Source organism: Paraburkholderia sp. CNPSo 3076, from assembly GCF_026343935.1.
GTDB classification, from domain to species: domain Bacteria; phylum Pseudomonadota; class Gammaproteobacteria; order Burkholderiales; family Burkholderiaceae; genus Paraburkholderia; species Paraburkholderia nodosa.
Genome location: NZ_JAPMAL010000003.1, coordinates 56152 through 112930, shown reverse-complemented (window position 1 = coordinate 112930; position 56779 = coordinate 56152). Strand labels below are relative to the sequence as shown.

Below are 56779 nucleotides of genomic sequence, written 5' to 3'. Positions count from 1 at the left end.
GGAGCAGGCGCCAGCCACGAGGCCCGCAAGCCCCGTGAGCAAAATTGTGCGATTGACGCTACCCGCGCCCGCCACGCCCATGATCAGGCAGAAGTTCGAGACGAGCCCGTCGTTCGCCCCCAGCACCGCTGCGCGCAGGTCGTTGCCCGACGTCGCGCTCTTGTGCCACGATTCGGCGGCGCCGATCGCTTCGCCGTGGCCGTGGCCGTGTTCGGGCTCGCGCTTCTTCGCGACGATCGCCTGCACGATGGCGGCGTGCTGCTGCTCCTGGGCGGAGAGCTTCTCGGCGCCGGGTTCGCGCGCGTAGCGGTCGCGGTCGGCGTATTCGGCGGCGGCGACGGTGGGCAGCACGAGCGAAGGGCCGAACGAGCGTGTGAGCGTTTGCAGCAAGCGAGTTTTCGCGCTGCGCCGATGCGGCGGGGGCGTGACGCCGTTGGCAGCGAGCTTCTCGCGCCAGACGCTCGCATGCTCGCGCTCGGAGGCGGCGAGTTCGGCGAAGATGCGGCGGCGCTCGTCGTCTTTCTCGACCGCGGATAGCGTGTCGTAAACAGCGGCGCTGTCGAGCTCGTCGGCGAGATTGCGCCGGAAGCGGTTGATTTCCTGAGCGGAGGCCATGGGCGCAGTGCGGGAAGCGATCCGCCAAGCTTACCCTGGCGTCGCTGTGGGCAGAAGCCGCGCCTCGCCTCCTGCTTCGCTCCTGCCTGTCCGGTGCGCTCAGCGGCGCTGACGCAGATGCCGATAGACCGTGTTGCGTGCGAGACCGAGTTCGCGAGCCGCCGCCGAAACATTGCCGCTGTGGCGCGCGAGGGTCTCTTCGATGAGCCGCGACTGCCAGACGGAGAGGCGCGCGGGCTCGTGTTCCGTGTCGCTTGTCTGGTATTCAGCCGTGGCATCGGCGGACGGCTCCGCGCAGTCGCTCGCGGGGTCGCAATCGTGCATGAGGTCTTCGGGCAGATGCTCCATGTCGATGGCGTCTTCGCCTTCGGCCATGATCGCCGCCGTGCGCAGGGCGCTCGCGAGCTGACGCAGATTGCCCGGCCAGCGGCAGCGCGCGAAGCACGCCCGAACGGCCGGCGTGAGACGCGCGGGCGCGCCCGGCGCCTCGCGCCGCACGATCTCGAGCATACGGGCGACGAGCGCGTCGAGGTCGGTGCGCTCGGCCAGCGCCGGCAGCGTGACGACGAGGCCGTTGATGCGGTAGTAGAGATCCTCGCGGAACGTGCCTTCGGCGATCATCGCGCGCAGGTCGCGGTGCGTCGCGCAGACGATGCGCAAATCCACCGGCACGGCGCGCGTACCGCCGAGCGGCACGACGGCGCGCTCCTGCAGCACGCGCATGAGCCGCACCTGTTGCGCAAGCGGCATGTCGCCAATCTCGTCGAGAAACAGCGTGCCGCCATGCGCCTGCGCGATCTTGCCGGCGCTGCCGCGGCGCTTCGCGCCCGTGAAGGCGCCGTCCTCGTAGCCGAACAGCTCCGCTTCGATCAGCGTGTCGGGCAGTGCGGCGCAGTTGAGCGCGACGAACGGACCGTCGCGGCGCGGCGAATCGCGATGCAGCGCCCGTGCGAGCCATTCCTTGCCGGTGCCGGTGCGGCCGAGCACGAGCACGGGAATGTCGCGGCCGCGCACGCGCGCCACGCGCTGCAGGGCGGCGGCGAGCCGCGCGTCGCCGGTGTCGAGTTCGGCGAGCGTGGGCTGCGGCGTGGTGCCGGCGGCGTTGGGCGCTTTCGCCTGGGCGGGCGCAGGCGCGTATGGCGAGCGGGACGTCTCGGGTAAGGCACTGCTGTGCGCGAACGTAGCGAAGCTCGACGTAGCGACGCCCGACGTAGCGACGCCCGACGTGGCCGCGCCGGGCGTGGCGCGCGCGATCACGCGCACGCCGCTTGGCAGTGTGAGCGTGAGCGGCTCGCGGGTCGCGCGCATGAGCTGCTGCATGAACGCCGCGAACGGCTGGCCGAAGAGCGCCGCGAACTCGCGCTGCTGCAACTCGGCGAGCGGCGCGCCGAACTGGAACAGGGCGCTGCGGTTTGCACAGAGGAGCGTGCCGTCGGCCGAGAATGCCGCCAAACCTTCGTAGAGCGTACCAATGAATTCCGCTCGCGCATGAAACTGGAGCCGGATGGCATCGGCGAATTCGGTGTTGAACAGATGGTTCTCGATCATCTGCGCCGACATGCGCACGAGCGCGAGCGTGTGCTTGTGAAAACCGCGCGACTCGCCGCTCACGTCGAGCGCGCCGAGCGTGCGACCGTACGGATCCGCGATCGGCGCGCACGAACAGGTGAGAATGTGATTGGCGCGCAAAAAATGCTCGCCCGCATGCACCGTGGTTGGCTGGCCTTCCACGAGCGCCGTGCCGATGGCATTCGTGCCGCGATGCTGCTCGGCCCAGGAAACGCCCGGGCGCAGCGCGACGCGCTGCGCTTTCTCGACGAAGTCGCTGTCGGCGAAGCTGTGGAGGATCACCCCGTTGCGATCGGTGAGCAGCACCATGCTCTGCGTATCGACGATCTGCGCATGCAAGGCGTCCATGACGGGGCGCGCCTGATGATAGAGCGTGCGGTTCGTGTCGATCAGCTCGCGCAGGTCGGTGCCGGCCAGCGCGTCGAACTCGGGCGCCTCGGTGGCGCGCAGCCCGAGTGCGCGCGAGCGCGCGTGAGCCTGCGCGATGGCGTCCGCGCGGGCCGCGTCGTGCGGCGTGACGGGGCGTCGGGTCACTCGTGTCTCCAGTCGTTTTGGGCGCTACGCTGCGGCGCAGCATGGCAAGTGCGCGAGCGGCGCCTCTGGGGCAGTTCATGGTACAGGATACGCGGCGGCTGCCTATTCGGGTTGAAGCCGGGTTGAAGCCGGGTTGAAGCCCGGTTCAAGCCGCGATGGTGCCTCAACTGCGCCTTGAGTTTACCGGCGCGGGTGCCATGATGAAGGTGAGGGCGCATTCGCGTCGCGCCCCCGCTGAGTAGCGGAGTTCGTCATGGTGCACGGCGAATTGAGGATCGTGGTGGCGGTGCTCGCCACGTTCGTTGCGCTCTTTGGCCTCGGGTATGCGATTGACGGATTGATCTTCGACGAGAACGACGTCGTGCTCTCCGGAATGGTGACCGTGGCCCTTGGAATCGTCGCGTTCGTGGTGATGCTCACCCTGCACCCGAAGGACCTCGAAGATCTCGATCAGCCCCGGCATCGCGAAACCTGACGCGCCCGGGTGGCGCGCATGGTGCGATGCCGCAACCGGCGCAGCGCGTTGGCGCAGGGCCGGGGAGGAGAGTGTTTGTGCGCGCAACGGCGCACGCGCATGCTGCACCTGCGAAAAAGGGATCGGACGAAGACGCCGCTGGCTATTTCAGGTGTGTGACAACGTCGACTTTGCGGGCGGCAGGAAGTCGTCTAAAGTGAATCAAATCAACCTGCGCGAACGTGTCGTTCGCCAGGGTTGGTGTTGATCCGCGCGAGCCGGATCGGGGTGTTCCCAGGCACCAGGTTGGGGCAGCCCGAGGACGGTTGAACGCGGCCTTTTCACCCTCCACCAAAGGCGACCACCATGCAGATCATGTTTCCGAATGAGGTGCCCGAGTACTCGGGCCCAGACCTGACCTTGGCGTTTCCGGCGATGATCGATGGCGAGCGGGTGGAGTGTCTGATCACGGCGGCGGCGCTGGAAGACCACTTCGGGGCGGCTTCGCCGCGCGCCGAAGACATGCTGAGCGCGTTCGACCATCATCGCGACCGCATCGAGGCTTGCGCGCGCCGTTTGCTCTCCGAAACACGTGCGCAGTGTCTCGTGCTGCGCAGCGGCTACGTGCGTTTCGTGCAGGCCCACGCCAGCGCGTAGTCAACACAAAGGCGCCCGCAAGACGCGGGCGCGTTCGGTTCAACTGAATTTTTTTGCCGCGCCCGTTGGGGCGCGGCTTTGGTTTACGCATGTACTGCCCTGTCGCTAGATCATGCGGCGCAGCGTGTTATCGCGGAATACGACGTGATGCGCGATCGCCGCGAGCGCGTGCAGCCCGATCACCCAATAGAACAGGTTGCCGATCAGCACGTGCGCGTCTTTGAGGAACTGGCGCGCGGCGGGGTCCGGGCCGACGAGCGTGATCTGCAGATCGAGGCCCGCGAGCGTGACCGGATGGCCACCGGCGTTGATCATCAAAATGCCGAGGACCGGCTGCACGAAGATGAACAGGTAGAGCGCGAGATGCACGAGGCGCGAGAGAAACGACAGCAGCGCGTTCGAGTCGATCTCCGCGGGCGCGCCGCGCCAAAGACGCCACGCGAGGCGCAGCACGGCAAGCGCGAGCACGAGCGAGCCCGCCCAGAAATGCACGTTGCTCCAGAACACGCGGCTGTCCGTGCCCTTGGGGCCGCGCATCTCGATCGCCAGATAGGCGAGCGCGATGAGCAGGAAGATGACCCAGTGAAAGAAGATGGTGGGCTTCGTGTAGCGTTCGGTTGCGGCGGAGTAAGTTGCCACGTGGCGGCTCCTGATGCGCGGGGAATCTGACGATAGTTCCCTATGATAAGGAGGACGCGCCGTGCGGGGCAGCCATGCGGCTGGGAAGTTTGATTCTGAGGGGGGCGGCGGCGAATCAAAACAAAAAGGGTGGCGCGAAGCCACCCTTTTGCTTTTACGCGTTGCCGAGATAGAAGAACCGGAACAGGAACACGGCGGCGATGATCCATACGATCAGTTTCACATCGCGTACACGGCCCGTGAGGAGCTTCAGGCCCGCATACGAGATGAAGCCGAACGCCACGCCGTTGGCGATCGAGTAGGTGAACGGCATGGCAAGCGCCGTGAGGGCGGCAGGCACGACTTCGGTGGCGTCGTCCCAGGGCAGATCGGCGAGTTCGCGCAGCATCAGGCACGAGACGTAGAGCAGCGCCGGCGCCGTGGCGTAGCCCGGCACGACGCCCGCGAGCGGCGCGACGAACAGGCACGCGAGGAACAGCACGGCCACGGTGAGCGCGGTCATGCCGGTGCGGCCGCCCGCCTGCACGCCCGAGGCGCTTTCGATATACGCCGTGGTCGACGAGGTGCCGAGAATGGAGCCCGCGAGAATCGCGGTGCTATCCGCGAGCAGCGCGCGGTTCAGGCGGTGCATCTTGCCGTGCACGAGCAGGCCGGCACGGTTGGCCACGCCCATCAGTGTGCCGGTCGCATCGAACAGCTCGACGAGGAAGAACACGAGCACCACGTTGAGCACGCCAGTGGAGAGCGCCGCCTTGATGTCGAGCTGCGCGAAAGTCGGCATGATCGACGGCGGCGGCGAGAAGACGCCGTGGAACTGGTTGCCGCCGAAGAAGAACGAGAGAATCGTGACACCCACGATGCCGATCAGGATCGCACCGCGCACCTTCAGCACGTCGAGCGTGACAATGGCGAAGAAGCCGATGATCGCGAGGATCGTGTGCGGATCGTGCAGGTTGCCGAGTTCGACGAGCGTGGCCGGGCTGCCGACCACCACGCCCGAGGTCTTCAGCGAGATGATCGCGAGGAAGAGACCGATACCCGCCGTGATCGACACGCGGATCGAATGTGGAATGCCATTGACGATGGCTTCGCGCACGCGCAGCAGCGTGACGATGAAGAACAGGCACCCGGAGATGAACACCGCGCCGAGCGCGGCCTGCCACGTGAAGCCCATCCCCTTTACGACCGTATAGGCGAAATACGCGTTCAGGCCCATGCCGGGCGCGAGCGCGATGGGGTAGTTCGCGTAGAGGCCCATGACGAGCGAGGCGAGCGCCGCGACGAGGCAGGTGGCGACGAATACGCTTTCCTTCGGCATGCCGGCGTCGCCGAGAATGGCCGGATTCACGAAGATGATGTAAGCCATCGTGAGGAAAGTCGTGATACCGGCGAGCAGTTCGGTGCGCAGGTTGGTGCCTGCTTCTTCGAAACCGAAATAGCGTTTGATGGCGTCCATGAAGATCGGGCCCTTGAGAGTCGAGCGGGTTGTTCGCTGCTTGTTGGTGTGGTGTCTTGCGTGTAGCCGGCGCGGCTGGTCCTTGATGTGCCCATGCACGCGCGCGCATGCCGCAGCGTGCGGCTACGGGCGCGATTGTAAACAATTGTTCGTCGAGCGCAGAAAAGCCGTCGTCGTGAGCGTGGAACGGTTACAACAGCGCGCGTTGCGGTAGCAAGCGTGAGAGGGCGCGGCGAGTGCGCCCGTGGCGGGAGGCAATGGGCACGACCGCTTGCAGGCGCCTGGCGTTGCTTCGCCCGGTGCCGGGTTACTGCGGCCGTGCTGCAATCAAGCGATTACTGCTGCATTTGACCGGCGGGAGCGCCATATCCGGCGCGCGCCGCACGCCGCTGCGCGACGATCGCGCCCGCGCGTTGCGCGTTTTCCGGGTAGTCGATCCAGTCGAGCGGGTCGTAGCCCGCCTGCCGCCATTCGATCAGATCCGCACGGACCTGCGCTCGAGTCAGCGGTTGTGAGGGATCGTACGGTTGGGCCACCGCCGCAGCCGACGCGAAGCAGCACGCTGCGGCGAGGACGCCGAGCGCTACACGCGGAAGGGAGTTCATGGCAAGGCCTTTCATATTAGGGATATCCCTAAAAGTATAGGCGCTATCTCATTAAGTCAAAGGGGATCGGGGGCTTCCTGGGTTACCCGCGACGCTTCGAAAAGTCGTTGCGAGCGTTTGCCGTGCGGTAGTCCGTCGGGCGTTGGCCGGTCCATTTGCGGAACGCGCGATGAAACGCGCTCGGCTCCGCGAACCCGACCGCGGCGGCGACATCGGCGACTGAGCGGCCCGGCTCCTGCAGCGCCGCGATCGCCAGGTCGCGGCGCAATTCGTCCTTGATCGACTGGCAGCTGTGGCCTTCCTGGCCCAGCCGCCGGCGCAGCGTGGCGGGCGCCACGTTCAGGCGCCGTGCGATGGCGTCGGCATCGGGCCACGCGGTGACGGGCAGGGCGCGCAGCGCGCGACGCACGCGAGCGGCGAACGAGCCCGGATTACGGTACTTCACGACGAAGTTGCCGGGCGCGTTGCGCAGAAACGCCCGCGCCGAGCCGGCAGTCTGGATCACGGGCAGTTCGAGAAAGCCGGGCGCGAATTCGAACCAGGTGGACGGCTGATCGAACGCCATGTCGTCGCAGAGCATGAGCTGGTAGTCGTGCGCGGCGTCCGGCTGCGCGCAGCGAAAGCGCGCCGCGAGAAGCGGAATGCGCCGCCCCACGAGCCAGCACACGAGCCCGTAGACGAGGATGAACCAGGTGGCGTATGCGAACAGGGTGGGCGTGGGTTTGCCCGCGCGATGCGAGAGCGTGACGCGCACGCGGGCGGCGTCGATGTCGATCTCGCCAGACAGATCGTCGAGCACGAGCCGCATGAAGTGCACGGCGCGCTGCAGCGCCTGGCGGCCCGTGCTGGCGCCGAGCGCCGAGTGCGTCATGGCGATGAAGCTGCCGCTTTTCATCGCGTGCGAATCCTGGCCAAAGAATTCGTCGTCGAGGGCGCGCGCGATGCCTGACCACAACTGGCCGTATTGCGCCGCGCTCACGCGCGCCGCGGGCGCGAGCAGCACGGCCGGCGCGATGCCGGCGGCATCGGTGAGCGGTGCGGTTTCGAGGCCGGCCGCGCGCGCCAGCGCGAGCGTCTCGTTCACGAGGCTCATCGAGATCGTGCCTTTTTCGCTCAGTGTTTGCGTTCTCGCCGGTTGCACAGAGCCGCTTCCCAAAGGGTTATCACAGCCGTTATGGTAAATCCGATCAGCGACTTTGAGCGTGGCGGGCATCGAATACGGTCGCCCGCGTGCCTACACTTTTCACAAGTCTTGCAGCCGGGGCCGCATCGCGCCACAGTGGAAGGTAAGCGCAAGAGATACAGGAAGGGGACACACATGGACGAGTTCTACACCGACGACCAGCGCATGATTCGCGACGCCGCCCGCGACTTCGCAAGCGGGCAGCTGGCGCCGAATGCGGCGCAATGGGACCGCGACGGCAGGCTGCCGGACGAGGTGGTCAAGCAGTTGGGCGAACTGGGCTTTCTCGGCATGATCGTGCCGCAGGAGCAGGGCGGCTCGTACACCGACTACGTGGCCTACGCGCTCGCCATGGAGGAGATCGCGGCCGGCTGCGCCTCGTGCGCGACGCTCGTGAGCGTGCACAACTCGGTGGGCTGCGGGCCGATCCTGCAGTTCGGCACCGACGCGCAAAAGGACCGCTGGCTCGGCAAGCTCGCGAGCGGCGAGCTGATCGGCGCGTTTTGCCTGACCGAGCCGCAGGCGGGCTCCGAGGCGAACAACCTGCGCACGCGCGCCGAACTGCGCGACGGCAAGTGGGTGCTCAACGGCAACAAGCAGTTCGTGACCAACGGCTCGCGCGCGAATATTGCCATCGTGTTCGCCGTGACCGATCCCGACGCTGGCAAGCGCGGCATTTCCGCGTTCATCGTCCCGACCGATACGCCGGGCTTTAACGTCGGGCCGCACGAGAAGAAGATGGGCATCCGTGCTTCGGACACTTGCCCGATCTCGCTGGTGGACTGCGCGATTCCCGAAGCGAATCTGCTCGGCCAGCGCGGCGAAGGGTTGAAGATCGCGCTCGCGAATCTCGAAGGCGGACGCATTGGCATTGCCGCGCAGGCGCTGGGCATCGCGCGCGCGGCCTTCGATGCGGCGCGTGCCTATGCCCATGAACGCGTGCAGTTCGGCGAGCCCATCATCAAGCATCAGAGCGTGGCTAACATGCTGGCGGACATGCATACGCGCATCAACGCCGCGCGGCTTCTGGTGCATCACGCGGCGCGGCTGCGCACGCTTGGCAAGCCGTGCCTTTCCGAGGCTTCGCAGGCCAAGCTCTATGCTTCCGAAATGGCCGAGGAAGTGTGCTCCCACGCGATTCAGATTCATGGCGGCTACGGCTTCCTGAATGACTATCCGGTGGAGCGCCACTACCGCGATGCACGCATCACGCAGATTTATGAAGGCACCAGCGAAGTGCAACGGATGGTGATTGCACGGCAGCTTTGATAAGTCATGAGGATGGCGAAGCAATAATAAGCGAGCGCGTATGCGCCATAGCTATGCATGGGACCGGAGTAAGTGCTAAAGCACTAACTCCGGCTCGACAGGAGACGACGATGACCGGGTTCACCCCTTCCGCGCAGGCCTTCATCGACGCACGCGAGCTGCTGCTGCGTCACCGTACCGACTACGCACGCGCGTACGATGAATTCGCGTGGCCGAAGCTCGACACGTTCAACTGGGCGATCGACTACTTCGACGTGATGGCGCGCGGCAACGACAACCCGGCGCTCTGGATCGTCGACGACCTCGCGGACGGCGGCACGCGCTATTCGTTCGCGCAGATGTCGGAGCGCTCGTCGCGCATGGCGAATTTTCTGCGCGAGCAGGGGGTTGCACGTGGCGACCGCTTGCTGTTGATGCTGCCCAATCGCGTCGAACTCTGGGACGTGATGCTGGCGGCGATGAAGCTGGGCGCCATCGTGCTGCCCGCGACGACGCAGCTCTCGCCCGACGACGTGCGCGAACGCGTGGAAACGGGCGGTGCGCGCTACGTCGTCGTGGATGCCGCCGAACTCGGCAAATTCGATGCGCTCGACGCGGGCGTGAAGCGCATAGCGGTAGGCGCAGCGCCCAACGCGTGCGAAGGCTGGATCGACCTGTCGCGCGCGTACGAAGCGAGCCCCGCGTTCGAACCCGACGGCCCCACGCGCGCCGCCGACCCGCTCCTGCTTTATTTCACCTCGGGCACGACCTCGAAGCCCAAGCTCGTCGAACACACGCACGAGAGCTACCCCGTAGGCCACCTCTCGACGATGTACTGGATCGGCCTCATGCCCGGCGACGTCCACTGGAACATCAGTTCGCCGGGCTGGGCCAAGCACGCGTGGAGCTGCTTCTTCGCGCCGTGGAACGCGCAGGCCTGCGTGTTCGTCTACAACTACGCGCGCTTCGTACCGAAAGACACGCTCGCCGCACTCGTGCAATGCGGCGTGACCACGCTGTGCGCGCCGCCCACGGTGTGGCGCATGCTCGTGCAGGAGCCGCTCGCAACGTATGCGGTGAAGCTGCGCGAGATCGTCGGCGCGGGCGAGCCGCTCAATCCCGAGATCATCGAGCGCGTGCGTCACGCGTGGGGCATTACGATCCGCGACGGTTACGGCCAGACCGAAACCACCTGCCAGATCGGCAACTCGCCGGGCCAGCCCGTGGTGGCGGGTTCGATGGGACGGCCGTTGCCGGGCTATCGCGTGGAACTCGTCGATGCCGACGATCATCCCGCGAGCGAGGGCGAAATCGCGCTACCGGTTGGGCGAGATTCGGCACACCGTCCGCTCGGCCTGATGACGGGCTACGCGAACAATGCGAAGGCGAGCGAATACGCCACGCGCAACGGCTACTACCACACGTCCGATGTCGCCTTGCGTCGCGACGACGGCTCTTACGTCTACGTGGGCCGCGCCGACGACGTGTTCAAGTCGTCCGACTACCGTCTGAGCCCGTTCGAGCTGGAAAGCGTGCTGATCGAGCACGAGGCGATCGCCGAGGCGGCGGTCGTGCCGAGCCCGGACGAGCTGCGCCTCTCGGTGCCGAAGGCCTTCGTCATCGTGCGTCAGGGCTTTGAGGCGGGCCCCGAACTCGCACGCGAGGTGTTCCGCTTCTCGCGCGAAAAGCTCGCGCCGTACAAGCGCATTCGCCGCCTGCAGTTCAGCGACTTGCCCAAGACCATCTCGGGCAAGATCCGCCGCGTAGAGCTGCGCCGACGCGAAATGGAGCGCAGCGCCGAACCCGCGCGCCAGCCCGACGAGTATTGGGAAGAGGATTTTCCCGAGCTTCGCTGATATCCACACGGAGTCCGAAATGATCGAATTCGAGTACGCGCATGAAGGCGCGGTGGCCCTGCTCACGCTGTCGCGGCCGCCGGCGAACGCCTTTACGACCGATGGTTTGCGTCAGCTCCAGCAGGTCGTCGAAGCGTTCGACCGCGAGCCGCAGGTGCGCGCGGTCGTCATCACCGGCAGCGGGCCGAAATTTTTCAGCGCGGGCGCCGACCTCAATGCCTTCGCCAGTGGCGATCGCGAGGTCGCGCGCACGGCGGCGAGCGCGTTCGGCGCGGCATTCGAGGCGCTGCAGAAGGCGCGGCCCGTGGTCATCGCGGCGATCAACGGCTATGCGATGGGCGGCGGCCTGGAGTGTGCGCTCGCGTGCGATATCCGCATTGCCGAAGAGCATGCGCAACTCGCGCTGCCCGAGCCTGCCGTGGGGCTGCTGCCCTCCGGCTGCGGCACGCAGACCTTGCCATGGCTCGTGGGCGAAGGCTGGGCCAAGCGCATCATCCTCACGGGCGAACGCGTGGACGCGCAAACGGCGCTGCGCATCGGTCTCGTGGAGGAAGTCGTCGCAACCGGAGGCGCGCGCGAGGCCGCGCTCGCCATGGCCGCGCGTGTTGCGAGCTTGAGCCCGCAAGCGGTCACCTTCAGCAAGTCGTTGATCCATCAGGCGCGCAATGGCGTGCCGCGCGGCGCCGCGCTCGCCGTCGAACGCGAGCGCTTCGTCGATCTGTTCGATTCGCCCAACCAGCGCGAAGGCGTCAACGCGTTTCTGGAAAAACGCAAACCGCGCTGGCATATTGAAACGGAGAGCTAGGCAATGAATGCATCACCCGCTTCCACCCAGGCCGTAACGGAAGCCGAACAGGACGTGCTGTTTCGCGTAGTCAATCGTGTGGCGATCGTCACGCTCAACCGGCCGGCTGCGCTCAACGCGCTTTCGCACGCCATGGTGCGCGAGTTGGCCGTGCTGCTGGAACGCGTGCGCACGGACGACGACATCGTCGCACTCGTGCTGGAAGGTGCGGGCCCGAAAGGCTTTTGCGCGGGCGGCGACGTGCGCGCGATTTATCCGCTCGCACGCGAGAAAGCGCGCGAAGGCGCGAACGGCTGGCAGCAATTCTTCGTCGACGAATATCGTCTCGACTACGCGCTGCACACGTTTTCCAAGCCGCTCGTCGCGCTGCTCGACGGCGTGACGATGGGGGGCGGCATGGGTCTCGGCCAGGCGGCGGCGCTGCGCGTGGCGACTTCGCGCACGAAGATCGCGATGCCGGAAACGCGCATCGGGCTCCTGCCCGATGTGGGCGCGACGCACTTCCTCGCGAAGATGCCGGTGGAAATGGCGCTTTACGTGGGCCTGGCCGGGGCAATGCTCAGCGGCGCGGACGCGCTGCATTGCGGCCTTGCGGATGCCTGCGTGCCGGGCGAATGGCTCGATGGCTACGAGGCGCGTCTGCTGGCGGCGCGATGGTCAGGCGATGTGCATGCTTCGCTGCGCGAAGTATTCGTCGCGCCGTGTCACGAGGCTGACGATGGCGCGCTCGCTTCGTTCACGCCGCTCATCGCGCGGCACTTCGACCGCCGCCTGCGTGTCGAGCAGATCGTCGCAGCGCTGCGCGCCGACCTCGAACGCGAACACGCGCAAGCCGAACGAGCGTGGCTCGAAGCCACACTCGAAGCGCTCACACACTATTCGCCCACGATGCTCGAAGTCACGCGCGAAGCGCTATTGCGAGGCCGCCAGATGACGCTCGCCGAGTGTTTTCGCATGGAGCTTGGCATCGTTGGCCGTGCGATCGAGGAGGGCGACTTCTGCGAAGGCGTGCGCGCGCATCTCGTCGACAAGGATCGCAAGCCGCGCTGGGCGCCCGCCACGCTCGTCGAAGTGCGGACCGAACGCGTGCAGCATTTTCTTGCGTCGCCGTGGCGCGGCGAGGCGCATCCACTGGCGGACCTCGGCGTTTAGCGGTTCAGTCGGAGGATTCGCGCGCCGACGGCTCGCGCAGTGCGGCGGTGAGGCCCGTGCGTTTCGCGAGCCAGCTCGCGAACGCGGCGCCGATCTCGCGCGGCGCGACTTCGCGCCCGAGCGGCGAACCCATCGCGACGGTCACGATCTGCAGCAGCGCGTGCACGGTCGGCGCGAAAATGGGCGTGCGCTTGCCGCCCGGCTTAATCGCCGCGCTGATGCTCACGAGCGGGCGCGCGTAACGATAGAGCGCCCACCATCCGCCTCCGCCGATCAGCCCGCACGCCACGAGCACCGCCACGCGCCGCCAGGGCGCGGTATCCGTCACGCCCTGCAAAAAGCTCTCACTACCGATGATGTGCCCCGCGCCGTAGCCGTAGGCGACGGGCTGGCGCCCATTCTAGCGAAGGCATGAGGGCGGCGCGTCCAGCACGTTCAGCGCGCCCCGCACAAGCAAAAACGCCCGCCGCGCATCAAGCGGCGGGCGTTCGAATCGATGCCGCGCTTACAGGTAGCTGCAAACGTAGTCGAGCGTCTCGATCACGTCGATGTCGAAACGGCTCTTGCCCGGCACCGAGAACGACTCGCCGGCGCTGTAGGTCTTCCACTCGTCGGTGCCTTCGAGGCGGATGCGGCACTGGCCGGCCTGCACTTCCATCAGCTCGGCGGCGTCGGTGCCGAAGTTCAGCGTGCCCGGCAGGATCACGCCGAGCGTCTTGCGCGAGCCGTCGGCGAACAGCACGGTGTGCGACACGCACTTGCCGTCGAAGTAGACGTTGGCGCGTTTGATTACGGAAACCTGGTCGAATTGTGCTGCTGCCGTCATGGCGGTCTTCCTCTGTCTTCGTGAATGGAACCGGGCGCGCGGACGACACATCGTCCTGGGCGAGGCCGCCATGATACCGGCAGTCGGGCGCGGCGGCCCCATGGCATCGCTATACGAATTGCGAATTGAACGTTTACAAAAAAATGACGAGTTATTACAATTGATATCACAAATGAGAATCATGCGCATTTGCAATTACGACAATTCGCCGACCAACACGCTTACTCATGTCCGTCCATTTCCCGACGCGGATGCGCGCCATCGCCTCCGTCGCTGCGCTCTATTGCTCCGGTTTCTTCGCATCGCCTTTGGTTCACGCGCAGACCGCTCCCGCCGCCGATAGCCCCGCCGCGAGCGCAGCGGCGGCTACGCCGGCATCGTCCACCGCGGCCGCGGAAAGCACGCTGCCCGCCGTAAAGGTCGTTTCGGCGCCTTCCGACATGCAGACCAAAACGCTCGAGTCGTACAAGTTCACCGCGCCGCTCATCGACACGCCGCGCTCCATCACGGTGATTCCGGAGCAAGTGCTCAAGGAGAAGAACGTCACGACGTTTCAGGACGCGCTGCGCACGGTGCCCGGCATCACGTTCCTGGGCGGCGACGCGGCGGCGAATCCGTCTGCGGACCGGCCCGTGATTCGCGGCTTCGAGTCGCGCAACTCGATCTTCGTGGACGGCATGCGCGACTCGGGCGTGCAGAACCGCGAAACCTTCGACGTGCAGAACATCAGCGTCATCAAGGGTCCGGACTCGGTGTATGCCGGGCGCGGGTCGGTCGGCGGCAGCATTGACATCACGACGAAAACGCCGCAGGCCGACAACTTCATCAACGGCAGCGTGGGCCTTGGTACCGATAGCTACAGGCGCGCCACCATCGACTGGAACCAGACGCTCAACGACACCACCGCGTTCCGCCTGAACGCCATGGGCCACGACGCCGACCAGGCGGGTCGCACCGACGTGTACAGCAAACGCTGGGGCGTGGCGCCCTCGATCGCGTTCGGCCTGAACACGCCGACCACGGTCACGGTGAGCTACTACCACCTGAACACCTACGACATGCCCGACTTCAGCGTGCCGTTCCGCTCGACGGGCGGCACGCCGGTGTCGTCCAACCGCGGCCAGTTCTACGGCCTGAACACGCGCGACTACCGCTACGGCCAGACCGACACGGGCGAAGTGAAGGTGGAGCACCGCATCAACGACGCGTGGAAGATCAAGAACACGACGATGTTCGGCCGCTCGACACTCGACTACGTGGCGACCAATCCGCAGTTGACGAGCGCGACCTCGAACATCCTCAGCCTGCAGGCCAAGAGCGGCAAGTACGCGACCAACAGCGTCGCGAACCAGACCGAGGCGAACGGCAAGTTCGACCTGTACGGCATGCGCCATACGTTCACGGCAGGCGTGGAATTCAGCCACGAGCAGGACCTGTACGAGGGCTATCTCGTGAGCGATTCGGCGGGCAACAACATCCGCTCGGGCGGCCCGTGCCCGGTTGCGTACAACTGCGCGTCGATCAACAACTGGAACCCGAACAATCCGTGGACGGGCAGCATCGTCCTCAATGGCGACAAGGGCTTCCCGGGGCCTGCCACGCATACGCAGACGAATATCGCGTCGGCGTACCTGTTCGACAGCGTGCAGCTTTCCGAGCGCTGGATCTTCAACGCGGGCTTGCGCTTCGACCGCTATGACGTGAGCGCGCAGCAGGCGGGCGTGGCCGATCTGTCGAACACGTCGAATCTCTTCAGCTACCAGTTCGGCCTCGTGTTCAAGCCCGTGCCGACCTTGAGCCTCTATGCGTCGTACGGCACTTCGGCGAATCCGCCGGGCTCGAATTCGGGTCTTGGCGGCGGCACGGACCAGATCACGGCCACGAACAAGGACCTCGCGCCCGAGCGCTCGCGCAATATCGAAGTGGGCGCGAAGTGGGACGTGCTCGATCAGCGCCTCTCGCTCACCACGGCGTTGTTCCAGACCGACAAAACCAACGCGCGCGTGAGCGACGGCCTGGGCGGCACGATCAATGCGGGCTCGCAGCGCGTGCGCGGCTTCGAATTTGGTTTCGCGGGCAACGTGACGAACAAGTGGTCGGTGTTCGGCGGCTATTCGTACCTCGATGCGATCACGACCGATGCGGGCCCTGCCAGCCCCGCGCTCTCCGGCTTGCCGATGGTGATGGTGCCCAAGCACAACTTCACGCTGTGGACGAGCTACGACGTGCTTCCGAAGCTCACAGTGGGTGCGGGCGCAACGGTTTCGAGCCTGACGTATGCGTCGGTTTCAGCGACGTCGCGCAAGTGGACGCCGGGCTATGCGCGCTTCGACGCTGCGGCGACGTGGCGTGTGTCGAAGAAGATCGATCTGCAGCTCAACGTGAACAACATCTTCGACAAGGAGTACTACCAGAGCGCGTACCCGATCTACGCAACCTGGGCGCCGGGCCGCTCGGCGGTCGTGACGGTGAACTTCTATCAGTGATCGCGAACGCCGCTCGCGGCGAGGCATGAAAAAAGGGGCGCTCGCCAGGAAGCGCCCCTTTTTCGTGGCCTGCAAGAATCAGCGCAGGCTCACTCCGGTTTCACTGCCACCGACGCCTCGGAAGTCAGCATCATGAACGTGAAGCTCTCCTGGAGATACAGCTTCACGCTCTTGTCGTCATGCGACGAATACCCGATCGACACATCCTGCCCGAGGTGGAATGCGAAATCGCCGCCACGCGTGCTCAGGATCGCGCCGCCCTCGATGGCCGGCGCCCAGATGATCTCGCCGTTCACGAGGCGGCGAATGTGCTCGAGAATCGGATAGCCCATGTCGCTCGCTTCGCTCACCGCCGTGTACGCATCGGAGCCGAGCAGCACCGCATACGGGCCGTCCACGCCCTGCAGGCGCAGTTGTTCAAGCGCCTTGGCGATGATCGTCGGATAGTCGGCGATATCGGCCGGCATCGGCAGGATCGGGTTCGACGAGCCTTCGCGAATGCCCGTGATCTGCGCGGCCGTGTAGCCGTCAAAAATCGCGCGGTCTTCCGCGAACGCGAGGTGCGTGGCCGCGTCCTTAGCCGGCTGCCAGTCGGAGTCTTCGGCGCCGCGCTCCACGTCGTCGATGGCGTCGCGCGAGAGTTCGAACGGCACGCGCAATTCCACGATCGCCTTCACTTCGCGCTGGCGCGCACGGATGCCTTCGAACGGCGCTTCGATGCCGTTCTGGTGCCCGGTGCCGACTGCCGCGAGCGCCGGGCCGCCGGGGCCCTCGACGTCCACGACGCGGCGCCCCGCCAGCGAGCGCTTGAAGGTGCGCGCAACTTCTTCTTCGATTTGCGACCACGCGGCCGTGGAAATGGGCGCCAGCTCGCGATGGAGGTTATTCATACCGGGGTGCTCCTTTGAGGGATCCGATGGCGAGCGAGCCGTCCGCGCTGGGCGCGGCGGCAGGCTCGGTTTCTGTTTCCGATGCATGGTCGGCGCTCACCTCGATGGTGGGCGCGGCGCCCGGGTCGACTTCGGCGAGCGCTTCGAGCAGCGTCTGCGACGGCACGAAGAAGAGGCCCCCCGTGACGGCGCGGCTGAAGTCGAGCAGCCGGTCGTAGTTGCCGGGCGGCAGGCCGACGAACATGTTTTCGAGCATCTGTTCGATCGGCTCGGGCGAGCGCGCGTAGCCGATGAAGTAGGTGCCGAATTCGGCCGAGCCGGGCCGGCCGAACGGCATGTTGTCGCGCAGGATCTTGATCTCGTTGCCCGCGTCGTCTTCGAGCGTGGTGAGCGAGCTGTGCGACCAGCTCGGCTTCACGGCTTCGTCCAGTTCGATGTCCTGGAGCTTGGTGCGGCCGATGATGTGCTCCTGGGCCTCCACGGCAAGCGCGTTCCAGCCTTTCATGTCGTGCATGTACTTCTGCACGAGCACGTAGCTGCCGCCGCAGAATTCGGGATCTTCGCTTTCGCCGATCACCGTGAAATGGACGGCTTCGTTGCCCGTCGGATTCTCGGTGCCATCGACGAAGCCGATCATCGCGCGCATGTCGAAGTTGCGAAAGCCGTGCACTTCGTCCACGGTCGTGACCGCGCCTTCCAGGCGCGTCATGAGCTGGGTGGCCAGCTCGAAACACAGGTCGGTTTCGTCGGCGCGAATGTGCAGCAGGATGTCGCCGGGCGTTGCGATGGCCTTGCGCTCGCCCGTGCCGAATTCGCGGAACGGGTGCAGGCCGGCTGGGCGCGGTTCGCCGAACAGCTTGTCCCATGCGTCGGACGAAAAGCCGACCACGCACGACAGATTGCCGGCGGGCACGCGCTTGCCGACCGCGCGCACGAGGTTGGCGACGTCGGCGCACCAGCCGCGCACGGTGGCGCGGCTCGCGGCGTCGTCGTTGACGGTCGCGACGATGAAGAAGGCGTTGCGCGTGACGGCGCTGGAGACGGACTGCGGTTCCTGCGTGAGAGAGGCCGGCGTCATGATGTGGGGTATCGCTCGTGAGTCCTGAGTCGGGTTTGGGTTCTGCTGTGCCCGCATAGTTTAGCCAAACTCGGGGAAAACGGCCGTTTGCAGGCGAGAGGGGTGCCGTGCGAGGATACTCACCATGATATCGACGTGCCCTGACGGGCAGGCCGGAGTAAGCGCTGAAGCGCTAACTCCGGATCGACAGCTTTGCATGGGACCGGAGTAAGCGCTGAAGCGCTAACTCCGGATCGACAGGAGACACACCATGTGGGACCACACCGAGCATGAAGGCTTCGAGATCTGGGTGCTGCCGATTCCGGCGTTCGGGCCGCGCGCGCCCGAGCCGCTGTTCCATTACAGCGGCTACATCTGCCGCCACGGCGCGGACGCCCATGTCGAAGGGCGCAGCGTGCGCTTTCACGACATGATGCGCAACTACACGGGCCCCGACGCCGCGCTCGACGCCGCCTACGCGGACGCGCGCAAGCGCATCGACCGCTTCCATACCACGGGAAGCTGGGGCGAGAGCACGGCCTGAGCCTTCAATTACCCTTTCAGCGGCCGCCCTGCACGATCAGCTTCACGGGCCGCCCTTCGCAGCCCACGTCGCCCGGCAGCGCGAGCGTGCGCCAGCCCGCCGGCTGGCCGGGGGCGCTGAGGTCGGAAGCGTCGTCGGGATAGGTCGTGACCACGTTGAACGGCCATGACCCGCGCCGCAGCCGCTCGTGGACGAGCGAGCCGACCCAGATCGGCGTGGGCTCGCCGTCGCCCGCGTGGCCATCGCCATTGCCGTTTCCATTGCGCCGCGGCGCGAGCGCGTAGCCCGAAGGCCAGAAGCGCAGCACGTCGCGGCGGCTGCCCGGCTCGCCCGCGTCGCCCGGCTTCCCGGCGAGGCGCGCGCGGGCGAACACGAGCGGCGAGGGCAGGCCGTTATTCAGCTTCGGCAACAGCGGCAGCGACATCACGTCCACGTTCGGTGCGACAAGCGATAGCACGCTCCTCACCGAAATCTGCGGACCTTCGGCCCAGCCCGCGTCGCGCAGCGCCGCGCGCAGGTCGTCGGCGTTCGCGGCCCACTGGATCGTCATCGGCTCGCGGCGCGCGCCTTTCATGTCGAAGCGATAGCAGGCAAACGTCCTCCACAGCGAATCGCTCCACTGCATTTGCGAGAGGACGACAGGCGCCGTCGCGGCGGTCGTGGGCGGCGCGGGCATGCGCCCGGCCGGCACCGTCTGCAGCAGAACGGCGCCGACCAGCACGATCAGCACGATGGGCGGCACGTATGCGCGTTGCGGCGGCCGCTTGGGGTAGCGCCAGAGCGAGGTGAGCACCACGATCGCCACCCAGATCGCGGCGAAGGCCACGCCGCCGATGGCGTCCGAGAACAGGAAGCGGTCGAAGTAGAGCCCCGCGAACGCCACGGCGACGATGATCCCGTTGCCGAGCGCGGCGACGAGCGCGGCCTCCAGCATGCTCGCGCGCCGCACGAGCAGGAACATCACGAAGCCGTAGACGATCACCATCGACGATACGCGGTCGCTCGGGAACACATAGGCCTCGACGGCCTGGCCGCCGCCCGGCGTCGTATGGTGGATCGCGAAGCGCAGGATGAGGATGAGCAACTGCGAAACGGCCGCCGCGATCATCCAGTAAGCGATTGTGCGCCAACGCCGCTCCAGCACCATCCATATGCCAACCGTCGCGACGAGCGCCGCGAGCGTCCAGGTGCTGCCGAGCGTTTCGACGCGCGCGAGGGCCGCGTCGGCCCAGGTGGTGCGGATCGATTGCAGGAACTGGCGCACGGACTGGTCGATCTGCACGAGCGGCGCGCCGCGCAGCACGTTGCCGAGCACATAGGAAAATACGGCCGCGCAGACCGGCACGAGGCCCGTGATCACGATGACGGGGCCAAGCGCGGGCTGCGCCGGGTCGAGCAGACGGGCGATGCGCTTCGAGGCGAGCCCGGGATGCTGCGCCGCCCACTGTGCCGCGCTGCGCCGCGACGCACCCGCCCAGTTGTCGATGTGCAGCAGCAGCATGCGTACGAAGCGCCAGATGAGCCAGACCGCGAGCGCGACGATGCCGATGACGACCACCAGCCGGAACGACACCGCGCCCGCGAGCTGGAGCGAGGCGCCGAACACGACGCCCGGCACGATATGCGCGGGCGCCCAGACGAGCGCGGAAATCACGTTCATCATGAAGAAGCGCATGGGCTTCATGCCGGCCATGCCCGCGACGATCGGCACGACGGCGCGCAGCGGCGCGATGAAGCGCGCGAGGATCACGCTGCGCGTGCCGTGGCTCACGAAGTAGGCGTGCGCGCGCTCGAGAATGGCGGGGTGGCGGCTGAACGGCCACATCTGGGCCAGCGAGCCGCGGTAGCGATGGCCGATCCAGAAACTCACGCCGTCGCCGGCCACAGCGCCCGCAATGGCGCAGACGAAGAGCCAGCCGAGGTTGATCGTGCCGGTGGCGGCGAACGCGCCGGCAATGAACATCGCCGTGCTGCCGGGAATGAACGTGCCGATGAACGCGAGCGATTCGAGGAAAGCGGCGACCACCACAAAGGCGAGCGTCCACGTCGCGTGCGCGGCGAGCAGGTGCAGCAGATGATCGTAGGCGTGCTCCATGAGCGGGGCGGGTTCGTTTGCTGGGGCTCGCGGGACGGGCGCGAGATTGGGCGGGTGGCCGTCCGCACCGGCCGTCCGCACCGGCCGTCCGCGACTAGCCGCAAGCGGCGTGCGGGACCATCAGGCGCAATATAACCGGGCGCGCGCAACTACGTGCGACGCGCGGCCGGGCGGGGCGCAGAGAGAGGGCGAAGGCGGGGCCCGCGTCGCGCGGCGGCGACGCGGCGGGGTGGCGGCGGATTGGCGGCGTCTTGGCCGATTGCCCCAGCGAGTCCGGGTACGACCTGGACCAGATTCAGATAACGCCTTTCTCCTTCAACCCGGCCAGCTGTTCCGCCGAATAACCGAGCATCGACTGCAGGACCTCCTGCGTACCTTCGCCCAGTTGCGGAGGCGCGTGCCGCACGGGCAGGCGTTCGCCGTCGAAGCGCCACGGCGGCGCGAGCACCGGCGTCGTGCCGCTTTCGGTATGCGGATGCGGCTGCTGCGTGACGAGCCCGCCACGCGTTGCGCGCGGCGAAAGCAGCGCCTCGCGCAAGCCCGCCACTTCGCCGCACGGAATGCCCGCGCGCGCGAGCCTTTCGAGCAGCAGTTTGCGCGGGCGGCTGCCCAGTTCACGCGTGAGTTCGGGCACGAGCGTTTCGCGGTTCTGCCCGCGCAGGATGTTGGTCTTGTAGCGGGCGTCGTCGGCGAGGTCGGCGCGCTCGATCACCTCGCGGCAAAAGCGCTCGAACTGCGCGTTGTTGCCCACGGTGATGACGAGCGGGCCGTCGGCCGCATCGAACACGCCATACGGCACGATCGACGGGTGCGCATTGCCGTAACGCGGCGGGTCCTCGCCGATCAGCAGCGCTTCGAGGCCGTAGTAAGCGGTAATCATGAGGCCGCAGTCGAACAGCGCCATCTCGACGTGGCGCCCGCGACCCGTGCGCTCGCGCTCGTAGAGCGCGGCGAGCATCGCCTGTGCGGAATACATGCCCGTGAAAAGATCCACGGCCGCCACGCCGAATTTGAGCGGCGGCTGGTGCGCTTCGCCGTTCATCGCCATGAGGCCCGTTTCACCCTGCACGACGAGGTCGTAGCCAGGGCGTTTCGCTTCCGGTCCCTTGCGGTCATAGCCCGAAATCGAGCAATAGATGAGACGCGCGTTCTCCGCGCTCAGCTGTTCATAGCCGAGCCCGAGCTTTTCCGCACCGCCGAACTTGAAGTTCTGAACGACGATGTCGCTGGTTTTCGCCAGCTCGCGCACGATCTGCTGGCCTTCGGGCGTTTGCAGATCGAGCGTGATCGAACGCTTGTTGCGATTCACGCTGTTGAAATAGGCAGTCTCGGTTTTGCCGACGCGCACGCCCCAGTCGCGCGTGTCGTCGCCGCGGTCGGGATGCTCGATCTTGATGACTTCCGCGCCGAGGTCGCCCAGCACCATCGCGCTCCACGGTCCGGCCAGCACACGCGAAAGATCGAGCACGCGCACGCCCGATAGCGGCAAGCTGCTTTTGTCCGTCTGCATCAAGAGGTACTCCTGGTTCGTTGTCGGGGCAACGCAGTCGCCCCTTCATGGCTCACGCCGCCTCACGCCCCAATGCGATGTAGCGCGCGAGATGATGATCCTCGTCGCCAAGCTGATGATCGATCATCACGAGCCGCTTTGCATAGTGCGCGAGCGGCAATTCCCACGTCATGCCAATGCCGCCGTGCAGCTGGATCGCTTCTTCGGCCACGCGCGCGCCGATGCGCCCGATCGAGTACTTGGCGGCCGAAAGCGCACGTTCGCGCGGCCCGCGCGGCGCGTCGATCGCCGCTGCCGCGTTGATGACCGCCGAGCGCGCCTGCTCGATTTCGAGCAGCACGTCCGCCATGCGATGCTGCAGCGCCTGGAAGCTACCGATGGGCATGCCGAACTGCTTGCGCGTGCGCAGGTATTCGAGCGTGAAGTCGCGTGCGATATCCATCGCGCCCACGGCCTCCGATGCGAGCGCGACGATGCCGTATCCGCGTGCATGTTCGAGCGTCGCGAAGCCGCTGCCTGGCCCGCCGACGAGCGCATCGGCGTTCACCTTCACGTTGTCGAGCGCCACTTCCGCTGCGCGGCCGCCATCGATCTTGCGGTAGCCACGCAGGCTCACGCCCGCTGCATCGCGCGGCACGAGGAAGAGGGAGATGCCTGCTTCGGCGAATTCATCGCCGGAGGTACGCGCCGAAACGAGCAGCACGTCGGCATGTTCGGCGTGCTGTACGACGCCCTTCGCGCCTTGCAGCACCCAGCCATCGCCGCTTTTCTCTGCGCGCGTCGCCACGCGTGCGTCCTCGTAGTGCGAACCCGGCTCGTCGTGCGCGAGCGCGGCGATTTGCGAGCCGTCGATGAACGAGGCAATGCGCGCGCGCTGCGCCTCGCTGCCCGCACGGGCGAGCGCGCGGCCAACGATCAGCGTATCGAGGAACGGCTCGACCACGAGTCCGCGCCCGAGCGCTTCGAACACCACGGCGACATCGAAGCCCGCGCCGCCAAAGCCGCCTTCGGCCTCGTCGAACAGCGCGCCGATTACGCCGAGTTCGGCGAAGCGCTGCCACATGTCTGCGCTAAAGCCTTCGTTGGAGCGCGCGATTGTATCGCGCGTATTGAAACCGTATTGCTCTGTGATGAAACGATTGAGCGTATCCGCAAGCATGCGGCGGTCTTCAGTGTGCTGGAAGTCCATGGCGTGCCTCTCAAAGATCTCAAAGACCGAGAATCATCTTGGAGATGATGTTCTTCTGAATTTCGTTGGAGCCGCCGAAAATCGACAGCTTGCGGTTGTTGAAGTATTGCGCGGCGGCGCTGGCGGCCTCAATGGGCCCGATTGCCTCGCCCGCATACCCCTCTTCGAGCGCTTCCTCGACGCACGGCGCCGCATACGGCCCCATCGCGCGGCGTAGCAGCGAGGAGATCTCCTGGCGGATCTCGGTGCCGCGAATCTTGAGCATCGAGCTTTCCGCACCGGGCACGCCGCCGCCCGCCACCGCAGCGATCACGCGCAGGTTCGTCGTCTTCATGTTCTCCAGATCGATCTCGACCTTTGCGAGGCGCGCCGCAAATTGCGGATCTTCGGCGAGCGGCTTGCCGTTGCGCGTGATTTTCTGCGCGGCGCGCTTCAGGCGCGCGAGCGCCGCCACCGAAAAGCCCACGCCCGCGATATTCGTGCGCTCGTACGTGAGCAGATATTTCGCGTAGGTCCAGCCCCGGTTTTCTTCGCCAACCAGGTTCGCCACCGGCACGCGCACGTCGGTGAAGAACACTTCGTTCACCTCATGTTCGCCCTCAAGCGTGACGATGGGGCGAACCTCGATGCCCGGCGTGTTCATGTCGATCAGCAGGAAGCTGATGCCCTCCTGCTTGCGCACGTCGGTGGCAGTGCGCACGAGGCAGAAAATCATGTTCGCGTAGTGGCCGAGCGTGGTCCACGTTTTCTGGCCGTTCACCACGTAGTGGTCGCCATCACGAACAGCCGTGGTGCGCAGCGAGGCGAGGTCCGAGCCCGCGCCCGGTTCCGAGTAGCCTTGGCACCACCAGTCCGAGCCGTCGAGAATGCGCGGCAGCCAGTAGCGCTTCTGCGCCTCGCTGCCGTACTTGATGAGCACAGGTCCGAGCATGTTCACGCCGAACGGCACGATGCGCGGCGCGCCTGCAATCGCGCATTCGTTCTCGAAGATGAACTTCTGCACGGCGCTCCAGCCGGGGCCGCCGTATTCCTGCGGCCAGTGATTCGCGAGCCAGCCTTTTTCGTGGAGGATGGCGTGCCATTGCGCCATGTCGTCGCGCGTGAGGTGCCGGCCGTTGCTCACCTTGCTGGCAAGGCGCTGCGGCAGGCGGTCGTTCAGGAACGCGAGCACGTCGCTGCGAAACGCCTCTTCTTCGGCGGTGAATTTGAGGTCCATGTGTGAAAAGCTCCTTCAGGGCACATTCAGGCCGATTGATTGAGGCTGGCGAAATTCTCGCCGCGCTCGACCAGTTCGACGAGCAGCGGCGAAGGACGCCAGAACAGCGGATCTTCCTTCGCATACTCGCGGATATCGGCGAGCACGTTGGCGAGGCCCACGGTATCGGCGTACTTCATCGGGCCGCCGCGATAGCGCGGGAAGCCGTAGCCGTAGAGCAGCGTGACATCTACATCGAGCGGACGCAGGGCGATCTTTTCCTGCACGACGTTCGCGCCTTCGTTGATCATCGCGGCCATGTAGCGGCGCATGATGGCTTCGTCGCTGAAGGGGCGCGGCTCGATGCCGGCGCGCTCGCGCTCGGAGCGGATGATGGACTCGACTTCGGGGTCGGGCGTGCCCGTGCGTGCGCCTTCCGGGTACAGATAGAAGCCGCGGCCCGTCTTCTGGCCGAACCAGCCGCGCTCGCAGATGCGGTCGGCGATCTGCACGTAGCGCGCCTTCGGGTCGCGCGTGGCGGCGCGCCGCTTGCGCGTGGCCCAGCCGATGTCGCCGCCCGCAAGATCGACTACCTGGTACGGGCCCATCGGAAAGCCGAAGTCACGCACGGCCTTGTCGATCTGGTACGGCGAAGCGCCGTCTTCCATCAGATGATCCGCAGCGGTGCGGAACACCGCGAGAATGCGGTTGCCGATGAAGCCGTCGCACACTCCCGCGCGCACCGGCACCTTGCGCAGCTTCTTCGCCAGCTCGAATGCGGTGGCGACCACATCGGCGCTCACCTGCTTCGGCACCACGATTTCGAGCAGCTTCATGATGTTGGCGGGCGAGAAGAAGTGCAGACCCACCACGTCCTGCGGGCGTTTGATGCAGGCGGCAATGGCGTCGATGTCGAGATACGAGGTGTTGGTCGCGAGCACGGCGCCGGGCTTGCACACGCGGTCGAGTTCGGCGAACACGGCCTGCTTCACGGCCATGTCCTCGAACACGGCTTCGATGACGAGATCGGTGTTCGCGAGCGCGTCGTACGACGTGCTGCCGTTGAAGCGCGCGAGGATCTGCGCTTTCGCTTCGGGCTTCATGCGGCCCTTGGCGATGAGGCCGTCGTAGACCTTTTCCACATGGGCGCGGCCGCGTGCGAGCGAGGCGTCGTCGCGCTCGATCATCGTCACCGGCAGGCCTGCGTCGAGCACCGCCACGGCAATGCCCGCGCCCATCGTGCCGCCGCCGATCACGCCGACGGTTTCGATCGCGCGCGGCTTCGCGCTCTTCGTTTCAGGGGCCTTCTGCACCTCGCGCTCGGCGAAGAATGCGTGCACGAGACCCGCGCGCTGCGGGCTTTCGAGGCATTCGAGGAACTGCTTGCGCTCGAAGCGCAAGCCCTCGTCGAATGAAAGATCGAGCGCGGCCTGCACGCAATCGACGATCTTCAGCGCCGAGAAGAGGCCACGCGACTTCTTCGCGGTCTCGGCGCGCGCGGCGTCGATCGCGGCTTGCGCCTGGGCACGATCGGCGAGCGCCTGGGCGTCGCGTGTGCGTCGCACCGGCGTGTGGCCCGCGAGCAGTTCCTGCGCGTAGGCGAGGCCTTCGGCGAGGATGTCGTCGCTCGCGCCCACCCGGTCGACGAGACCCAGCTTGTGCGCTTCCTGCGCGCTCGCGTGACGGCCGCTCAGCATCAGCGAGAGCGCCGCTTCGACGCCGATCAGTCGCGGCGTGCGTTGCGTGCCGCCTGCGCCGGGCAGCAGGCCCAGCTGCACTTCGGGCAGGCCGAGCTTCGCGCCCGCCACAGCGAGCCGGTAGTGGGCCGCGAGTGCCACTTCGAGGCCGCCGCCGAGCGCCGCGCCGTGAAGGGCGGCGATCACCGGCTTGTGGCAGGCCTCGATGCGGTTGCAGACGTCGGGCAGCGCGGGCGGCTGCGGCGGCTTGCCGAACTCGCGGATGTCCGCGCCGGCAATGAAATTGCGCCCCGCGCCGACGATGAGCACGGCCTGCACGGCGTCGTTCGCCTCGGCATGCTCGATGGCGGCGGCGAGGCCGCGGCGCACGTCCACGCCCAGCGCGTTGACGGGCGGATTGTCCACGGTGACGAGCAGCACCTTGCCGCGCAGTTCATGAGTGACGGGGGAGGCGTTCACGGATTCGGATGCCATGGCGATGCTGTCTCCATAATGAGGGCCGGACTGGCGGGGCCAGACGGCAAAGTTTCACGTTCGCGTCGATTCTCGGCGCGCCAGGAGTAATTGACAATCCCATCACTTGTTGACAGACTGTCAAAGTATTTTTGACAATGGATGTGCCATGGACGTGAATGCGCTGACCCTGCTCGTCGAGATCCTCGACGCGGGCAACCTCAGCGAGGCGGCGCGCCGGCTCAAGATGAGCCGCGCGAACGTCAGCTACCACCTCAACCATCTGGAGAAGTCGATCGGCCTGCAGCTCGTGCGCCGCACCACGCGCCGTGTCGAGCCGACCGAAATCGGCCTGAAGCTCTACGAGCACGGCCGCGCGATCCAGAACGCGTTGCTCGCCGCGCGCGAATCGGTCTCGACGCTCGGCCAGAGCCTGCAGGGGCGCGTGCGGCTTTCGGTGCCGAGCGGCTACGGGCAGCTCGTGATGTCGGACTGGCTCATCCAGTTCAAGCGCATGTACCCCGGCATCGTGCTCGACGTGATGTTCGAAAATCGCGTGGAAGACCTGCTGCGCGACGAAGTCGATATTGCCGTGCGCGTGATGCACGAGCCGCCGCAGAATCTCGTGGCGCGCGATATGGGGCCGGTGAAGTACATCGCGTGTGCGTGCACGCAGTGGGCTGACAAGCACGGCATGCCGCAAACGCTGGAAGATCTGGCGCGCGCGCCTGTCATCACGGCAACGGTGGTGGGGCGGCAATTGCGCCTTGCGGGTTATCTGGACGAGGACCGCCACGAGGTGTTGCTCGAACCCTCGATCATTTCGGAAAACTTTCTATTTTTGCGCCAGTCGATTCTCGCGGGGCTCGGCGTGGGCATCGTGCCCGACTACGTGATGCACGACGACATTCGTCAGGGCGCTGCCGTCACGTCGCTCGACGCGTGGCGCTTGAGTATTTTCGGCACGCATATGTACATGCTCTATATGCCGAACCGCCACCACACGCGGGCGGCGTCCACCTTCATCGATTACGTGCTGGGCGAGGCCCGCAAGACCGGGCGCGGCGCCGCCGCGTGAGAGCCGCATGTAACGCGCCGTTACCCGCCCGAAGCTCCGCGCCGGTATTCAAGAGTCCTGTGCGGCATTGTCCGGGTTCGCGCGTTGCGCACGCTCGCTGCTTGCACCAACGCCGGCGGCGTCCGGGCGTCCGCGGGTGACGGACGAAACGGCCACGCGTTGCTGAATCCCGGCCTTCGTGAGCATATGCGCGCTGATGGGGGCGGTGAGAAACAGGAACGCCGGAATCAGCACTTCGTGCAGGCTCGCGAAATTGTTGTGCGCGCTGAAGTACACGACCGAAGCGAGCACGACGCCGCCGACGCCGAGCGTGGTCGATTTGGTCGGTCCGTGCAGGCGCATGTAGAAGTCGGGCAGGCGCGCGAGGCCGATCGCGCCGATCAGCGTGAACGCGCTGCCGAGCAGGAGCAGCACGCAGACAATCGCTTCGATGACGGTTTGCATGGCGAAGCCCTAGTTCAGTTCGATGATGTCGCCGCGCTGCAGGTACTTCGTGAACGCGACGGTCGCCACGAACCCCATGACCGCGATGAGCAGCGCGATTTCGAAGAAGACCGTCGAGCGCAGCATGATGCCGTAGACGACGATCAGCGCGATCGCGTTGACGTTGAGCGTGTCGAGTGCAACGAGCCGATCGGGCAGCGATGGCCCGCGCACGAGGCGCACGAGCGTGAGCAGGAACGCGAGCCCGAGGATCGCGAACGACACCGGAATGACGATGGCTAGCATGCGAAGATCTCCATGAGCGGGGCTTCGTAACGGGACTTGATCAAGGCGACGAGCGCGGTTTCGTCTTCGAGATCGAGCACGTGCACGACGAGGCGCCTGCGGTCGTCGGAGAGCTCGGCGCACAGCGTGCCGGGGCTCAGCGAGACGATGCTGATGAGCGCCGAAAGCGCGATTTCGTGGGTGCTGTCGAGCGGCACGTCGATGAAGGCGGGGCGCAGGCGCTTCGTCGGGCCGAGCACGAGCAGCGCGACTTCGAGATTCGCCACGAGGATGTCGTAGAGCACATGCCCCAGCAGCCGCACGAGCAGCCACGGTTTGCCGAAGCGCACAGGCGCGAGCCACAGCCCTTCGCCCACGCGGTAAGCGATGGCGGTGCCGAGCACGAGTCCAAGGAGCAGGTTGCCCGGCGACGCGTCGTTCATCAGCAATACCCAGCATACGAGCAGCACGACGGTGAGCCAGGGGTGCGGAAAGAGCCTCTTGAGCATGTCAGCTTCCTCCGCTCTGTGACGTTTGCGGTGCCTGCGCGGGCAGGATCGCGTGAACGTAGGCTTCGCGGTCGAGCAACTGTGCGGCGGTGGCGTCGAGGTACTGCTTGAGCGGGCCAGCGAACACCGTTGCCGCCACCACGCCCGCGAGCAGCAGCGCACACGCGGCGAGCTTGGCGCGGCTGCCGCGCGGCGCGGCGGCGGGTGCGCCGTCGTAGACGCGTGCAGCGGGCATCGCCCACAGCAGGCGTGTGCCTGTGCGGCTGAGCGCGACGATCGACAGCAGGCCCGCAACCAGCACCGCGGGCCAGAGCACGACGGCCTGCGCAAGCGGCGTGGCGGCGAGCACCATGGCCTTGCCCAGAAAGCCCGAGAGCGGCGGCAGGCCGACTGCGCCAACCGCCGCCGCGAGATAGAGGACGCCGGCGAGGTTCGAGGGCCTGGGCGCGGGCGTTTTTTCAGGGTCCGCTGCCGTGGGCGGCGTTGCGATTGGCTCGCCGTCCGCGTCGGGCGTGATGGCCGGTGCGGTGGCGTCGTCGAGCGATTCGAGCGAGGCGGGCTCGCGTGTTTCGGCTGCAGCGGGCACGACCGCAAGTTCGCTTGCTTCGGACTCCAGTGTATCGGCGAGCATGAACAGCGCGCCCGTGCATAGCGTCGTGCTGATGAGGTAGTACAGCAGCGCGCTCCACGCGAGCACGGTTTGCAGCGTGACGGCCGCAATCAGCAGGCCGACCGAGACCAGCACGAGAAATCCGGTCGTGGTCTTGAGGCTCGATACCGCGAGCGCGCCGAGCGCGCCGTAGACGATCGTCGCAATGGCGAGCCACCACGCCCATTGATGCAGGAACGCGTCGAGCACGCCCCCCGCCGCGCCGAACACGAGCGCGTCGCAGCGAAGCATCGCATAGATGCCCACCTTGGTCATGATCGCGAACAGCGCGGCTACGGGCCCGATCGCGCTTCGATACGCCTGTGGCAACCAGAACGACATGGGGAACACGGCGGCCTTGAGGCCAAATACGAGCATGAGCGTCGCGCCGGCGAACTGCGCGAGGGGCAGCGACGCGGCGTCCAGATGTGCGAGCCGCTCGCCCATGTCGGCCATGTTGAGTGTGCCCGTGAGGCCGTATAGCACGCCCAGCGCGATCAGGAAGAACGACGAGCCCACGAGGTTCAACAGCATGTAGTGCAGGCCGTTGCGCACGCGGCGGCGGCCGCCTCCATGCAGCAGCAGCGCGTAAGAGGCGATCAGCAGCAGTTCGAAGAAGACGAACAGATTGAAGAGATCGCCGGCGAGAAACGCGCCGTTCAGGCCCATCAGCTCGAACTGCACGAGTGCGCGATAGTAGCGTCCGCGCCGGACGTCGGCGCTCGTGGTGCCGAGCAGGCAGCAGCACGCGAGCAGCGCGGTCAGCAGGAGCATGAGCGCGCCAAGCCGGTCGATCTGCAACACGATGCCGAACGGCGAGGGCCACGCGCCGAGGGCATAGCTGGCAACCTGTCCTTGCGCCGCGAATTCGGCGAGCGCCACCGCGATGGGCAGCAGCGCGAGCGTGGCAACTACGTTGATCGCACGCTGCAGGCGTTTCGCGCGCAGCGGCAGCGCAACGATCGCGCCGGCCGCGAACAGCGGAATCAGGATGGGGAGGATGAGAGCGTGGTTCATTCGCCGCGCATCTCCAGGCCGCTGCGCTGCGGGTTGTCGCCGTCCAGATGATCGGTGCCGTCGATCGCGAGCGCGCGAAGCGCGAGCACGACCGTGAAGGCCGTCATGGCGAAGCCGATCACGATCGCGGTGAGCACGAGCGCCTGCGGCACCGGGTCCGCATACTGCGCGCCTGGCGCGATCACAGGCGGCTTGCCGGTGGAGAGCCGGCCCATGCCGAGCAGGAACAGGTTGATCGCATACGAGAACAGCGTAATGCCGAGGATCACCGCCAGCACGCGCGCGCACAGCAGCAGGTAGAGGCCGCTCGCACAGAGTACGCCGAGCGTAATGGCGAAGGCGGCTTCCATCAGCTTTTCTCCACGGATTGCATGTCTTTGTCGCGCACGCCAAGGTGCGAGACGATCGTGAGCGTCGTGCCGACCACGGCGCCCAGCACGCCGAGGTCGAACAGCATGGCCGTGCTCAGTTCGATTTCGCCGATCAGTGGCACATGCAGATGGCCGAACGCGCTGGTGAGGAAGGGGTGGCCAAGCACGATCGCACCCACGCCCGTTGCGGCCGCAACGAGAATGCCGAGGCCCGCGAGCGCGCGGTAGTTGATGCGGATGCGCGACTCGGTCCACAGCACGCCGCTCGCCATGTATTGCAGCAGGAGCGCAATGGAGATCACGAGCGAGGCGATAAAGCCGCCGCCCGGCAGATTGTGGCCGCGCAGAAAGATGAACGCGGCGACGAGCAGGGTGAGCGGCAGCATGAGGCGCGCGAGAATGGCGAGCAGCAGCGGATGCGACTGCGACGACCACGGCAGGCCGCCCGGGCCCGTGTCGGGCGATTTCAGGCGCAGGCCGCGCAGCAGCGCCTTCACGGCGAGCCCCGCCACCACCAGCACGCTGATCTCGACCATCGTGTCGAAGCCGCGGAAATCCACGAGGATCACGTTCACGACGTTGTGGCCGCCGCTGCCCGGCAGCGCGTTCGCGAGAAAGTACTGGCCGACGCCACCGTTGGGTGCGCGCGTCATCACCGCATACGCCACGCCGCCGATCAGCGCGCCGCCCGCGAGTGCGAGCACCGCGTTGCGGGCGCGCGCGGCGGGAGGCTGTTGCGCGCGCTGCACGACAGGCAGAAAGTAGATGGCGAGCACGAGCAGCAGCACCGTGACCACTTCCACGGAGATCTGCGTGAGCGCGAGGTCGGGTGCGGAAAAACGCACGAACGCCAGTGTGACGAGCAGCCCGCAGGTGCTCAGCATCACGAGCGCATAGAGCGTATTGGCGCGCACGAGCACGACGCCCACTGCCATCAGCGCCATCAGCACGAGGCCGACGAGCGTCATCGCATCGAGCGGCGCCGAGCGGTACGCGCCGTCCAGCGAAGCCAGCGCGAGCAGCGCCGTGCCGGGCACGATCAGCATCGCCGCGATCATCCACGCGAGATACGCCGGCAGCGAGCGCGTTTCGAACAGATTGACCACGACGCCCGCGGCTTTTTCGAGCTGCTGCACGAAGCGGTCGAAACCTTCGCTCGCGTTCATTTCGGAAAGTACCGAACGATGATGGCGGAACGCGTCGCGGCGATAGAAGAACAGCAGCGCGCCGCCCACGAACGACACGCAGCTCATCACGAGCGGCAGATTGATGCCGTGCCACAAGCTCAGGCTGTACGTGGGCACGACGCCGCCCAGCGCGAACCACGCCGCGGACTCGAGCATCTTGCCAATGGTTTGCTCCGGCACGAGGCCCACGAGCAGACAAATGATGACGAGAATCTCGACGGGCAGCTTCATGAAACGCGGCGGTTCGTGCGGCGGATAGTGCGGAAGGTCGTGCGGCGTTTCGCCGTCGAAGAACACGCCCCACACGAAGCGCAGCGAGTACGCGACCGAGAGCCCCGCCGCGATGACGGCGAGCGCGGGAATGATCCAGCTGAAGTCGCCGAGCAGACCTTGTGCAAGCGTTTCGCCGAAGAACATCTCCTTCGAGAGGAAGCCGTTGAGCAGCGGCACCCCTGCCATGGCGAGCGATGCCACGGCGGCCAGCGCGGCGGTATGCGGCATGAAGCGGCGCAGGCCACGCAGGCGGCCCAGGTCGCGCGTGCCCGTTTCATGGTCGATGATGCCCGCCGCCATGAAGAGCGAGGCCTTGAATACCGCGTGATTGAAGGTGTGAAAGAGCGCGGCGACGGTGGAGAGCTGCGTGTCGAGGCCGAACAGCAGCACGATGAGCCCGAGATGGCTGATGGTGGAATACGCGAGCAGCCCCTTGAGATCACGCTGCACGAGGGCCATGGCCGCGCCGCCCGTGAGCGTGACCAGGCCGATCAGGCTCGTCACGTAGAAGAACCAGTCTGTGCCTTCGAGCACGGGGTAAAAGCGTGCGATAAGGAAGATGCCCGCCTTCACCATGGTCGCCGAATGCAGGTACGCGGAAACGGGCGTGGGCGCCGACATCGCATGCGGCAGCCAGAAGTGGAACGGGAACTGCGCCGACTTCGTGCAGGCCGCGAAAAGCACGAGCAGGAGAATCGCGGGATACAGCGGATTGCGCTGCACCTGGCCTGCATGCGCGAGCACGACGTCGAGGTCGTAGCTGCCGCAGACGTGGCCCAGCAGCAGCACGGCGGCCAGCAGCGCGAGGCCGCCCGCGCCCGTGATGGTGAGCGCCATGCGCGCGCCGCGCCGCGCTTCGGGGCGCGAAGGCCAGAAGCCGATCAGCAGGAACGACACGATGCTCGTGAGTTCCCAGAAGATCACGAGCAGCAGCAGGTTGTCCGACAGCACCACGCCGAGCATCGCGCCCATGAAGAGCAGCAGCAGCGCGTAAAGGCGCGGCAGCGACTCGCTGCCCGCGAGGTAGTAGCGCGCGTAGATAAAGACGAGCAGGCCGATCGCGAGCACGAGCAGCGCGAACATGAACGAAAGACCGTCCAGACGCAGCGCGAACGAGAGGCCGAACTGCGGGATCCAGTCGGCTTGCCAGTGCAGCACACCATGGGTGGCCATGCCCACGCGTTCGCTGCCCAGCAGGCCCAGGCCGAAGAGTGCGGCCGCGAATGCGACCCACGTGCCGGAGGCGGGTGCGTGACGTCCCGCGAACGCGACGAGCGCCGCGGCGACGAACGGTATTACGACGAGCCACCCCATTGCCATTCGACACTCCCCGTGAATCCGGCAGGGCGCCGAGCCGCCGCGCCGCAGTTCACGATCATAGCCGCAAACGGGGACGGAGTTCATTCATGTGGCATCAAGGCGGCCACGGGGTGTCATACGAAAGAAACGTGCGTCAGGTTCTTTGGCTTGGGGGCTCGTCGACGATCTTCACATCGACCAGACGAAGGTTTCGCGAGCGCGTGTCGTTTTGCCAATCCTTTCCACACGCACGCGCGGCCCGTTCATGCTCGTTTCGCGTTGTGACCGCGACTACGCCCTCACTGCGGAATCATCCCGGTCAGCACATAAGCCTGAATCAGCGTCACCACGCCCACGACAGCCGCGAAGAACAGGCTATGGCGCACGGTGAAGCGGAACAGCGACGATTCCTTGCCGACGAGGCCGGTTGCCGCGCAGGCCACCGCGATCGACTGCGGCGAAATCATCTTGCCGCTCACGCCGCCCGAAGTGTTGGCCGCGACGAGCAGCGTGTCTGACACGTTGATCTGGTGCGCCGTGGTGTGCTGCAGCGAGCAGAACAGCGCGTTCGACGACGTATCGGAGCCCGTGAGGAACACGCCGAGCCAGCCGAGGAACGGCGAGAAGAACGGGAAGGCGGCGCCGGTGCCCGCAAGCGCGAGGGCGAGCGTGGACGACATGCCCGAGTAGTTCGCGACGAACGCGAAGGCGAGCACGAGACCGATGGAAAGCACGGGGCGGCGCAGTTCGCCGAGCGTTTCGAAGAACGCGGCCACAGCGGCGCGCGGCTTCATGCGCAGCAGGATCGCGGAGAGGATTGCGGTGATCATGATCGCGGTGCCCACGGCCGAGAGCCAGTCGAGCTTGAACACGGCTTCGTACGGCTTGGGCGACGCGACGATCGGCGCCGTGCGAACCACGAGCTGATCGAGGCCCGGTACATGCAGGCTCAGAATCGTGCCGGCGAGCGGCCCCTTCGCTGCGAAGAGCGCCTTGAACGGCTTGACGCTCCACATGGTCACGATGGCCGTGAGCAGAATGAACGGCGACCACGCGCGCACGGTCTGCGCGATGCTGTACGGCGAAGCCTTGCGGCTCGAAGCCGCCGCACGCGAACCGCCACCGCCGAAGCCGCCCAGCGCCGCGGCACCGCCGCTCACCTTCACGCTCGTGCCTTGCGTCGCCCGGCGCGGCTGCCACACATTGAGGAACGCGGTGAGCGCGACGAGGCTCACGAGCGCCGAGGTGATGTCCGGCAACTCGGGCCCGATGTGGTTCGACGTAAAGTACTGCGTCACGGCGAAGCTGCCGCCGGCCACGAGCGCGGCGGGCCACGTTTCCTTCACGCCGCGCTTGCCGTCCATGATGAAGACGAGCCAGAACGGCACGAAGAGCGAGAGCAGCGGCAGCTGGCGGCCCGCCATCGCGCCGATCAGGAACGGATCGATGCCCGTCACCTGGCCCGCGACGATGATGGGAATGCCCATCGCGCCGAATGCAACCGGAGCGGTATTGGCGATCAGGCAGAGACCCGCGGCATAGAGCGGCTCGAAACCGAGGCCGACGAGCAGCGCAGAGGTGATCGCCACCGGCGCGCCGAAGCCCGCCGCGCCTTCGAGGAACGCGCCGAACGAGAAGCCGATCAGCAGCAGCTGCAGGCGCTGGTCATCGGTGATCGAGAGCACCGAGGCGCGGATGATCTCGAACTGTCCCGTCTTCACGACGATCTTGTAGAGGAACACCGCGGTGACGATGATCCACGCGATCGGCCAGATGCCGTAGGCAAATCCGAAGCCCGCGGCAACGAGCGCCTGGCGCACGGGCATGCCGTACTCGAAGATCGCCACGGCGAGCGCGAGCAGCAGGGTGATCGCCGCGGCGACATGGCCCTTCATGCGCAGGCCGGCGAGCGCGACGAAGAAGAACAGAATGGGAATAGCGGCCACGAGCGCGGACAGCCAAAGACTGCCGAGCGGTGTGTAGATCTGGTACCAGGGTTGCACTACGGTCTCCTCCGATGATGCGGGTAGAAAATTTATGTGAGGCCGCCAGTCTTGCTTTGTGCGTTATTTCGCAGGCCTGACGACAGGGCCGCTATTGCGGCTGGTCGCGTTCGCGCAGCAGGTCGTGCAGGCTGCGCGGCGCGGGCTTGAGCGGCGTGCGATGCTGGGTCCAGCCCATTTGCTGCGAGGGCGCGAGCCCGCGCAGACGCGTCATGGCCCAGCGCAGCGCGCGGTAGGCACGCGGGTGCGCGAACGCGCCGCTCCAGAAGCGCCAGATGAACTGCTCGCCCCTGCTGTGATTCGCGCCCTGGCCGCGCAACGGATGCGCGACGCTTTCCTCGGGGTCGCGGTTCGCCTCGGTGCGCAGGCGCACGAGTAGTTGCGGAATCGGAATGCGCACCGGGCAGACTTCGCCGCACGCGCCGCACAGGCTCGAAGCGGTGGGCAACTCGGCGGTCGCGTCGAGCCCGAGCAGATGCGGCGAAATGATCTTGCCGATCGGTCCCGGGTAGGTCGTGCCGTACGCGTGGCCGCCGATGCGCGTGTACACGGGGCAGTGGTTCATGCACGCGCCGCAGCGGATGCATTGCAGCGTGGCGCGCAATTGCTCGTCGGCGTAGGCCTGGCTGCGGCCGTTGTCGAGCAGGACGAGATGCACCTCGCGCGGGCCGTCTTTCTCGCCTGCGCGGCGCGGGCTGCTGATCAGGTTGAAATACGTCGTGATGGGCTGGCCCGTGGCCGAGCGCGTGAGCAGGCTCGAAAGCGGCACGATGTGCTCGAGCTTCGCCACCACCTTTTCCAAGCCCATGATCGCGATATGCACGTCGGGCACCGTGGTGGAAAGGCGCCCGTTGCCTTCGTTTTCCACGAGCCAGAGCGTGCCCGTATCGGCGGCGGCGAAGTTCACGCCGGAGAGGCCGATCTGCGCATCCACGAAGGCGCGGCGCAGCGCCCGGCGGCCCGTTTGAATGAGCGTGTCCACGTCCTCCGTGAAGGGCGTATCGGGGATGTGCGCTTCGAACAGGTGCCCGATGTCGCCCTTCGTCTTGTGGATCGCGGGCATCACGATGTGCGAGGGCTTTTCGCCCGCGAGCTGCACGATGTACTCGCCCATATCCGATTCGATGCAGTCGACGCCGCGCTCCGCGAGGTAATGGTTGAGCTCGATTTCCTCGCTCGCCATCGACTTGCCCTTGATCACGCGCGTGGCCGCGTGACGCTGCGCGATGGCGTGGACGATGCGGTTCGCCTCAATGGCGGTCTCGGCCCAATGCACCTGAATGCCGTTCGCGCGCAGCTTCGTTTCCAGTTGTTCGAGCAGTTCGGGCAGGCGCGCGAGCGCATGCTGGCGCACCGCTTCGCCGAGATCGCGCAGGGCTTCGAGTTCGTCCGCCTCGGGGAACTGCGCGGCGCGCTTGCCTTGCAGGAAGTCCATCGCGCCGCGAAAGCTCTTGCGCAGTTGCGGGTCGTCGAGCGCCGTGCGTGCGCGCTGGCGGAATTGTTCGGTCGGGACGAAATGAAGCGTGTTTTCCTGCGAGGTCTGCGTGGTCGTGCTCATTCGGCGGCTCCGTGCTGCACACCCGTTTCGCGATCCTCATCGGTCACGACGACGACCCACAGGGCGCGGGGACCATGCGCGCCATAGGCGGTGGTCTGCTGGATATCCGAGGTCTTCGACGGACCCGAGATCATCACGAGATTGGTGGGCATGCCGTCACGCCAGCGCTCCGCGGCCACGGCGGCGTGCAGGTCGGCGTGCAGCGTGTTCGCGTGAATCAGCGCGACGTGCAGCGGCGGCACGAGCGAGACCGTGCGCGGCGCGTTCGCGTCGGGCACGACCACGAGCGTGCCTGTCGCCGCGAGACCCGAGCGTGCGACGGTGAAGCCCGCGTCGATGGTGTCGAAGAGTTCGGCCTTCCACTGCTCGATCGGCTGCGCGTAACTGCGCGCCTGCACGGCAGCCGGTAGCGCTGCCTCGAGCGCCAGGCCTTCGGCGCAGGCGGTGTCGAGCAGCAGGCTGCGCACGCCCGCCGCTGCGAGGCGCGCAGCGAGATGGACGGCCCACGTTGCGGCGCTCGCGCAGATCACCTCGGCGTGCGCGGCTTCGAGCATGCGCTGGAACTGCGCGATGCGTTCGTTCAGCGCTAGCGGGGCAAGTGCCCGGCGCCCGGTGAAATGCGCGTCGATGCGGGCGTCGAGCGCTTCGAGCGTCGTCGCGGGTGCGGCGGGGGCATGGCCGCGCAGGCGTTGCAGCATGCGCGCACGCGCGCTCATCGTATCGACGTTCATGCGGCCTCCCCGCCGGTGCGGCGCCAGAGGAACGAGGCGAGGTGCTCCACGGCGAGCGGCGCGCCCTTGTGCGCCGCCGCGTGGCCGATGTTGAGCAGGCACCCGCAGTCGGCGGAAACGAGTCGCTCGCAGCCCGTGGCGCAGGCGGAGGCGATCTTGTCGGCGACCATCGCGCCGGAGATGTCCGGATGCTTGAGCGAGAACGTGCCGCCGAAGCCGCAGCATTCCGATTCGCGTTCGTGCTCGATGCGCGTGACGCCCGGCAGCGCATCGACGGCTTCGATGCCGTGCACGCGCGTGCCCATCTCGCGCCGCGCGCCGCAGGAGGTATGCAGCACGACGCGCTCTTCGGGCTGGCGGACGGCACCCTGCGCGCCATATGCGTGGAAATCGACGTTCAGCACGCGTACGAGGAATTCCGTGAGTTCGTACACGCGCGCCGAGAGTCCCTCGGCGCGCGCGGCGTTGGCGGCGTCGCCATCGAACAGCGCGGGCCAGTGGTGGCGCATCATGCCCGCGCACGAACCCGACGGCACGATCACGGGCCAGGGCTTTTCGAAGAATCCGAGTTGCGCGAGCGCGACCTCGCGCGCCTGGCGCGGGTTGCCGCTGCTGTAGGCAGGCTGGCCGCAGCAGCTCTGGCTGCGCGGGAAATGGACCGTGAGGCCTTCGCGTTCGAGCAGCTTCACTGCGTCGAGGCCGGCTTGAGGCGCGAACAGGTCGACGAGGCAGGTGGCGAACAGATAGACGTCGGTGGGGCGCTCGGTGGGGTATTGCCGTGGCTTCATGTCTCGCTCGGTGTCTTTGCGCGCTTTCGTGCCCCTTCCCCGCGGGCCCGGGGCCGGGCAGGTTGAGGACGAGCGCTGGTTTGGGCGCATAATTCCCGCTTCCGGCGAGCGGTTCAAACTGGTTGGACCACCTGCTGCAAGTTAGAACGAGGCTCAGGTATGACAATGAGGGACAGGGCGGGCTCGCGCGGGCGCGTGGAGACCGTGATGCGTCAGATGGAGACGTCGCTGCTCGACGGCACCTGGCGCGCGGGAGCGAAGCTGCCTTCCGAGCGCGTGCTCGCGCTGGAATACGACGTGGCGCGCAACACGGTGCGCGAGGCGATCCAGCGCCTGGCCGCGCGCGGCCTCGTGCAAAGCCGCCCGGGCGCGGGCGTGTTCGTCACCGACCAGCTGCGCACGGGGTTTGCGTCGCCCTGGGGGCAACTCGTGGCCGATCATCCGGCCTTGCGCGAAGACATCCTCGAGTTTCGCCGCGTGCTGGAGGGCGCGACTGCGTATTTCGCGGCCCTGCGCGCGAGCGACGAGGATCTCGCGCGCATTCGCGCGCTGATGCAGGAGCTGGAGCGCACGCGCGAAGTGGACGACAAGGCCGCCGAAGCCGACACCGACGCGAAGCTGCACGAGGTGATCGCGCAGGCCTCGCACAACGCGATGTTCCTGCATCTGCACACGAGCGTGCTGGGCGTGCTGCGCGAGCACATCACGATCAACGGCACGGGGCTGCGCGTGCAGAACGAAGACGCGCCGGACCAGTTGCTGCTGCAGCACCGCACGCTGTGTGACGCGATCGTCGCGCGGCGTCCCGAGGAGGCACGCACGGCGATGCAGACGCACATCGACTTCGTGCGCACCCGAGTGGGAGATGAGATCGGCTGGCCCGAAAGTGGTCCAACCAGTGACGAAGCGCAGCGCGCCGCGCCAGCGGCTGCGCAGGCGGGCAAGCCGGCGCGCAAAACCGCGCGCAAGGCGTTGGGCGGCAAAGAGAAAACGCCAGCCGCCCGCGCTGGCCGCGCGAACGCTGCTAAAGTCGGCTGATCGGGCCGACGGGCCTCATTCCGGGCCGCAGGCAGAACATAGCCGCATCAGCAGGAGGAACAAATATATGAACGAACGCGCCGCGCAAATCGTAGCGTTGAGCGCCGTGACGCTGACCGTCAGCGACATCGCGCGGTCGATGCCCTTTTACGAGGCGCTCGGCTTCGTGCAGAGAGCCGGGCCGGCGGTGCCGGGTTTTGCGTCGTTCGAACTGGGCGGCGCGGCCGGCGCCTGCTATCTGAACCTGCTGGAGGGGCCGCACGGCGCGGTGAACGGCTGGGGCCGCGTGATTCTCTACGTCGCCGACGTGGACGCCTTTTACGCCCACGCGCTGGCGGCCGGCGCCAGGCCAGAATTCGCGCCGCGCGACGCGCCGTGGGGCGAGCGCTATTTCCATCTCGTCGATCCGGACGGCCACGAGCTGAGCTTCGCCAGGCCGCTCACTTGAGCCGCCGCAATGCATTTGAAATATTCGTGACACTCGCTGCGCCGATAGTGGCGCGAGTTGACAGCATATCGACCAAGGAGAGAGTCGCCATGAATGAACTGGACCGCACGATGGACGCCGAACAAGGCGATGAGCAACAGCAGGAAGCCGAACTGCATCGCCGCCGGCGTCTGAACGAAGAGCTCATCGACGCCTACGACGAAGAGCTCGAAATGGAGGTCGACGACCGGCTGCAGGAGAGCGGTCTGCAGATCAGCGACGAGGCGCGTGCGCTGCGCCGCGTCTATTTCCGCGAGCTGATCCGTCTGCAGGGCGAGCTCGTGAAGATGCAGGACTGGATCGTGAGCACGGGGCACCGGCTCGTCGTGATCTTCGAGGGACGCGACGCGGCAGGCAAGGGCGGTGTCATCAAGCGCATCACGCAGCGCTTGAACCCGCGCATGTGCCGCGTGGCCGCGCTGCCCGCGCCAAACAACCGCGAGCGCACACAGTGGTATTTCCAGCGTTACGTGCAGCATTTGCCGGCGGGCGGCGAAATGGTGCTGTTCGATCGCAGCTGGTACAACCGCGCGGGCGTGGAGCGCGTGATGAACTTCTGCACCGACGACGAATACGATGAGTTCTTCCGCTCGGTGCCCGAGTTCGAAAAGATGCTCGTGAGGAGCGGCATCCAGATCGTCAAGTACTGGTTCTCGATCACCGACGACGAGCAGGAAGTGCGCTTCCAGAGCCGCATCGACGATCCGCTCAAGCAGTGGAAGCTCTCGCCGATGGACCTCGAAAGCCGCCGCCGCTGGGAGGCCTACACACACGTGAAGGAAGTGATGCTGCAGCGCTCGCACATTGCCGAGGCGCCGTGGTGGGTCGTGCAGGGCGTAGACAAGAAGCGCGCGCGCCTGAACTGCATTCACCACTTGCTGAGCCAGGTGCCGTATCACGAGATCGAGCACCCGCAGGTCACGCTGCCGGCGCGCGTGCATCATCCGGATTACATTCGCCAGCCGGTGCCGGAGGATATGTTCATTCCGGATATGTATTGAGGGGTTGGCCCGTTCGCAGCATTCAATTAAAAACCGCGCTCCCCTCACAGGGAGCGCGGCTTTCTTTCTGGCCGTTCGTGCTCAGAACACGTGCTTGAACACCCAATAAAGCGCGCCCGCCAGCACGATCGAAGCGGGCAGCGTGAGCACCCACGCCATCACGAGGCTGCGCACCGTATTCCATTGCAGGCCCGAGCCGTTCGCGGCCATCGTGCCCGCCACGCCCGAGGAGAGCACATGCGTGGTCGAGACCGGCAGACCGTACACGTCCGCCGCGCCGATCGTCACCATCGCCACAACCTCCGCGCAGCCGCCCTGGCCGTAGGTCAGGTGCTGTTTGCCGATGCGCTCGCCCACCGTCACCACGATGCGCTTCCAGCCCACCATCGTGCCGAGTCCCAGCGCGATCGCCACGGCGACCTTCACCCACGTCGGGATGAATTTCGTCGCGTGGTCGATCTGGCTGCGGAAGTTGTTGATGGACTTCAGGTCGTCGGCCGAGAAGGGCACCGCCTTCTGCTTGTCGAGCAGGCGGATCGCCTCGGAAACCACGTACATGTTGTTGCGCACGTTATCGACGACCGACTGTGGCACTGCCGCGAGCGAGCCGTAGCCGTGCACCTGTTCGGCCACCTGGTTCGACAGCGCGGCGAGCGCGGGCACCGTCGTGCTCGAAATCGTGCGGCGGCCGATGAAGCGTTCCACGTCGGCGCGCGGATCGGCGGGCGCGGCCACGCCGTTCGTGTAGCGCTCGAGCGCGCGCGTGGCGTCGTGCGCGACGGCGACGAAGGTCTGCGTCTGTTCGGCCGTCACGGCGCGGTTCAGCGCATAGGCCGTGGGCACCGTGCCGATCAGGATCAGCATGATGAGGCCCATGCCCTTCTGGCCGTCGTTGGAGCCGTGCGCGAACGATACGCCCGTGCAGGTGAGGATGAGCAGCGAGCGGATCCAGAACGGCGGCGGTTCCTTGCCCTTCGGCTCCGAGTAGAGCGCGGGCACGCGCACGACGGCCTTGAGGATGAGCAGCAGCAGGCCGGCCAGCAAAAAGCCGACGATCGGCGAAAAGAGCAGCGACTTGCCCACGCCGAGCGCCTGGCTCCAGTCCACGCCGCTCGTGCCGTTCGCGCCGTGCATGAGCTGGTTCATGAGGCCAACGCCAATGATCGAGCCGATCAGCGTATGTGAGCTGGACGAAGGCAGGCCGAAATACCACGTGCCCAGATTCCAGATGATCGCGGCGATGAGCAGGGCGAACACCATGGCGAAGCCCGCGCTGCTGCCCACCTGCAGGATCAGTTCCACAGGCAGCAGTTGCAGGATGCCGAAGGCCACCGCGCCGGTGGAGGTGAGCACGCCGAGGAAATTCCACGCGCCCGACCACATCACGGCGATATTGGGCGAAAGCGAGTGCGTATAGATGACGGTCGCGACCGCATTCGCGGTATCGTGGAAGCCGTTCACGAACTCGAAGCCGAGCGCGATCATGAGCGCGATGCCGAGCAGGATCCAGGGCATCGCCGAGCTTTCGCGCACCGCCGAGAGGTCGTCGGCGAGATGCATCCCCACGTACACCGCGCCTGCGGCGATGACGATAAGGAAGGCGAGCAGGCTGGCGTTGCGCCCGCGTGCGGGGGCGGCGCCCGGTTGCGGTGACAGGGAAAATTCTGGCATGGCAGGCGGGCTCCTGGGGGAGGGAGTGGGCAAAGGTTTCGCCTTCGATCGTGACCCGCCCAGGTGTCCGTTTGATGACGGATTCGTGCCAGCCATGCCCGATGCATGCCCGACGGACCGGCGCTCCATCGAATGAATCGCGCCGTCAGCAAGAGGATTGCGCAGATGCCAAAACGGGTTCTTTCGCTGCGTCTTCTGGTGCACCGCTGGGCCCACGCGCGGGCGAAGGCGGCGACGCGCCTGATCGGCAACTATCCCTTCTTCGCGGGTCTTTCCGGCACGCTCGTCGCGACGGTGATGGCGATCCTCACCTACGCGGCGCTCTACGAGGGCCGCGCCGAGGAGCTGCGCCACGCGCAGGAGAACTCGCGCAACCTCGTGCAGCTCATCAGCAACGACATTGCCCGCAACGTCGAGATTTACGACCTGTCGCTGCAGGCCGTGGTCCAGGCGGCGCAGCAGCCGCAGACCTGGAGCATGCCCGAAGCGCTGCGCCAGCGCGTGCTGTTCGACCGGGCGACTGCGGCGTCGAGGCTCGGCGGGGCCTACGTGATCGACGCCACGGGCCATGTCAAAGCCTCGCGCAGCAACGCCTTCGACGCCTCACCCGCCGGTATTTCGTTCGCCGACCGCGATTACTTCATCGCGCAGCAGCGCGACCCCCATGTGGGCCTGTTCTTTTCGAAGCCGTTCCATTCCCGCCTGCGCGGCGGGGCGCTCACGATCGGGCTCACGCGCCGCATCAACGCGCCCGACGGCTCGTTTGCGGGCGTCGCGCTGCTCGGGGTGCGCCTCGACTATCTCGATCAGCTGCTCGAGCGCATCGACCTGGGCCCGGGCGGCCACCTCTTCATCCTGATGCGCGACGGCACGTTGCTCGCGAGCAAGCCGCCCTCGACGCGCGGCGCCGGCTCGAGCTACGCGGACCTGCCCAATTTCGCGTTCTTTTCGCGTCGCGACGCCGGCACCTATACGTCGCACTCGGCCATCGACGGGGTCGAGCGCATCTACACCTTTGCGCACGTGGGCAACTCGCCGTTCATCGTCGTCGTCGCGCCCGCCGTGGAGGATGTGCTCGCCGGCTGGCGGCGGCGCAGCTATATCGCGCTGGTGATGACCACGGTGTTTGGCGGCGCATGGGTCGTGGTGTCCTGGATGCTCGCATTCGCGCTGCGCGACAAGGTGGTGGCCGAGGGCAAGCTCCTGCGCCTCGCCGTCACCGACCCGCTCACGGGGCTTGCGAACCGCCGCGCGCTCGACAGCCGTCTCGCGGAGGAATGGCATCACGCGGTGCGCGAACGCACGCCGCTTGCCGTGCTGTTTTTCGATATCGACCACTTCAAGCTCTTCAACGACACCTACGGGCACGCCGCCGGCGACGAGGTGCTGGTGTTCGTGGCCGGGCGCATCGCTTCAGGATCGCGGCGCGCAACCGATCTCGCCGCGCGCTTTGGCGGTGAAGAGTTCGCGGTGGTGCTGCCGGGCACGGCGCTCGACGCCGCGACGCGCATGGCGGAGAAGATCCGCAAACGCATCGAGTCGGACAAACTCACGCTGAGTGGTACGCACCATGGGTGCGTGACGGTGAGCGCGGGGTGTGCGAGCTGCAATCCGCCGGAGGGCGGCAGCGGGGCGAAGCTGCTGGCCGCTGCCGACCACCTGCTCTACGAGGCCAAGGAAGCGGGCCGCAATCAGGTCCGGTCGCAGCAATGGACGGGCGAGGGGGCGCAGCCGCTGGTGGACTCCGAGGCCGGAACCCGAGGCCGCGATGCGCCCGCAACGCGAGGCTGAGGCGCGCCGGCTTTCGTGCGGCGCGCGACGCCCTCCATCCCGTTCAGCGCGCGGATTTCGACAGCCGGTGGCCGAGGCCGAGGTTCGAGACGATCTGCCAGGTATAGACGCGCGAATAGTGCACGCCGAACTGGCGGCCGATCAACTCGCGCACGCGGCTATTGGTCCACGCATCGCTCGCGAAGCCGTGCTCTCGAGCGGAGCCGTGCAGGGCGCTCGCGATCCAGCCTAGCGCGGCTTGATCGAGCACCGAAGGACGGCCGCCCACGCTCATCTGCTGGAGCGCGGCGAGTCCGCCGTCCTCGACGATGGACTTGTAGCGCCTCACCGTCTGGGCGGAAAGGTGGAGTGAGTCGGCGACGCTATTCACGGTCGCGCCTTCCATCAACATCTGGCCGGCGGCCATTCTTCTCGCGACGCTCGGCAGGTTCTCGGTTCGGGTAAGCATGTGTTCACTCGTCGACGAAAGATTCCGGACACGCGGCAATGCGGATGTGCCGCTCCTGTAACCCTTCCTGCAAGCGGGTCTTGTCGCTTGCCATGGACCCGGCGCCGGTGCGGTGACGCGGGAGCATGACGGACGGCGAAATCGACGCCCGGTGAAGGGCGCTTGTTGCGAAACGCCTCGGTGTTCCGCAGCGGATATTAATAATTGTTTTTGTAGGGAATGTGTATAGCTAGCGGAAAAATAGTCTGCTTGACTTGTGGATAATCCTGAACTAATGGGAAAAACAACCGACTCGCCTTGGTCAACAATGGACGCCGCCATTTCGTGCCGATCCCGCAATGGGAAGTTTGCTCCCATTGCAGCCAGTTAACCTGACTTAATTGCTCAAAGATTGGAAAGCAACACTCCGCATTGTTTTGTATGACTAATTCGGTATTCAGCATATATTGAGTTGAACCGCTCTTATCCAATATGAATTAAATAGCGGCGGTCGCACCTTTAGATGTTTGTTAGCGTGTTCGGCCGCTGTCTGGTAAAAAATGGCATGCCTCGGCATGTGTGGCGACGGCGATGGAGCAATTTCAGGGAGTGATTTGATTTTTTTGTGCAGAATGTTTTCGCAAACATTTCGAATCGATTCCAATGCGGATTGGATTCGAATGAACGAATGCAGAATGCCGGATTCGCCGCGCAGCGTATCGCGTATCGAAACGGGTCCCTGAATCCTGCCGGGCCGCCAAATGCGTCTGCGCTTTTCGTCACACGATGCGCGGCATGGGCGGCGGCCCGCTTTCTGGCCGCTGCGGATGAATCAAGAACTCGATGAAAAGGTAAGTCGTTTGTTGCGCCGCGCTGCGAGCCGGCGCTCACTCGTGCCGTACGGTGCGTTTCATGCCCTGTTCGCGGGCGAGGTGCCGTTGCGGGTGCGTTACGAAAAGCTCGAGGCGGCGGCGGCCGCGTTGTGCGAGCCGCGCGAGGCCGACTATGCCTCGCTGCTCTCGACCGATTCGGGCCTGCCCGGCCCGGACTTCTATACGCGCTTCAAGCGCCTGCATACCGAGCGCTACTACGAAACGCTCGGCGCGGACCGGCATCGCATGCTGCGGCTTGCCGAAAAGCGTCAGCTCGCCAACGAGGAACGCGAGCGTGTGTATGCCCATTACCTGCGCTGTGCGGCCGAAGAAGCCTGCATGAACAGCGCTTGACCCGTGAGAGCGGCGCCATGCCGCTCTCTTGCCATTCACGATCCACACAAGGAGGCTACATGTCCACGCGCTATCGTTCTTCCGCGCCGCTGCTCGGCGCCATACTCGTGCTTGCCCTCGGCGCGTCGCCGCAGGTGCCGCTGTTTGCGCAGACGGCGTCCGATGCCGCGCCTGACAGTGCGCCCAACGCCGCGCTGCAGATCGGCGAGGTGCAGACCACGGCGACGGTCGTGAGCATCGACGCCGCCACCAATTCGGTCACGCTGCGCGGCGCGCGACGCAACCTGGTGACGGTCGCCGTCGATCCGGCAGTCGGCGACGTGAGCAAGCTCAAGCCCGGCGATCATGTGAACATCCTCTACAAGGAGGCGTTGCTGCTGCGCGCCGAAAAGATGGCCACGAGGGGCATACGCTCGCGCGTCGATACGGTCGCGACCACGCCCGCTTCCGGTGGCATGACGGCGACGGCGCGCAGCGTGCAGGTGATCGCGACGGTAGAGAAGATCGACCGCAAGAGCCGCAAGGTCGCGTTGCGCGGACCGAACCGCACGGTCGTGGTGGTGGCGCCGCCGGACGTGCCGCTCGAATCGATCAAGGTGGGCGACAGCATTCGCGCCGACTATGTGGGCGCGACCGCCGTGCATGTCACGCGCGACGGCCAGAACTTGCAGTGAGGCAGTGACGCCAGGGCGGCGTGGCTAGTCGGCGCGATTGCGGTCGCGCACGAGGATCGACACGTAGATCGCCGTGCAGACGATGATGACTGCCACGCCGGCAATCACCTTCTGGTGGTCGAAGTTGATGAGGCCGACCACCGCGATGGCGATGCCGGCGGCCGAGCCGAGCGTGCCCATTGCGGCCACGAAAATGCGCAGCTTGCTCCAGACGCGATGGCGCCGCTCGGGACCTGCGCCTTCGATAAATCGATGCAGTCGATCAAACATGGCGGCTCTTCCGGGTTGGGTAGAAGTCGGTCATACGGGCTCGAATGAATGAGCGGCCTGGACCAGATTAAGTATAGCCAGCCCATTATTACGCGTTCTTTCATTTGCCTGCGCGCTATCGCGCCGGAATTCCCGATCGTTTTTTGCGCGCGTTTAAGTTTGTCTTAATTTTCGCTCGCCATGATGGAGCGGTCGGGTCGATTCGATAGTTCGATTCGCGGTTGTTCTTCACGTCCCCTGTTGGCCGCCGATTCGTTCGGCGGCCTTTTTTTTGTCTGTCGTCGACGTTTGCTAGCGTCGAGCCCTGCGTATTCACGCGTCATTTGTGGTTCGTCGCGAGGGCGCCCGCGCTGTTTGCGCCGCCAAAGAGCTGTGTCAGATATTGCTGGTTGTTGTTCATGATCGACATGAGGTTATTGAGCGCGGTGAACTGGCGGTTGAATTTCGCGGTGAGCTGGGTTGCGCGCACATCGAGCATCGACGACTGCTTTTTGATGTCGTCGAGCTCCTTGTTGATGGCCGTGCTGCGCCGCTCGATGATGCCGCTCGACTGCACGTAGGGCGTAACGGCGCTGTTGAGTTTCGCAGTCATGCCGCCGCTGCCGAACAGCGCCGCAATCGCACTGTTGCCCGGCTGCAGCGCCTTCTTGAACGTCTCGTCGTCGATCTGAAGCTTGCCGCTCTTGTCGAGCTTGATGCCGATCTCGCCCAGCGAATGGGTCACGCCGTCGCTGCCCTTCACGCCCGCCGAAACGACCGCTGGCAGACTCGCCGCGAGGGTGCGCGCGATCGAGTCGCCGAGCAGGGCGCCCGCTTGCGCGCTCGTCGAACCGGTCGCGGCCGTGTAGGAGGTCAGCCCGTTCAGTCCATCCACATAGCTGTTGTACGCCTTCACGAAGTCGCGGATGGAGGTGCCCGTCGCTTCGGTGTCGGGGGCGATGGTGAGCGTTTGCTTCGTGTCCACCGAGGCGCTTGCGAGCCTGATCGTGATGTCGCTCACCACGCCTTCGACCGTGTTGCTTGCGCTCGTGACGCGCGTGCCGTCTATGCGCAGCCCGGCGTCGCCGGCTGCCTCGACTTCGCGCATCTGCGAGGAAGCGAGGCGCGCATCGAGGCCCGGGCCCGCTTGCACGTCGATCGCGTTGGCCGCGCCGGTCTTGTTCGCGGTCAGCACGAGGTGCTGACCGTCGGCGCCGTTGACGATCGAAGCCGTGACGCCGGGGTTGTCCTTCGCCCGGTTGATCGCCGCGACGACGTCGGTGAGCTTGTTGCTGCCTGCGGCGATCGTCAGATGCATGGACTTGCCGCCCATCGAGATGTCGAGGCTGCCTTCGCCGAGCGTCTCGCCGGTGTCGAAGCTGTCCGTGGAGAGCTTGTGCGCCGTCGCCAGGCGATCGACTTCGACCGTGAAGCTGCTCGCCACGGCGTTTTTGCCGGCCACCGCGCTCAAGCCCTTGTCCTTCTCGCTCGTCGTGGCGGTGAAGCGTTGCAGCGCGGCGCCGTCCTTGAACGGCTCGAGTGCGGTCTGGAGCGCAGCGAGCGCCGACTTCAGCGTGCCGAGCGCCGATAGCGTCGTGTTGCTGGCGGTCTGCTTCGCGCTGAGGATGGCGCTTGGTCCCGCGATCTTTGCGTTGACGAGCGCCTTGACGAGCTGATTGACGTCGAGCGAGGAGTTGGTCGCGCCGCTGATGATCGACTGGGCGGCGTCGCTCAGCGCGCTGTTCGCGCTGGCGGTCGTGGTGTTCGTGATCGTGCTTGCCATGAAAGAAGTCCGTTCGTCCTGGTGCGTCGAGTCGACGGAACGCGCGAGTGCGCGGCCATGCTTTCATTACGACAAGCTTTCATGAAACTTGATGAAAGAAATGAAAAGATTTTGAAAAGTGCGCGACTTGCACTGCCCGGGCAGCCGGCCGCCCGCTTCAGACGTGCTCGGGGAAGCCCGAGCGGCCCTGCGTGAGGTCGGTCAGCGTGTTGCGCGCGGCGTCCACGGCGGTGGCGGGCAACTGGATCGTGAGGCGGACCGTCATGGCGTACTGGCTTTCCACGAGCGTGAACTGCTGCTGGTCGATCCAGTGGCGCACGCGGGTTTCGTCGGGATAGCCGAGTTCGACGGTGAGGCGCGCCTGCGCGATGCGCTCGACGCGTTCGGCCCCATGCAAGGCGCTGGCAATGGCGTCGGTATAGGCGCGCACGAGGCCGCCCGCGCCGAGTTTCACGCCGCCGTAGTAGCGCACCACGGCTGCGAGCACGCCATCGAGGTCATGATGGCGCAGCACTTCGAGGATCGGGCGCCCGGCGGTGCCGGAGGGTTCGCCGTCGTCGGACATGCCGGACTGGCCGCCCGCGAGCAGCGCCCAGCAAACGTGCGTGGCGGTGGGATGTTCGTCGCGCAGACGGCGGATTTCAGCCATGGCCGCTTCGCGGTCGGCTACAGGAATGGCGTGCGCGATGAAGCGGCTCTTGCGGATCTCGAGTTCCGCGGTGACGGGATGGGCGAGCGTGAAAGTTGGCACAAGCGGGTGGGCACTGCAGGCGAAATCACCATGTTAACCGATGCGCACAGGCCGGCTTTCGACGTCCGTCCCCAAATTTTGCCAGTTTATGTAATGGTGCTTTGCGCGAGACGCTAGTGACGCCCCGGCCTTCAGCCCGGATAATGCACGGCATGACGGATCTAGCTCTGGCTGGAGCGAAGCCGAACTCCTCATTCGGTGATCCGTCATAGTTCTTTCTCTCGCGGCGCCGCTGCACCGTTGCGGCAGACGCGATGCTCCAAAGCACAGAAGCCAAAAAAATCCCCGGTCGGACGGGTGTCACGACCAGGGGTCACAAGGCTCGCCTGTTCTCAAGAGGCAATCCCACCTTACGTCCGCAAAATTGCGTCCGCAATCGGAAAAAAAACCTGGTGCGCCTGGCGCTCGAAGGGCGCTAGTGTTCTCATTCGCGCGCAAAAAAAATCCCGGCCATCTCTGGCCGGGCAATGAGAATACACCGTGCGCTCCGGGGAACGAAACGCCCATCAACGTTACCCGCGGGCCGTATGGCCGGCAACACTTCCTCATTACCTGCAATTACTGACGTCTGCCTTTCTGGCCGCGCCCGGCGCGCGGCGCGGCAGGCCGGATCCGCCGTGTGGCGGGCATCGCGGTAGAATTGATTCGCAGGTCGAACGATATCCGTGCGCTCGCACGCACATGGCGAAGTAAGGCCCCGAAATGCGCCGAGGCCGGTCTCCCCTGGGGAAGACCGGCCTCGGTGTGCCGCTTCAGGCGCCTCCGGAGAAGACGGCGCCTGGATCACGCGTACGTCATGCGGATCAGTAACGCGGCGGGGGCGGCGGACGACGGTCGTCGTCGCGGTAGTGCTGGGGACCCGGATCGTGGGGGTGATGGTGCATCCACTCGTCGTGTTCCCAATAACGGTGGCCGTCGTAGTAACGGTTTTCGTGCCAGCCGATCGAGACGTGCGCGTCCACCGGCATGATGTGCGGTTGACCGTATTGCGGCGCCGATTCGGCACGCAGCCCATACGGGCCGGATTGAGCGAAGGCGCTCGATGCGCCCATCAGTGCGCCGCCGGCGATCAGTGCTGCGGCGATGGCGCGGGCGGGGGTCTTCCAGCTCTTCGTATTCATGAGTTACCTCTTCTTTGGTTGCGTCGTCTGTCACGTGGCACCGGAATGCCTTTGTGTTGCGACCACGGTTCAAAGCTTATCGGCCCGAAGCGGAGGAATACGTGACCACTTGTAAGCTTTCGTTTCATACGATTCTTCATGCGAGAAAGGCCGGTTTGACAGTCGGCCCTTGATGCAAAAAGGATTAAGCGTCACGCCTGACAATCGGGAACAAGCCATAGGGGGTCGTGTTGTCAACTGACGTTACATTCGGGCGGCGCTGCCCGCCCGAATGCGTCACTTGTACCGGCCAGCAGGTCCCGCTGTCGTTCTTACCGGGGTGTTTTCCGCGCGGGTTGTGCGCCAGCGACGTCGATTGCGCTTTGCGAACCTAGTTGCGCGCGCAACTCATATTTCTGGATCTTGCCCGTGGCCGTGCGCGGCAGTTCGCCGAATCGCACGGCGCGCGGCACCTTGAAGTGCGCGAGAAAGAGCCGGCAGTGCGCGATGATTTCCTCGGCCGTGGCGCTCGCGCCGGGCCGCAGTTCGACGAACGCGCAAGGCACTTCGCCCCACTTCGGGTCGGGCATCGCCACGACGGCGGCGAGCGCGACGGCCGGATGGCGATACAGCGTGTCTTCCACCTCGATGCTCGAAATGTTCTCGCCGCCCGAGATGATGATGTCCTTGCTGCGGTCGGTAATGCGCACGTAGCCGTCGGGCGTCATCACGCCGAGGTCGCCCGTGTGGAACCAGCCGCCGCGGAACGCTTCTTCCGTCGCGCGCTCGTTCTTCAAATAGCCCTTCATGCAGATGTTGCCGCGGAACATGATCTCGCCGAGCGTTTCGCCGTCGGCGGGCACGGGTTTCATCGTCTGCGCATTGCGCACGCTCACGCCGCTTTGCAGGTGATAGCGCACGCCCTGACGTGCGGTGAGGCGCGCCTGCTCCTCGTCGGGCAGCGTCTGCCAGCGCGCCTGCACCGCGCACACGGCAGCGGGGCCGTACACCTCGGTCAGGCCATAGACATGCGTGAGTTCGATGCCGATCGCCTTCATCTTCGCGATCACGGCCGGCGCGGGCGGCGCGCCGGCCACCATCGTGTGCACCGTGTGAGTGATGCCTTCGCGATAGGCTGCGGGAGCGTCGGCGAGCGCGCCCTGCACGATGGGCGCGCCGCAATAGTGCGTGACGCGCTCGCTGCGAATGAGGTCGAACACGAGCTTCGCGTCGAACTTGCGCAGGCACACGTTCACGCCCGCGCGCGCGGCGACGGTCCACGCAAAGCACCAGCCGTTGCAGTGAAAGAGCGGCAGCGTCCAGAGATACGCGGCGTGCTTGGGCATGTCCCATTCGAGGATGTTGCTCACCGCGTTGAGGTACGCGCCGCGATGGTGATAGACCACGCCCTTGGGGTCGCCCGTCGTGCCCGAGGTGTAGTTCAGCGCAATGGCGTCCCATTCGTCGCGCGGCGGCTCCCAGGCGAACTCGGGATCGCCTTGTTCGAGGAACGCCTCGTAGTCGGTTGCACGCGGGAAGCACTCGGGGTCGGCGGCCGCGATGTCGGCCACGCTGATGATCCTGAGGTTGGGGAATTCGAGCGCCGCGCGCTGCGCGAGCGCCGCGAATTCGGTATCGACGATCAACGCCTTCGCTTCGCCATGGCGCAGCATGAACAGCATGGTTGCGACATCGAGTCGCGTGTTGAGCGTGTTGAGCACCGCGCCGAGCATGGGCACGCCGAAGTGCGCCTCGACCATCGCGGGGATGTTGGGCAGCAGCGCCGCCACCGTGTCGCCGCGGCCGATGCCCGCCTGCGCGAGGGCGCTCGCGAGCCGCCGCGTGCGCGCATAGGTTTCGCGCCAGTTGCGGCGTATGTCGCCGTGGACGACGGCCACGCGGTCGCCATAGACTTCGGCGGCGCGGGCGATGAAATCGATCGGCGTGAGCGGCACATAGTTGGCTTCGCGTTGCGCGAGCCCTTCTTCGTAGGGGTGCAACATGGCGGTGTCTCCGAACGGTTATTGGTTTGTCGATATGATTCGCGCTACCGTAGCAGGGCCGCGCTCGCCAGTCTGTCGCCGGCGCGACAGAGCGGGCCGCGACGCACGGTCCGCCCGGCAAGATCGACCCAAAGATTGACCTAACCCAGGAAAGCGCGATGTCGCAATCCATTATGCCCCCGGACGGGACCCCGCCCGCCCGCGAATCATGGCGCGAAGGCGAGCGCATCGACGCCGCCGACGCCGCGCGTCTGGCCGCGCTGTTCGAGCGCTGCGCGTGGTTCCGCGCGCTTGCGCCCGAGCATCGCGAGTGGGTGCTCGCGTCCTCGCATGCGCAGGGCTATGCCGCGGGCGCGATCGTCGCCGCGCGCGAAGCGCCCTCGGACTGGTGGCTCGGCGTGAGTTCCGGCCTCGTGAAGCTGGCGATCTTCAATGCTTCGGGGCGCGGCTGCACCTTTTCGGGCGTGCCCCACGGCGGCTGGTTCGGCGAGGGGAGCGTGATCAAGCGCGAACCGCGCAAGTACGACGTGATCGCGCTGCAGCCGTCGCTCGTCATGGCCGTCGCCACCGAGACGTTCCACCGGCTCATGGACTGCAGCCTGCCGTTCAACGGCTTCGTGATCCATCAGCTCAACAACCGCATGGGGGAGTTCATCGCGTTGATCCAGAACAGCCGCTTGCTCGACGTGGATGCGCGCGTCGCGCAGTCGCTCGCGCAGATGTTCAATCCCGATCTCTACCCCGAGACGGGTCGTGCGCTCGACATCTCGCAGGAGGAGATCGGCATGCTGGCGGGCGCGTCGCGTCAACGGATCAATCAGGCCCTGCAGACGCTCGAGCGCCAGGGGCTCGTCGCGCTCTCGTATAACCGCGTGGACGTGCTCGATCTCGACGGGCTGCGCGCGTTTGGCCGCGACCAGATCTGAGGATCGCAGAACTCCTTATCAATCTTGCGAGGAATAGAAGACTCTCTCCCTCGCGAGCCGGTTTTTACGCGTGGCCGCGCTGCGTAGACTTTGCTCATCGAATTCATACGGAGAGCATGGTGAAAAACGCAATGCTGCGCGCGGCGCTGGTGTCGATGATGGCGATCGTTCCGGCGGTCTCGTTTGCCCAATTCGCCGGCACACACAACGGCCCGGTGACGCGCGCCCAGGTGCTTCAGGAATTGGTCGATCTGGAGTCGGTGGGCTACAACCCGGCTTCGGCGAACGACGCCACGTATCCGGAAGATGTGCAGAGCGCCATGCGCCGGCTCGCCGAAAAGCGCGCCAACGAAGCGCGCCTGGCGCAGGAGCAGGTCGCGCAATCGGGCTACGGCGCACCGCCCGCGCCCAATGCAGAAGCGGGCGCGCCCGCCGCCGTGTCCGGCAGCGAGCCGCCGCCCGCGTATCGCCATCATTGATGGCGGTGCTAACCGCGCCCTGAGCCGACCTTGGTGCCGCTGGCACCCTTGGCGCTCTCGGGCCCGGCCGCGACATCGGGCGGCACGCCGAGCAACTGGAGCGTGCCGGCCGTCACGCCCGAGAACACCGGCCCCGCGACCGTGCCGCCATAGAACGCCTTGCCCGCCGGATCGTCGATCATGACCGCGACGATCACGCGCGGCGCGCTCATCGGCGCCATGCCGACGAAGAGCGCCCGATAGCGGTTCTTCGCGTAGCCCGCGCCGACCTGCTTGCGCGCGGTGCCGGTCTTGCCGCCCACCCGATAGCCTTCCACATTGGCGGCGCGCCCGGTGCCGCCGTCGCTCGTCGCCATTTCCAGCATCTTGCGCATCGCGGTAGCCGTGGCCGGCGTCGTGACCGCGCGCGCCGCCGACGCGGAAGCGCCGCCCGCGCCGCCTGACGCATCGCGCAGGAGGGCCGCCGGATGCAGCGTGCCGTCGCCGGCGTAGGCCGTGTAGATCTGCGCCATCTGCAAAAGCGAAGTGGACAGGCCGTAGCCGTATGCCATTGTCGCCTGCTCGATGGGACGCCAGCGCGCCCACGGCCGCACGCGGCCAGGCGCTGCGCCCGGGAAGGTGACGCCGGGCCTCTGCCCGAGCCCGTACTCCTGATACTTGTCCCAGATCGTTTGCGCGGGCAGATTCAGCGCGAGCTTGGCGAGTGCGATGTTGCTCGACTTCTGGATCGCCTCCGCCACGGTCATGCGGCCGTGATTCGAGGTGTCGTGAATCGTCGCGGGGCCGATGCGGTATGTGCCCGGCGCGGTGTCGATGATCGTGTTCGCGTTGACCTTGTGCAGGTCCATCGCCAGCGAAACGACCACGGGCTTGATGGTCGAGCCGGGCTCGAACGTGTCGACCACGGCGCGGTTGCGCAACTGCTTGCCCGTGAGCCGCGTGCGGTCGTTCGGGTCGAACGACGGCCAGTTCGCGAGCGCGAGGATTTCGCCATTCTGGGCGTCGAGCACGACGACGCTGCCCGCTTCCGCATGATTCTTCGCCACGGCGGCCCTGAGTTGCGTATACGCGAGCTGCTGCACGCGGCGGTCGATGGTGAGCTGCACGGTGTCGCCGTTGCGCGGCTGCACGCGCTCGCTCGGCTCGGAAATGACGCGCCCGAGCCGGTCGCGGATCACCTCGCGCTGGCCCGGCGTGCCGCGCAGGCGCGCGTTCGCGGCAAGCTCGACGCCTTCCTGGCCGGCGTCTTCGATGTCGGTGAAGCCCACCACGTGCGCGGCCGATTCGCCTTCGGGGTAATAGCGCTTCGAGTCGGCGATCAGGGTGAGGCCGCCCGCGCCCATCTCGTCGATGTGCGCGGCGGCTTCGGCGTCCACCTGGCGCTTGAGCAGCACGAAGGAGCGGTCGCCGGCGACGCGCCGCTCGAGTTCCGCGAGCGGCATGTCGAGCAGGCGCGCAAGCGGCGCGTGCGCGGCGGCGTCGAGGAGCCGCGGATTCACCCAGACTTCGAAGCTCGCGAGGCTCACGGCCAGCAGTGCGCCGTTGCGGTCGACGATGCGCCCGCGCACTGCGTCGAGTTCCAGCGTGCGCTGGTAGCGCTTTTGGCCCTGCTTGACGTAAAAGCCGTGATTGGCGACCTGAATCCAGAACGCGCGCCCGGCCAGCGCCGCAAAGGCCGCGAACGTAATGAACACGATGAGCTTCGAACGCCACGCGGGCAGGCGCGGCGCAAGCATCGGGTGACGGGTCGCGGCTGCGTGCGGGTCGCGCGGCGGTTTCCTGGAACGGATCATCAGTAAGGCAGGATGGCGGGGGCAGAGTCACATTGTAAACATGATGTAATTTAATTGAAATGATGGGTGCGCACAGCCGCAAGGCAATTGTGCGCGCGTGGCACGCCGTCATGCGGCGCGAGCGGTGCAGGGGAGCGGGAGAGGCGCCAAGCGAAGCGGGCCGCGAACGCGGCCCGGCGGGAAGATAAGCAAACCGGCGGAGAGCCGGTATGGCGACAACGTTACGCGTGCGCGGGCAAGCGGAAGCTCGCGATCGACTCGCGCAGCCCGCTCACCTGATCCTTGAGCGAGTGGGCGGCGGCAGCGGCCTGTTCCACGAGCGCCGCGTTCTGCTGCGTCACCTGATCCATCTCGCCCACGGCGCGATTGACCTGTTCGATGCCGGCGCTCTGCTCGCGCGAAGCGTTGCTGATCTCTTCGAGGATCTCGTGCACGCGTCGCACCGACTGCACGATCTCGGTCATCGTCGAGCCTGCGTTGGTCACGAGGTGCTG

At 66.2% G+C, this 56779-nt stretch carries 49 protein-coding genes and 2 pseudogenes (2 of these 51 running past the window's edge); 17 read left to right on the top strand and 34 right to left on the bottom strand.

Going from position 1 to position 56779, the window contains the following annotated elements; genetic code table 11:
• Positions 1–615: the 5' portion of a VIT1/CCC1 transporter family protein gene (locus tag M3A49_RS04280; RefSeq protein WP_266227596.1), read on the bottom strand. Its footprint begins 522 nt before the window's first position; the window shows 615 of its 1137 coding nt (coding positions 1–615); the start codon lies at positions 613–615; the stop codon falls past the left edge of the window.
• A 99-nt stretch (positions 616–714) separates the two neighbouring features.
• Positions 715–2718, bottom strand: a complete 2004-nt coding sequence (locus M3A49_RS04275; protein WP_266227595.1) for a sigma-54-dependent Fis family transcriptional regulator — start codon at positions 2716–2718, stop codon at positions 715–717.
• A gap of 253 nt (positions 2719–2971) precedes the next feature.
• Between M3A49_RS04275 and M3A49_RS04270 the strand changes: the two genes are divergently transcribed.
• Both M3A49_RS04270 and M3A49_RS04265 read left to right on the top strand, forming a co-directional pair.
• Positions 2972–3193 carry a DUF2964 family protein gene (locus M3A49_RS04270; protein ID WP_266227594.1) on the top strand — a complete coding sequence of 74 codons (222 nt, stop codon included), beginning with the start codon at positions 2972–2974 and terminating at the stop codon, positions 3191–3193.
• A 345-nt stretch (positions 3194–3538) separates the two neighbouring features.
• A complete protein-coding gene (locus tag M3A49_RS04265; RefSeq protein ID WP_028202589.1) occupies positions 3539–3829 on the top strand; it encodes a DUF1488 domain-containing protein in 291 nt (96 codons plus the stop codon).
• Positions 3830–3934: 105 nt separating this feature from the next.
• Here M3A49_RS04265 and M3A49_RS04260 read toward each other — a convergent pair whose 3' ends face one another.
• The 4 genes from M3A49_RS04260 to M3A49_RS04245 all read right to left on the bottom strand — a co-directional run bounded on the left by M3A49_RS04260 (position 3935) and on the right by M3A49_RS04245 (position 7622).
• On the bottom strand, positions 3935–4468 hold the full coding sequence (locus M3A49_RS04260) for a cytochrome b (protein ID WP_266227593.1): 534 nt from the start codon (positions 4466–4468) through the stop codon (positions 3935–3937).
• A gap of 154 nt (positions 4469–4622) precedes the next feature.
• Positions 4623–5924: an NCS2 family permease gene (locus tag M3A49_RS04255; protein ID WP_042266599.1), complete on the bottom strand. Its 1302-nt coding sequence runs from the start codon at positions 5922–5924 to the stop codon at positions 4623–4625.
• Positions 5925–6259: 335 nt separating this feature from the next.
• Positions 6260–6529 carry a DUF4148 domain-containing protein gene (locus M3A49_RS04250; protein WP_254357496.1) on the bottom strand — a complete coding sequence of 90 codons (270 nt, stop codon included), beginning with the start codon at positions 6527–6529 and terminating at the stop codon, positions 6260–6262.
• 82 nt (positions 6530–6611) lie between these two features.
• Positions 6612–7622: an AraC family transcriptional regulator gene (locus M3A49_RS04245; RefSeq protein ID WP_266227591.1), complete on the bottom strand. Its 1011-nt coding sequence runs from the start codon at positions 7620–7622 to the stop codon at positions 6612–6614.
• Between the two features lie 225 nt (positions 7623–7847).
• On the opposite strand from M3A49_RS04245, the gene M3A49_RS04240 reads away from it, so the two are divergent.
• The 4 genes from M3A49_RS04240 (at position 7848) to M3A49_RS04225 (ending at position 12773) form a co-directional block, all read left to right on the top strand.
• The gene (locus M3A49_RS04240; protein WP_028202584.1) at positions 7848–8981 is read left to right on the top strand and encodes an acyl-CoA dehydrogenase family protein; all 1134 of its coding nucleotides are present in this window, start codon (positions 7848–7850) and stop codon (positions 8979–8981) included.
• Positions 8982–9091: 110 nt separating this feature from the next.
• Positions 9092–10816: an AMP-binding protein gene (locus M3A49_RS04235; protein WP_266227590.1), complete on the top strand. Its 1725-nt coding sequence runs from the start codon at positions 9092–9094 to the stop codon at positions 10814–10816.
• 19 nt (positions 10817–10835) lie between these two features.
• Complete coding sequence (locus M3A49_RS04230) at positions 10836–11621, top strand: enoyl-CoA hydratase (protein ID WP_266227589.1); 786 nt, start codon at positions 10836–10838, stop codon at positions 11619–11621.
• A 3-nt stretch (positions 11622–11624) separates the two neighbouring features.
• On the top strand, positions 11625–12773 hold the full coding sequence (locus M3A49_RS04225; RefSeq protein WP_266227588.1) for an enoyl-CoA hydratase/isomerase family protein: 1149 nt from the start codon (positions 11625–11627) through the stop codon (positions 12771–12773).
• Between the two features lie 40 nt (positions 12774–12813).
• Here the strand turns inward: M3A49_RS04225 and M3A49_RS04220 are convergent.
• Both M3A49_RS04220 and M3A49_RS04215 read right to left on the bottom strand, forming a co-directional pair.
• Positions 12814–13164 (bottom strand): annotated as a pseudogene (locus M3A49_RS04220) (chloride channel protein); the annotation flags it as partial.
• Positions 13165–13278: 114 nt separating this feature from the next.
• Entirely contained in the window at positions 13279–13599 is a 321-nt protein-coding gene (locus tag M3A49_RS04215) for a pyrimidine/purine nucleoside phosphorylase (protein WP_254337311.1), read from the bottom strand.
• Positions 13600–13826: 227 nt separating this feature from the next.
• Here M3A49_RS04215 and M3A49_RS04210 point away from each other — a divergent pair, with 227 nt between their 5' ends.
• Positions 13827–16085, top strand: coding sequence for a TonB-dependent receptor (locus tag M3A49_RS04210; RefSeq protein ID WP_266227587.1), 2259 nt, complete (start codon positions 13827–13829; stop codon positions 16083–16085).
• A gap of 89 nt (positions 16086–16174) precedes the next feature.
• On the opposite strand, the gene M3A49_RS04205 is transcribed toward M3A49_RS04210, so the two are convergent.
• Together M3A49_RS04205 and M3A49_RS04200 are read right to left on the bottom strand one after the other, a co-directional pair.
• A complete protein-coding gene (locus M3A49_RS04205) occupies positions 16175–16975 on the bottom strand; it encodes a family 1 encapsulin nanocompartment shell protein (protein WP_266227586.1) in 801 nt (266 codons plus the stop codon).
• Entirely contained in the window at positions 16968–18053 is a 1086-nt protein-coding gene (locus tag M3A49_RS04200) for a Dyp-type peroxidase (protein WP_266227585.1), read from the bottom strand. The genes M3A49_RS04205 and M3A49_RS04200 overlap by 8 nt, the downstream gene beginning before the upstream one ends.
• 250 nt (positions 18054–18303) lie before the next feature.
• Here M3A49_RS04200 and M3A49_RS04195 point away from each other — a divergent pair, with 250 nt between their 5' ends.
• Complete coding sequence (locus M3A49_RS04195; RefSeq protein WP_051481238.1) at positions 18304–18576, top strand: hypothetical protein; 273 nt, start codon at positions 18304–18306, stop codon at positions 18574–18576.
• Between the two features lie 16 nt (positions 18577–18592).
• On the opposite strand, the gene M3A49_RS04190 is transcribed toward M3A49_RS04195, so the two are convergent.
• The 5 genes from M3A49_RS04190 to M3A49_RS04170 all read right to left on the bottom strand — a co-directional run bounded on the left by M3A49_RS04190 (position 18593) and on the right by M3A49_RS04170 (position 26736).
• A complete protein-coding gene (locus M3A49_RS04190) occupies positions 18593–20671 on the bottom strand; it encodes a VTT domain-containing protein (protein WP_266227584.1) in 2079 nt (692 codons plus the stop codon).
• A 295-nt stretch (positions 20672–20966) separates the two neighbouring features.
• Positions 20967–22181 (bottom strand): CaiB/BaiF CoA transferase family protein, encoded by a 1215-nt coding sequence (locus tag M3A49_RS04185; protein WP_266227583.1) that lies wholly within the window; start codon positions 22179–22181, stop codon positions 20967–20969.
• A 52-nt stretch (positions 22182–22233) separates the two neighbouring features.
• Positions 22234–23370, bottom strand: coding sequence for an acyl-CoA dehydrogenase family protein (locus tag M3A49_RS04180; RefSeq protein ID WP_266227582.1), 1137 nt, complete (start codon positions 23368–23370; stop codon positions 22234–22236).
• 19 nt (positions 23371–23389) lie between these two features.
• Positions 23390–24586 (bottom strand): acyl-CoA dehydrogenase family protein, encoded by a 1197-nt coding sequence (locus M3A49_RS04175; RefSeq protein WP_266227581.1) that lies wholly within the window; start codon positions 24584–24586, stop codon positions 23390–23392.
• A gap of 26 nt (positions 24587–24612) precedes the next feature.
• Complete coding sequence (locus M3A49_RS04170; protein ID WP_266227580.1) at positions 24613–26736, bottom strand: 3-hydroxyacyl-CoA dehydrogenase NAD-binding domain-containing protein; 2124 nt, start codon at positions 26734–26736, stop codon at positions 24613–24615.
• Positions 26737–26884: 148 nt separating this feature from the next.
• Between M3A49_RS04170 and M3A49_RS04165 the strand changes: the two genes are divergently transcribed.
• Entirely contained in the window at positions 26885–27793 is a 909-nt protein-coding gene (locus M3A49_RS04165) for a LysR family transcriptional regulator (RefSeq protein WP_266227579.1), read from the top strand.
• A 48-nt stretch (positions 27794–27841) separates the two neighbouring features.
• Here the strand turns inward: M3A49_RS04165 and M3A49_RS04160 are convergent, their stop codons facing one another.
• The 10 genes from M3A49_RS04160 to M3A49_RS04115 form a co-directional block, all read right to left on the bottom strand.
• A complete protein-coding gene (locus M3A49_RS04160; protein ID WP_266227578.1) occupies positions 27842–28237 on the bottom strand; it encodes a Na+/H+ antiporter subunit G in 396 nt (131 codons plus the stop codon).
• Between the two features lie 9 nt (positions 28238–28246).
• Positions 28247–28522 (bottom strand): K+/H+ antiporter subunit F, encoded by a 276-nt coding sequence (locus M3A49_RS04155; protein ID WP_028202569.1) that lies wholly within the window; start codon positions 28520–28522, stop codon positions 28247–28249.
• Positions 28516–29010, bottom strand: a complete 495-nt coding sequence (locus M3A49_RS04150; RefSeq protein WP_266227577.1) for a Na+/H+ antiporter subunit E — start codon at positions 29008–29010, stop codon at positions 28516–28518. Before M3A49_RS04150 ends, M3A49_RS04155 begins: the two co-directional genes overlap by 7 nt.
• A gap of 1 nt (position 29011) precedes the next feature.
• Positions 29012–30676, bottom strand: a complete 1665-nt coding sequence (locus M3A49_RS04145) for a monovalent cation/H+ antiporter subunit D (RefSeq protein WP_266227576.1) — start codon at positions 30674–30676, stop codon at positions 29012–29014.
• Positions 30673–31026, bottom strand: a complete 354-nt coding sequence (locus M3A49_RS04140; RefSeq protein WP_266227575.1) for a Na+/H+ antiporter subunit C — start codon at positions 31024–31026, stop codon at positions 30673–30675. Before M3A49_RS04140 ends, M3A49_RS04145 begins: the two co-directional genes overlap by 4 nt.
• Entirely contained in the window at positions 31026–33827 is a 2802-nt protein-coding gene (locus M3A49_RS04135) for a monovalent cation/H+ antiporter subunit A (RefSeq protein ID WP_266227574.1), read from the bottom strand. The genes M3A49_RS04140 and M3A49_RS04135 overlap by 1 nt, the downstream gene beginning before the upstream one ends.
• A gap of 278 nt (positions 33828–34105) precedes the next feature.
• Positions 34106–35809 carry a lactate permease LctP family transporter gene (locus M3A49_RS04130; RefSeq protein ID WP_266227573.1) on the bottom strand — a complete coding sequence of 568 codons (1704 nt, stop codon included), beginning with the start codon at positions 35807–35809 and terminating at the stop codon, positions 34106–34108.
• A 91-nt stretch (positions 35810–35900) separates the two neighbouring features.
• A complete protein-coding gene (locus M3A49_RS04125; protein WP_266227572.1) occupies positions 35901–37367 on the bottom strand; it encodes a LutB/LldF family L-lactate oxidation iron-sulfur protein in 1467 nt (488 codons plus the stop codon).
• Positions 37364–38083 carry a LutC/YkgG family protein gene (locus tag M3A49_RS04120; RefSeq protein WP_266227829.1) on the bottom strand — a complete coding sequence of 240 codons (720 nt, stop codon included), beginning with the start codon at positions 38081–38083 and terminating at the stop codon, positions 37364–37366. Before M3A49_RS04120 ends, M3A49_RS04125 begins: the two co-directional genes overlap by 4 nt.
• Before the next feature lie 11 nt (positions 38084–38094).
• On the bottom strand, positions 38095–38886 hold the full coding sequence (locus M3A49_RS04115; RefSeq protein ID WP_266227571.1) for a (Fe-S)-binding protein: 792 nt from the start codon (positions 38884–38886) through the stop codon (positions 38095–38097).
• A gap of 207 nt (positions 38887–39093) precedes the next feature.
• On the opposite strand from M3A49_RS04115, the pseudogene M3A49_RS04110 reads away from it, so the two are divergent.
• From M3A49_RS04110 to ppk2, 3 genes and pseudogenes are all read left to right on the top strand, one after another.
• Positions 39094–39747: pseudogene (locus M3A49_RS04110) on the top strand (FadR/GntR family transcriptional regulator); the annotation flags it as partial.
• Between the two features lie 244 nt (positions 39748–39991).
• Complete coding sequence (locus M3A49_RS04105; protein ID WP_266227570.1) at positions 39992–40372, top strand: VOC family protein; 381 nt, start codon at positions 39992–39994, stop codon at positions 40370–40372.
• A 110-nt stretch (positions 40373–40482) separates the two neighbouring features.
• Entirely contained in the window at positions 40483–41412 is a 930-nt protein-coding gene (gene ppk2, locus M3A49_RS04100) for a polyphosphate kinase 2 (RefSeq protein ID WP_266227828.1), read from the top strand.
• 81 nt (positions 41413–41493) lie between these two features.
• Here ppk2 and M3A49_RS04095 read toward each other — a convergent pair whose 3' ends face one another.
• Positions 41494–43083 (bottom strand): inorganic phosphate transporter, encoded by a 1590-nt coding sequence (locus tag M3A49_RS04095; protein ID WP_254357115.1) that lies wholly within the window; start codon positions 43081–43083, stop codon positions 41494–41496.
• 165 nt (positions 43084–43248) lie between these two features.
• On the opposite strand from M3A49_RS04095, the gene M3A49_RS04090 reads away from it, so the two are divergent.
• Positions 43249–44874, top strand: coding sequence for a sensor domain-containing diguanylate cyclase (locus M3A49_RS04090; protein WP_266227569.1), 1626 nt, complete (start codon positions 43249–43251; stop codon positions 44872–44874).
• A 43-nt stretch (positions 44875–44917) separates the two neighbouring features.
• Here M3A49_RS04090 and M3A49_RS04085 read toward each other — a convergent pair whose 3' ends face one another.
• Positions 44918–45322 (bottom strand): helix-turn-helix domain-containing protein, encoded by a 405-nt coding sequence (locus M3A49_RS04085; RefSeq protein ID WP_028202557.1) that lies wholly within the window; start codon positions 45320–45322, stop codon positions 44918–44920.
• 806 nt (positions 45323–46128) lie between these two features.
• On the opposite strand from M3A49_RS04085, the gene M3A49_RS04080 reads away from it, so the two are divergent.
• Complete coding sequence (locus M3A49_RS04080) at positions 46129–46527, top strand: hypothetical protein (RefSeq protein WP_266227568.1); 399 nt, start codon at positions 46129–46131, stop codon at positions 46525–46527.
• A 59-nt stretch (positions 46528–46586) separates the two neighbouring features.
• The gene (locus tag M3A49_RS04075) at positions 46587–47201 is read left to right on the top strand and encodes a hypothetical protein (RefSeq protein ID WP_028202556.1); all 615 of its coding nucleotides are present in this window, start codon (positions 46587–46589) and stop codon (positions 47199–47201) included.
• Positions 47202–47225: 24 nt separating this feature from the next.
• Here the strand turns inward: M3A49_RS04075 and M3A49_RS04070 are convergent, their stop codons facing one another.
• From M3A49_RS04070 to M3A49_RS04050, 5 genes are all read right to left on the bottom strand, one after another.
• Positions 47226–47471, bottom strand: coding sequence for a DUF2964 family protein (locus M3A49_RS04070; RefSeq protein ID WP_254357111.1), 246 nt, complete (start codon positions 47469–47471; stop codon positions 47226–47228).
• Positions 47472–47790: 319 nt separating this feature from the next.
• Positions 47791–49233 (bottom strand): flagellar filament capping protein FliD, encoded by a 1443-nt coding sequence (fliD, locus tag M3A49_RS04065; RefSeq protein WP_266227567.1) that lies wholly within the window; start codon positions 49231–49233, stop codon positions 47791–47793.
• A 157-nt stretch (positions 49234–49390) separates the two neighbouring features.
• On the bottom strand, positions 49391–49984 hold the full coding sequence (locus M3A49_RS04060; RefSeq protein WP_266227566.1) for an IMPACT family protein: 594 nt from the start codon (positions 49982–49984) through the stop codon (positions 49391–49393).
• Between the two features lie 803 nt (positions 49985–50787).
• Positions 50788–51105, bottom strand: a complete 318-nt coding sequence (locus M3A49_RS04055) for a hypothetical protein (protein WP_266227565.1) — start codon at positions 51103–51105, stop codon at positions 50788–50790.
• Positions 51106–51416: 311 nt separating this feature from the next.
• On the bottom strand, positions 51417–53087 hold the full coding sequence (locus M3A49_RS04050) for an acyl-CoA synthetase (protein WP_266227564.1): 1671 nt from the start codon (positions 53085–53087) through the stop codon (positions 51417–51419).
• A 173-nt stretch (positions 53088–53260) separates the two neighbouring features.
• Here M3A49_RS04050 and M3A49_RS04045 point away from each other — a divergent pair, with 173 nt between their 5' ends.
• Complete coding sequence (locus tag M3A49_RS04045; RefSeq protein ID WP_266227827.1) at positions 53261–54013, top strand: Crp/Fnr family transcriptional regulator; 753 nt, start codon at positions 53261–53263, stop codon at positions 54011–54013.
• Between the two features lie 116 nt (positions 54014–54129).
• Positions 54130–54492 (top strand): DUF4148 domain-containing protein, encoded by a 363-nt coding sequence (locus M3A49_RS04040; protein WP_266227563.1) that lies wholly within the window; start codon positions 54130–54132, stop codon positions 54490–54492.
• 8 nt (positions 54493–54500) lie between these two features.
• On the opposite strand, the gene M3A49_RS04035 is transcribed toward M3A49_RS04040, so the two are convergent.
• Both M3A49_RS04035 and M3A49_RS04030 read right to left on the bottom strand, forming a co-directional pair.
• Entirely contained in the window at positions 54501–56285 is a 1785-nt protein-coding gene (locus tag M3A49_RS04035) for a peptidoglycan D,D-transpeptidase FtsI family protein (RefSeq protein WP_266227562.1), read from the bottom strand.
• 221 nt (positions 56286–56506) lie between these two features.
• Positions 56507–56779, bottom strand: partial view of a methyl-accepting chemotaxis protein gene (locus M3A49_RS04030; RefSeq protein ID WP_266227826.1) — the 3' end only. The gene runs 1275 nt beyond the window's last position; 273 of the gene's 1548 nt are visible here — the last part of the coding sequence; the start codon falls outside the window, past its right edge; it ends in the stop codon at positions 56507–56509.

Coding starts and splice junctions, on each gene's coding strand:
- M3A49_RS04185 (WP_266227583.1), bottom strand. CDS start 22,181: ATGCAGACGGACAAAAGCAGCTTGCCGCTATCGGGCGTGCGCGTGCTC.
- M3A49_RS04145 (WP_266227576.1), bottom strand. CDS start 30,676: ATGAACCACGCTCTCATCCTCCCCATCCTGATTCCGCTGTTCGCGGCC.
- M3A49_RS04050 (WP_266227564.1), bottom strand. CDS start 53,087: ATGTTGCACCCCTACGAAGAAGGGCTCGCGCAACGCGAAGCCAACTAT.
- M3A49_RS04125 (WP_266227572.1), bottom strand. CDS start 37,367: ATGAGCACGACCACGCAGACCTCGCAGGAAAACACGCTTCATTTCGTC.
- M3A49_RS04055 (WP_266227565.1), bottom strand. CDS start 51,105: ATGAATACGAAGAGCTGGAAGACCCCCGCCCGCGCCATCGCCGCAGCA.
- M3A49_RS04040 (WP_266227563.1), top strand. CDS start 54,130: ATGGTGAAAAACGCAATGCTGCGCGCGGCGCTGGTGTCGATGATGGCG.
- M3A49_RS04105 (WP_266227570.1), top strand. CDS start 39,992: ATGAACGAACGCGCCGCGCAAATCGTAGCGTTGAGCGCCGTGACGCTG.
- M3A49_RS04155 (WP_028202569.1), bottom strand. CDS start 28,522: ATGCTAGCCATCGTCATTCCGGTGTCGTTCGCGATCCTCGGGCTCGCG.
- M3A49_RS04205 (WP_266227586.1), bottom strand. CDS start 16,975: ATGAATAACCTCCATCGCGAGCTGGCGCCCATTTCCACGGCCGCGTGG.
- M3A49_RS04115 (WP_266227571.1), bottom strand. CDS start 38,886: ATGAAGCCACGGCAATACCCCACCGAGCGCCCCACCGACGTCTATCTG.
- M3A49_RS04080 (WP_266227568.1), top strand. CDS start 46,129: ATGAATCAAGAACTCGATGAAAAGGTAAGTCGTTTGTTGCGCCGCGCT.
- M3A49_RS04160 (WP_266227578.1), bottom strand. CDS start 28,237: ATGCAAACCGTCATCGAAGCGATTGTCTGCGTGCTGCTCCTGCTCGGC.
- M3A49_RS04090 (WP_266227569.1), top strand. CDS start 43,249: ATGCCAAAACGGGTTCTTTCGCTGCGTCTTCTGGTGCACCGCTGGGCC.
- M3A49_RS04210 (WP_266227587.1), top strand. CDS start 13,827: ATGTCCGTCCATTTCCCGACGCGGATGCGCGCCATCGCCTCCGTCGCT.
- M3A49_RS04070 (WP_254357111.1), bottom strand. CDS start 47,471: ATGTTTGATCGACTGCATCGATTTATCGAAGGCGCAGGTCCCGAGCGG.
- M3A49_RS04245 (WP_266227591.1), bottom strand. CDS start 7,622: ATGAGCCTCGTGAACGAGACGCTCGCGCTGGCGCGCGCGGCCGGCCTC.
- M3A49_RS04170 (WP_266227580.1), bottom strand. CDS start 26,736: ATGGCATCCGAATCCGTGAACGCCTCCCCCGTCACTCATGAACTGCGC.
- M3A49_RS04140 (WP_266227575.1), bottom strand. CDS start 31,026: ATGGAAGCCGCCTTCGCCATTACGCTCGGCGTACTCTGTGCGAGCGGC.
- M3A49_RS04230 (WP_266227589.1), top strand. CDS start 10,836: ATGATCGAATTCGAGTACGCGCATGAAGGCGCGGTGGCCCTGCTCACG.
- M3A49_RS04215 (WP_254337311.1), bottom strand. CDS start 13,599: ATGACGGCAGCAGCACAATTCGACCAGGTTTCCGTAATCAAACGCGCC.
- ppk2 (WP_266227828.1), top strand. CDS start 40,483: ATGGACGCCGAACAAGGCGATGAGCAACAGCAGGAAGCCGAACTGCAT.
- M3A49_RS04235 (WP_266227590.1), top strand. CDS start 9,092: ATGACCGGGTTCACCCCTTCCGCGCAGGCCTTCATCGACGCACGCGAG.
- M3A49_RS04035 (WP_266227562.1), bottom strand. CDS start 56,285: ATGATCCGTTCCAGGAAACCGCCGCGCGACCCGCACGCAGCCGCGACC.
- M3A49_RS04150 (WP_266227577.1), bottom strand. CDS start 29,010: ATGCTCAAGAGGCTCTTTCCGCACCCCTGGCTCACCGTCGTGCTGCTC.
- M3A49_RS04225 (WP_266227588.1), top strand. CDS start 11,625: ATGAATGCATCACCCGCTTCCACCCAGGCCGTAACGGAAGCCGAACAG.
- M3A49_RS04270 (WP_266227594.1), top strand. CDS start 2,972: ATGGTGCACGGCGAATTGAGGATCGTGGTGGCGGTGCTCGCCACGTTC.
- M3A49_RS04120 (WP_266227829.1), bottom strand. CDS start 38,083: ATGAGCGCGCGTGCGCGCATGCTGCAACGCCTGCGCGGCCATGCCCCC.
- M3A49_RS04240 (WP_028202584.1), top strand. CDS start 7,848: ATGGACGAGTTCTACACCGACGACCAGCGCATGATTCGCGACGCCGCC.
- M3A49_RS04045 (WP_266227827.1), top strand. CDS start 53,261: ATGCCCCCGGACGGGACCCCGCCCGCCCGCGAATCATGGCGCGAAGGC.
- M3A49_RS04135 (WP_266227574.1), bottom strand. CDS start 33,827: ATGGCAATGGGGTGGCTCGTCGTAATACCGTTCGTCGCCGCGGCGCTC.
- M3A49_RS04075 (WP_028202556.1), top strand. CDS start 46,587: ATGTCCACGCGCTATCGTTCTTCCGCGCCGCTGCTCGGCGCCATACTC.
- M3A49_RS04265 (WP_028202589.1), top strand. CDS start 3,539: ATGCAGATCATGTTTCCGAATGAGGTGCCCGAGTACTCGGGCCCAGAC.
- M3A49_RS04165 (WP_266227579.1), top strand. CDS start 26,885: ATGGACGTGAATGCGCTGACCCTGCTCGTCGAGATCCTCGACGCGGGC.
- M3A49_RS04200 (WP_266227585.1), bottom strand. CDS start 18,053: ATGACGCCGGCCTCTCTCACGCAGGAACCGCAGTCCGTCTCCAGCGCC.
- fliD (WP_266227567.1), bottom strand. CDS start 49,233: ATGGCAAGCACGATCACGAACACCACGACCGCCAGCGCGAACAGCGCG.
- M3A49_RS04095 (WP_254357115.1), bottom strand. CDS start 43,083: ATGCCAGAATTTTCCCTGTCACCGCAACCGGGCGCCGCCCCCGCACGC.
- M3A49_RS04255 (WP_042266599.1), bottom strand. CDS start 5,924: ATGGACGCCATCAAACGCTATTTCGGTTTCGAAGAAGCAGGCACCAAC.
- M3A49_RS04180 (WP_266227582.1), bottom strand. CDS start 23,370: ATGGACTTCCAGCACACTGAAGACCGCCGCATGCTTGCGGATACGCTC.
- M3A49_RS04195 (WP_051481238.1), top strand. CDS start 18,304: ATGTGGGACCACACCGAGCATGAAGGCTTCGAGATCTGGGTGCTGCCG.
- M3A49_RS04250 (WP_254357496.1), bottom strand. CDS start 6,529: ATGAACTCCCTTCCGCGTGTAGCGCTCGGCGTCCTCGCCGCAGCGTGC.
- M3A49_RS04175 (WP_266227581.1), bottom strand. CDS start 24,586: ATGGACCTCAAATTCACCGCCGAAGAAGAGGCGTTTCGCAGCGACGTG.
- M3A49_RS04085 (WP_028202557.1), bottom strand. CDS start 45,322: ATGCTTACCCGAACCGAGAACCTGCCGAGCGTCGCGAGAAGAATGGCC.
- M3A49_RS04190 (WP_266227584.1), bottom strand. CDS start 20,671: ATGGAGCACGCCTACGATCATCTGCTGCACCTGCTCGCCGCGCACGCG.